The sequence below is a fragment of the Pseudomonas sp. KH_024_B2 genome (genome assembly GCF_057839965.1).
This window is the reverse complement of the sequence record NZ_CM174502.1, coordinates 822,843-877,241: the sequence shown is the minus strand read 5'-3', so window position 1 is coordinate 877,241 and position 54,399 is coordinate 822,843. Positions and strand designations below refer to the sequence as shown.

Below are 54,399 nucleotides of genomic sequence, written 5' to 3'. Positions count from 1 at the left end.
CACTGACGGCGTGACCTACACCGGCGTCGAGCAGTTCAAGTCCGGCAGCGCTTACCTGTTCCTGGCCAACCACCGGGACATCGTCATGGACCCGGCCTTCGTCAACTACGCGATCTACCACGCCGGCCTGCCGACGCCACGCATCGCCATTGGTGACAACCTGCTGCAAAAACCTTTTGTCAGCGACCTGATGCGCCTGAACAAGAGCTTTATCGTGCACCGTTCCATCAGCGGCCGACGCGAGAAGATGGCTGCCTATCAGCTGCTTTCGGCCTACATCAGCCATTCGATCCGCAACGATTGCCAGTCGATCTGGATCGCTCAGGCCGAAGGCCGCGCCAAGGACGGGGATGACCGCACCGAGTCGGCGATCCTCAAGATGTTCCACATGAGCCGCAAGGACGAGCCGTTCGGCGAAGTCATTCGCTCGCTGAACCTGACCCCGGTGTCGATCAGCTACGAATACGACCCGTGCGATCAGGCCAAGGCCCGCGAACTGTACATCCGCGCCACTACCGGTTCCTACACCAAGGTTGCGGGCGAAGACGACGTCAGCATCGCCAAAGGAATCACCGGCTACAAAGGTCGCGTGCATGTGAACTTCGCCGCGCCGATCACCGAGCTCTTCGAGGACACCAAGCAACTGGCGATCGAAATGGACCGGCAGATTCTCGGTGGCTACCGGTTATTCCCGGTGCACTACCTCGCTTACGCACAATGGAGCGATGCCGACCCGCAATTGCAGGTGCCGCCCGCCGCCGACCTGTTCCCGGCCGAGGAATTGGTCAAGGCCCAGGAAGAATGGCAACGTCGCCTGGACGCCTGCCCGGCAGAGCACCGTCCGTTTCTGGTGCAGCAATACGCAACGCCGGTGCGCAATCAGTATCGGGTCAAGGCTGGTTTGCTGCTGTAAGGCGATGGGTGAAAACGACAACGGCGCCCTTGGGCGCCGTTGTTTTTTCTGGAGCGGACAATGCGTTGGGGCGAGTACAAAACCTGTGGCGAGGGAGCTTGCTCCCACTGGGCCGCGAAGCGGCCCTAAAATCTGCAACCCCGTTGTGTCAGACACACCACATTCTCAGGTTTTGCGACTGCTTCGCAGCCGAGCGGGAGCAAGCTCCCTCGCCACAATTGCCCACCAGACAGAAATTTGCGCTGACTGGCCGGCGCCCACTCTTGCACCGAATTCAGACCTGAGTACTGACCCACGACACCAGCAACGCCAACGCCAGACAGGCGAAGCCAAAGCAGTAGAAAAACCGGTTCCTGCGCAAGGTTGCAACGTCCAGCAGCATTTCCGGCTGGTTGACATTGCGGCTTTGGCTTTGCGCCGACAGGCTGGCCAGGGCGCGTTGTTCGCGACGACGGGTCGCATGCAGCAGCCAGCCGCCCGGGCAGGCAAACAGCAAGGCGAGGAGATTGATCAGTTTGGCGGGGTGGGCGTTGAACATGGACCAGATCAGTTGCAGCGACATCATGAACCTCGAGTAAAACATGCCATTGGGGCCCTCGGACAAGCACCCGCGGCGCGGATTCTACCGAAAGCGCTGGCACATGCCCGCCCTTTTCGACCAAAAGCCCGCCGTCCGCCGATTAATTTATGCGGTCACGCTTTCGTCATCTAAACAAGCCAGTCTGTTGCCCCTCGATACCGACACGGAGCTTGTCATGTTGCATGCAGAGAACCAGGACCGCCTTTATCTGATCTCCCCCAGCGATGAGCAGCAAGCGCTGGTCGGCAGTCTGGCCTTCAATGTCCAGGACCGTCATTGGCTGGTGTATTGCGCCCTCGGCGGCCATCAACATGCCGATCTGCCGGAGACCGACTTGCTGACCGGAGTGAGCATGCTCGACTTTTATGTCGAAGCGGCCTGAATTCAGATCGTTCCCACGCTCTGCGTGGGAATGCATCCCGTGACGCTCTGCGTCACATTCAGAAGCGGACGCGGAGCGTCCATGGCGGCATTCCCACGCGGAGCGTGGGAACGATCAAAATCCTGAAATGAAAAAGCCCGGCTTCAGTGATGAAGTCGGGCTTTTTCGTAGCGGGCCAATCGCCTGGATGAATCTTATTGGCTCAGGATCTGGCCGATGGTCGGATCCTTGAACAGCCGGGTCAAGGCATCGCTCAACACGTCGCTGACCAGCTTGGTGTTGGTTTCCTGGTTCGGTGCCATGCCGAAACGCTGATCCAGCGATGCGCCGTAACGGCCGCTGTAGCGACGGTTGGCGTTCGACACATCGGAGCGGAAAGTCGCGCCGATAGTCGCTTCAGTCACGTACATGCCTTCCTTGGGCGACTGATACTTCAGCTCGACCAGGGTCACGGTCACTTGCGGGGCATTCAGGGCATTCGGACTCGGGGTGAAACCCAGCAGGCGCACGGCGGCTTCAGCCTGGGCTTGCAGTTTGGGCACGATGTCGGCGCTGGCGACGCTGATGGCGCTGGTTTCAGGGTACAGACCGCCACGGGTCCCCAAGGTTGGCGACGGACGACCGTCGACCACTCTCACCACGACCGGCTGCCCCTGGCCCACAGGTGCGAGCTGGGCCGTGAGTTTCGGTTGCGGGCTGAGTTGTTGCGGGCTGTGGGCGCAGCCAACCAGGGTCAAACTGGACACAGTGATCAAACCGAACAACAGGCGTTGCAACATACTCATTTCTCCAGAATCAGGCACAAACAGAATGCCAGTATAGCGGTGGGCACGCGTAGCAAACCAGCGAGCCTGAATACTTGCTGAAGAGTTGTGCAAAGTAATGCCTGGCAGCCCTGCGTAACCTTAATGTCATGCCAGACTGGCACTCTTCAAGGCAGTCAGACATCAGGTACGTTGCCATGCAATTTCTATGGTCACTGTTCACGCCTCAACGCAAATACCGCTACTTCGCTTTGCTCGATGCCAATGAGTGCTGCCAGGCTTTCAAGCACTGCCGCCTGCCGCCAATGGGCGCTGGCTGGGTCGAAATCGAAGAAATTCGCCTCAACTGGCTGCAGCAACCATTGCCCGCCAATGCTCGCATCAGCCCGCGCATTCCCCGCTCACGGCTGCAACAAGCGTTGAGCACCTGACCAAACGGCTAATAAAAGTCATTTAACAGGACCATTTCTGCGCGTTTCTTCGCTACAATCTCCCCCCGATTATAAGGACGTCTCCTGATCGGGCCTCGCAGCATCGCTAATACGCTTGTATTAGCTCCCCCGCACCGCCCACAGAGAGCCGCCCACACAGATCGAGTGAAGCCGGTGTGCTTGCTGTTTTTTCTGCAAACCACCACTTTTCGCGAATCTGCCAGAGCTGCCATTGCGCTCGGTCACTGAGCTGTTTGCCCGTTTTGCCGCCATGAATCCCATGTCGGCATTGATCCTCGGGCCCGGTGCCAGGCTAAGGCAGCCCTTTTTTGAGGTTCACGTCTTCAAAAGAGCGTGAAAAAACGGGTTTTCACAACTTCACAAGAGTGTGGCGAGCAAATGAATAGTTTTGCGTCTGAAAATGCACTATTAGCGTCTACAACAGCCCAATTACACAGGACCGAGCACTCCTCAAGAACTGGAGCCTGAAGCCTGTCCGCTACGGATTTGGTTGCACGAACGGACGACTTGACCATAAGTCGAATTGCCTCCCGCGCGCTGAAATGAGTTCATACGAACTTCAGGCCCGGTTGGTAGCGTCCGTCGAAGTTGCGAAAAATTGCGAAGATTCGGACATGGCGATCCTGGCCATGAGTGACCTGGGGCGCTATTTGAAGCATGCCCCGTAACTCCTGGCAGCTATGCCGTCAATTTGGTGCTGCAGATTTTGGAGACGCGTTAAATGGCGCATAACGAAGCAGTCGACGTGGTATTGGTTGGGGCGGGCATCATGAGTGCCACCCTCGCCGTACTGCTCAAAGAGCTCGACCCCGCGATCAAGCTGGAAGTCGTCGAGCTGATGGATTCGGGTGCCGCGGAGAGTTCCAACCCGTGGAACAACGCCGGTACCGGTCACGCCGGGCTATGTGAGCTGAACTACACGCCACAGGCCGCCGACGGTACTGTCGACATCAAGAAAGCCGTGCACATCAACACCCAGTTCGAGGTGTCGAAGCAATTTTGGTCTTATCTGACCAGAAAAAGCACGTTCGGCTCGTCAAAAACCTTCATCAGCCCGGTGCCGCACCTGAGCTTCGTGCAGGGTGACAGCGGCGTTTCGTTCCTGAAAAAACGCTTCGGAAAGCTGCACAAGCATCACGCCTTCGCGGACATGGAATACACCGAAGACAAGGCGAAAATGGCTGAGTGGATGCCATTGATGATGCCTGGTCGTCCGGCTGACGAAGTCGTTGCCGCAACCCGCGTGATGAATGGCACCGACGTCAACTTCGGCGCCCTGACCAACCAGCTGCTCACACACCTGGCCAGCGCACCCGATGCCCAGGTCAAGTACTGCAAGCGTGTCACCGGCCTCAAGCGTAACAACGGCGCCTGGACCGTCAGCATCAAGGACGTGAATACCGGCAACTCCCGTGATGTCGACGCCAAATTCGTCTTCCTCGGTGCTGGCGGCGCGGCATTGCCGTTGTTGCAGGCTTCGGGTATCGAAGAAAGCAAAGGTTTCGGCGGTTTCCCGATCAGTGGCCAATGGCTGCGTTGCGACAACCCGGAAGTGGTCAAACACCACCAGGCCAAGGTTTACAGCCAGGCGGCGGTGGGTTCGCCACCGATGTCGGTGCCGCACCTGGATACCCGTGTTGTCGATGGCAAGAAGTCCCTGCTGTTCGGACCTTACGCCGGGTTCACCACCAAGTTCCTCAAGCACGGTTCGTTCATGGACCTGCCGATGTCGGTTCGCGCCGGCAACATCGGCCCGATGCTGGCTGTGGCCAAAAACAACATGGACCTGACCAAGTACCTGGTCAGCGAAGTGATGCAGTCGATGGAACAACGTCTGGAATCGCTGCGTCGCTTCTACCCTGAAGCCAAGGCTGAAGACTGGCGCCTGGAAGTGGCCGGTCAGCGCGTGCAGATCATCAAGAAAGACCCGAAGAAAGGCGGCGTTCTGCAGTTCGGTACCGAACTGGTCGCAGCCAAGGACGGTTCGCTGGCCGCCCTGCTCGGCGCTTCGCCTGGTGCATCGGTCACCGTTTCGATCATGCTTGAGCTGATCGAACGTTGCTTCCCGGAGAAAACCAAAGGCGTTTGGGCAAGCAAACTCAAGGAAATTTTCCCGGCTCGGGAAAAGGTTCTGGAAACCGACGCTACGCTGTATCGCAAGATCAACACGCAGAACAACGTCGCTCTGGAACTGGTTGAGGAAAGCAGCGAGACCGAAAGCTACGCTTGAGGTCTTGCTCCATGAAAAACGCCCCGTTCTCCTTGAGAGCGGGGCGTTTGTCATGTGCGGCGAAATAATCTTTGTGGCGAGGGAGCTTGCTCCCTCGCCACAAATGCCGGCGTGCCTGACGTTAACCGCGAGCTTTGTTGATCAACTCGATGTAGTCGCCAGCATTGCGCTGATCTTCGATCAGGGCGACGAAATCCTTGCCGTGCTCGTCCTTGCCATCCAGGTCGTAACCGGCTTCGACGAAGAACGCCAGAAAACGCTCGAAATCGTCGATACGCAGGCCACGGTAGGCCTTGATCAGTTTGTGCAGGGACGCAGAGGTAGCGTCGACCGGTTCGAAATCGAGGAACAATTTGATCTGCGCATCGCCGATCTCGTCACCAATCACTTGCTTCTTATCTTTACGCATTGCCGACTCCAGCTCGCAGACATTTCACGGGGCGGGCAGTTTACCCCCCGCCAGCCCCCGCGCTCAACGCGCGCGTACGGCCCCAGTGTGCAAGTCGGCCCAGACATGCCCGTTGGCATAGCTCAGGAACTGGCAATAGACCGTGTCGTTACGCAGCAGATCGATCATCACCCGGTATTGGGCCAGCGGGTAAAACAGGGTGAGGGTCCGGGTCTTGTCGTCGTATATCGGCTTTTTCAGGCTTTTGCTTTCGCCATCGAAATTGACCAGTACCTGATTGATGGTTGCGCCCTTGTTCAGCGGTTTGCCCTTGAGGCGGATCAACATCGGCGAAGTCACCGGGATCGGTTGCTGAGTGGACTGGCGCTGACTGCCGACTACCACCGAGTACTCGGTGACCTGCAACAGTTGCTGTTGCTCAGGCGCAGCGTCACGCAGGGTCAGGTCGTCTGGAGGCAGAAACTGCGCGTGCATCGCAGCTGGCGCAGCCGCCAGCGGCAGACTGAGTGTCAGTAACAAAGCAGCGCAACTGCGAATCAAAAGGCTCATGACGGGCTCCAGACACGTGGCAGGGCACTCTAGCATGGGTTTCAGGGCCAAGCCGCCACGGCGGTCAATCAAACTGCGCGCGCATCCAGGCCTGATACTCAGCCACTCCCGCCTCGCCCTCACGGGGCGCCCAATGAGCCAGCTCGCCTTCACCCACTGGCCGGTAAGGCCCGGCCTTGCATTCGAACATCAGACTGTCGGCTTCCAGCACCACCAGCCCATGAAACACTCCCGGCGGCAGATCCACGCCCAGGCAATCGCCGCCGGGCTGTAACACGCGTTTGGTCAGTACCTGGCCCGACTCGTCGAAAATCAGCAGACCGAGGCGGCCTTTGAGTACCAGCAAGGTTTCGGCCTTGTCGTCACCCAAGTGTCGATGGGGCGGGATATAGGTGCTGGGCTGCAGGCCCACCGCCATGCGGTGGCACGGCTCTTCCATCTGGTGGAAGTTGTGATGTTGCCGGCCACGGGGATTCGCCGCAGCTTTCTCGACCAGCTCGGCGAACAGTGATTGATCGAGAAAGCCCGGCGTATTCACGGCTTACATTCCTTTGACTGCGTAGATGCCCGCGGCGTTGCGCCAGTAGCCTTTGTAATCCATGCCATAACCGAAAATGTAACGGTCGATACACGGCAGGCCGACGTAATCTGCTTTCAGATCGGGACGGGCCTTGCGGTCGTGGTCCTTGTCGATCAGCACGGCGGTGTGCACCGCACGGGCGCCGGCGTGTTTACAGAAATCGATGATCGCGCCCAGGGTATGACCTTCGTCGAGGATGTCGTCGATGATCAGTACGTCACGGTCGATGAACGAAACTTCCGGCTTGGCTTTCCAGAACAGATCGCCGCCGCTGGTTTCGTTGCGATAGCGGGTCGCGTGCAGGTAGGACGCTTCCAGCGGGAAGTTCAGATAAGTCAGCAGTTTGCCGGAGAAAATCAGACCGCCGTTCATCACACAGAAAACCACTGGATTACGCTCAGCCAGCTCGATGTTGATTTGCGCACCGACACGGGCGATGGCCGCCTCGACTTCAGCTTCGCTGTACAGGCAGTCAGCCTCTCGCATGATTTGACGGATATGCTCGAGATCAGCGGACATGGTGCTCTCCAAGGGGGTGGCTGTTTCGGAAAAGCGGGCAAAGGTACGCATCCGGCGAAGTCAGATCAAGCGTTTCTGGACTAACGTACAGCATGTCTATAGGACAACACCCTCGGATAGATTAATCTAGGCCGGTTTTTTTGCCCGCCGCCGGAGCCTTTCCCTATGCCCATCCGTGAGATCCGCCATCCGCTGATCCGACACAAACTTGGCCTTATGCGCCGCGCAGACATTAGCACGAAGAACTTCCGTGAGCTCGCTCAGGAAGTCGGTGCGCTGCTCACCTACGAGGCCACCAAAGACCTGCCGCTCGAAAGCTACGAAATCGAAGGCTGGTGCGGCACCGTTGAAGTCGAAAAAATCGCTGGCAAGAAGATTACCGTGGTGCCGATCCTGCGCGCCGGTATCGGCATGCTCGAAGGTGTCCTCAGCCTGATCCCGGGCGCCAAGGTCAGCGCCGTGGGCGTGGCTCGCAACGAGAAAACCCTCGAAGCCCATACCTACCTGGAAAAACTGGTTCCGGAAATCGACGAGCGCCTGGCCATGATCATCGACCCGATGCTCGCCACCGGTGGCTCGATGGTCGCGACCATTGATTTGCTGAAGAAGGCCGGCTGCAAGGATATCCGCGCCATGGTGCTGGTCGCCGCCCCTGAAGGCATTGCCGCCGTGGAGAAGGCTCACCCTGACGTGATCATCTATACAGCGTCCATTGATCAAAAACTCAACGAGCACGGCTACATCATTCCGGGCCTGGGTGACGCCGGCGACAAGATTTTCGGCACCAAGCAGAAGGACGCTTGAGCATGCAGGACGAGTTCAACGACCCGCTCTGGCGCCAGATTCTGTCGGGTGCACAGATGCTGTTCGTGGCGTTTGGCGCATTGGTGCTGATGCCGCTGATTACCGGCCTCGACCCCAACGTTGCGCTGTTCACGGCGGGCTTGGGGACTTTGCTGTTTCAACTGGTCACCGGGCGTCAGGTACCGGTGTTCCTGGCTTCGAGCTTTGCCTTCATCACCCCGATCATTCTCGCCAAAGGTCAGTTCGGTCTCGCCGCAACCATGGGCGGCGTGATGGCGGCCGGTTTCGTTTATACCTTTCTGGGTGTGGCGGTGAAGATCAAGGGCACCGGGTTCATTGATCGGCTGCTGCCACCCGTGGTAATCGGTCCGGTGATCATTTCCATCGGCCTGGCCATGGCGCCAATTGCCGCCAACATGGCGATGGGCAAGGCTGGCGACGGCACTGAGCTGATCCACTACCAGACGGCAATGATGATTTCGATGCCGGCGCTGCTGACCACCTTGATCGTGGCGGTGTTCGGCAAAGGGATTTTCCGTCTGGTGCCGATCATTTCCGGGGTGCTGGTGGGGTTCGCCATGGCATTCTTCTTCGGCGTGGTCGATACCGCGAAGATTGCCGCAGCACCCTGGTTCGCGCTGCCGCTGTTCACCGCTCCCGAGTTCAACTGGCAGGCGATTCTGTTTATCGTTCCGGTTGCGCTGGCACCGGCCATCGAGCATATCGGCGGGGTTATCGCGGTCGGCAGCGTCACGGGTCGTGATTACCTGAAGAAGCCCGGCCTGCACCGCACCCTGTTCGGTGATGGCATCGCTACCACCGCTGCCGGACTGCTCGGCGGCCCGCCCAACACCACCTATGCCGAAGTCACTGGTGCTGTGATGCTAACCAAGAACTACAACCCGAAAATCATGACCTGGGCATCGATCTTCGCTATCAGCCTGGCGTTTATCGGCAAGTTCGGCGCGCTGTTGCAGAGCATTCCAGTGCCAGTGATGGGCGGGATTCTCTGCCTGCTGTTCGGCTCGATCGCCGCGGTGGGGATGAACACGATGATTCGCCACAAAATCGATCTGAGCGAAGCGCGCAATCTGGTGATTGTGTCGGTGACGCTGGTATTCGGGATTGGCGGTATGCTGATCGGCACCGGGACAGGCCCGGATGACTTCGGCCTCAAAGGCATCGCCTTGTGCGCCGTGGTGGCGATTGCGCTGAACCTGATCCTGCCGGGTAACGACAGCTGGAAGCACAAGAAGGCGGATGAGTCGTTGCTTTGACGGGATGAAGACTTGGAGGTCTTTGTCGCCAGTTAAATTGCTTTCGCGAGCAAGCTCGCTCCCACACTGGATCCTTGTGCACACACTGTGTGTTTCAACCAGATCTAATGTGGGAGCGAGCTTGCTCGCGATTGGTTCTTGAATCCTACAACGCTATCGGCGCCCGCTCACAAAGCGCACTCAACGCATGCGCCCACTCAGCGTTGTCATTCAGGCACGGCACCAGCACCAGTTCCTCCCCGCCCGCCTCGCGGAACTGTTCACGCCCACGATCACCAATCTCTTCCAGCGTTTCAATGCAGTCGGCAACAAACGCCGGGCACATCACCAGAATCTTCTTCACGCCCTGCTGCGCCAGCGCCTCAAGACGCGCTTCGGTATAGGGTTCGATCCATTTGGCCCGTCCCAGTCGCGACTGGAACGACACCGACCACTTACCCTCCGGTAACCCCATGCGCTCTGCAAAGGCAGCCGCTGTGCGCAAGCACTGGCCGCGATAACAGGTCGCGACGACTTGCGGTGGCGCGTCACGGCAGCAATCACCTTCGCCTTCGAAGCTATGGCCGGGATTGAGCTTCTTCAAATGCCGCTCTGGCAAGCCATGAAAACTCAGCAGCAGGTGATCGAAATCCTGCTCTAAATGCGGTTTGGCACTGGCCACCAGCGCATCGAGGTATTCCGGCTGGTCGTAGAACGGCTGCAAGATCGAGAACTGCACGTCCAGCTTCTTTTCCCGCACCACCCGTTTGGCTTCCTCGATCACCGTGGTCACGGTGCTGTCGGCGAACTGCGGATAAAGCGGCGCGAGGGTCACGTTCTTCACGCCTTGGGCCGCCATGCGGGTCAACACCGTTTCAATCGACGGCTCGCCGTAACGCATCGCCAATTCCACCGCGCCCTGTTTCCACTGCCTGGTCATCGCCTGTTGCAGGCGGCGACTGAGCACCACCAGCGGCGAGCCCTCCTCCCACCAGATCGAGGCGTAGGCATGGGCAGACTGCTCAGGGCGCTTGATAAGAATCAGCGAGACCAGCAAACGCCGTACCGGCCATGGCAGGTCAATGACGTAAGGGTCCATCAGAAACTGATTGAGGTAGCTGCGCACATCCGCCACCGAAGTGGAAGCTGGCGAGCCCAGGTTGACCAGAAGCAACGCGTGATCGGTCATGCAACGTCCTATTTCAAAGGCGGCTGGATAAATCGTCCAGAGCCGCGCGCAAATCCGTGAACTGAAAAGTGAAACCTGCCGCCAGCAAACGCGCCGGCGTGGCCCGCTGCCCGCCCAGCAGCAACAATGACAACTCGCCAAGGCCTACCCGTAAAACGAGGGTCGGCACCGGCAGTATCGCCGGTCGCTGCAATACACTGCCAAGGGTCTTGACGAACTCGCGATTGCGCACCGGCTTCGGCGCACAGGCATTATAAGGACCGCTTGCGTCATTCTGATTCAGAAGAAAATCAATCAGGGCGATTTGATCGTTGATATGAACCCACGGCATCCACTGCCGACCACTGCCGATCGGCCCGCCCAGCCCGAGCTTGAATGGCAATAACAGGCGCGACAAAAAGCCGCCGTCGGCAGACAACACCAACCCGGTGCGGATCAGTACCACCCGAATGCCCATGACCCCGGCCCGTTGCGCGGTCTCTTCCCAGGCAATGCACAACTGGCTGGCGAAGTCTTCACTGACCGGAGGTGAATCCTCGGTCAACTCGCGCTCACCACCATCGCCGTACCAGCCCACTGCCGAACCGGAAATCAGCACTCGAGGCTTCTGCTCGCGGCTTTCCAGCCACGCGAGCAAGGTTTCGGTCAGGTTGATCCGGCTACTCCAGAGCAACGCCTTGCGCTTGTGGGTCCAGAGCCGATCGACAATCGGTGCGCCGGCAAGGTTGATCACCGCGTCGACCGGCTCCGGACCAATCTCCTCGAGCCGACTGACTCCACGCACCTGGGCACCGCAGAGTTTGGCCACCTTGTCGGGTCGACGACTCCACACGGTCAAGCGATGGCCTTGGGTCAACCAGTGTCGGCAGAGTTGACGTCCTATCAAACCAGTACCGCCGGTCAGCAATATGTGCATGACTTCATCCTCGCGTGGCGTTTTACCCGGATCACTAGTCTATTTTTATAAGCAGGGAACTTTTGAATCAGGCAGGCTCTGTGATTAACAATAGGCCAACCTGTCAGATCGAGAATGCTAAAAGTTATACCAAAAAACAAGATTGTACAGGTTTGAACGACGGCGTAGTCTGTACAGAAAGGTAAAACGAGGCCCCTATGACTGTACCTATCGCAATCATCGGCACCGGCATCGCCGGACTCTCAGCTGCCCAGGCACTTCGCGATACCGGGTATGAAGTGCAGCTTTTCGATAAAAGCCGTGGCAGCGGCGGACGAATGTCGAGCAAGCGCAGTGACGCTGGCGCGCTGGACATGGGTGCGCAGTATTTCACTGCCCGCGACCGCCGTTTCGTCACCGAAGTCCAGCGCTGGCAAGCCAAGGGCTGGGTCGCCGAATGGACGCCGCAACTCTATAACTTCCACGGCGGCCAGCTCACCCTTTCGCCCGATGAACAGACCCGCTGGGTGGGTACGCCGCGCATGAGCGCGATCACCCGCGCGCTGATCGGCGATATGGAAGTGCATTTCGCCTGCCGTATCACCGAGGTCTACCGCGGCGAGCAGCATTGGCACCTGCAGGATGCCGAAGGGTTCACCCACGGCCCTTTCAGTCATGTGGTGATTGCCACTCCAGCCCCTCAGGCCACCGCCCTGCTGGCTGCCGCGCCGAAACTCGCCGGTGCCGCTGCCGGAGTGAAGATGGAGCCGACCTGGGCTGTCGCCCTGGCATTCGAAACACCGCTGGATACCCCGATGGAAGGCTGTTTCGTGCAGGACAGCCCGCTCGACTGGCTGGCTCGCAACCGCAGCAAGCCGGGGCGCGACACTGCGCTGGACACTTGGGTATTGCACGCTACCAGCACCTGGAGCAGGCAACATATCGACCTGTCCAAGGAACAGGTGATCGAACAACTGCACGGCGCTTTCGCCGAGCTACTGCACAGCGCCATGCCTGCACCGACCTTCAGCCTTGCCCACCGCTGGCTCTATGCTCGTCCAGCCAGCGCTCATGAGTGGGGCGTGCTGGCCGATGCCGATCTGGGTCTGTATGTGTGTGGTGACTGGTGCCTTTCCGGGCGTGTCGAAGGGGCCTGGCTCAGCGGTCAGGAAGCTGCCCGCCGCTTGCACCAACACCTGCAATGAGCCGTATCGAGTTGCTGCTGTCGAGATGGACAGCAGCCCGCCGCGACTGCCTCCACCAAACCCTCACAAATACCTATACAAAAAAATTGACTTGTACACCCTTGGCTCTATGATCAATTCCAGCCGTACCGAATAAAAAACCTGTAGAGGTATAGATCAGAGGTTACCCCGATGCCCGGCGACGTTGCTGCGACCAGACCGAAAATCGCTGTCAGCGCGTGCCTGATGGGCGCCGAAGTCCGTTACAACGGCGGGCATAAACAATCTCACCTGTGCAGCCATACCCTCGCGGATTATTTCGACTTCATCCCGGTTTGCCCGGAAGTCGCCATCGGTTTGGGTATTCCACGTGAGCCCATCCACCTGACAGGTGATCCTCGGCAACCCCACGCCGTCGGCACGGTTCATCGCGACATCGATGTCACCCAACCACTGGCTGATTACGGTCAGAAAATGGCGGCCGAGCTGAATGACATCTGTGGCTACATCTTCATGCAGAGATCACCCTCCTGCGGCCTGGAACGGGTCAAGGTCTATCAGGACAACGGCATGCCGATCAATGGTGGTGGTCGCGGCATTTACGCCCAGGCGTTCTGCGCCTTGCATCCTGATTTACCCGTGGAGGAAGACGGTCGGCTCAACGACCCGGTTCTGCGGGAAAATTTTCTGACCCGGGTTTTTACCTATGCTGCCTGGCAGCAACTACTGCAAGAAGGCTTGAGCCGCCGTGGCCTGACCGGGTTTCACTCGCGCCATAAGTATCTGCTCATGGCCCATAACCCGGTGCAATACCAAACCCTGGGCAGCCTGCTTGGCAGCATGGGCAAATCCGACCCCAATCAGCTCGGTCCGCGCTATTTCAGCGAGCTGATGGCGGCGCTGAAAAAATGCGCCACCCGTCGCACCCACACCAATGTTCTGCAGCACCTCAGCGGATACTTCAAACAAGCCATCAGTGCTGAAGACAAGCGGGAAATGCAGCAGATCATTAGCCAGTACCTCCACGGCATCGTGCCGCTGGTGGTGCCCTTGACGCTGCTCAAGCACCACCTGCGCCAACATCCCGATCCGTATCTTGCGCAGCAGGTCTATCTGCAACCGCACCCGGAAAATCTCAGCCTGCGCAATGCGATTTAAACCATGACCAAACCCGACACAACAGCCAACGTCGATCCTGGCGCCGACTACCAACAGGCGCTGGAAGAAGGCTGGCTGCCGATTCGCGAAGTCGCCCGCCAGACCGGTGTCAACGCGGTCACCTTGCGGGCCTGGGAGCGTCGTTATGGCTTGATCGTGCCCCAGCGCACGCCCAAGGGTCATCGGCTGTTCTCGGCCGAGCATGTACAGCGCATTCTGACGATTCTGACCTGGCTCAACCGCGGGGTTGCCGTCAGCCAGATCAAGCAACTGCTCGACACCCCACAGGCCTTCGCCCAGCCCGCCGAAAACGACTGGCACGCCCTGCGTCAGCGTCTGATGCACGCCATTAGCCAGTTGGCCGAACGCCAGGTCGACGACACCTTCAACCAGGCCATGTCGCTCTATCCGCCGCGAACCTTGTGCGAACGACTCTTGATGCCGTTGTTGGCTGAACTTGAACAGCGTTGGCAGGGACAATTCGGTACACAGATGGAGCGGGTATTTTTCTATTCCTGGCTGCGCAGCAAGTTCGGCGCGAGGATCTACCACAACAACCGCCAATTGCGTGGCGCGCCACTGCTGCTGATCAACCACTCGAACCTGCCGCTGGAGCCCCATCTGTGGCTCACCGCCTGGTTGGTGAGCAGCACCGATTGTCCCGTGGAAGTCTTCGACGGGCCGCTGCCCGCCGGTGAACTGGCCCTGGCAGTCGATCATCTGCAAGCCCGTGGCGTATTGCTGTATTCGAGCAACACGATAAATTTGAGCCAACTGACGAAACTTCTTAACGGCGTCAGTTGCCCAAAAATAATTGCCGGACCAACGGTGTGCATCCACCACGCCGAGTTGTCGGTCAGAACGTCGCAAATGGCTGATTTATCCCTGGCCGAAGATCCTTTGTCGGCTCACCAGGGACTGGTTCAGCGTGGACTTATTTAATGCTCTTCCCGGGACAACCATGCAATTGATCTGGCTGCGCAGCGACCTGCGCCTACATGACAACACCGCCCTCTCAGCCGCCGCAGAGCGCGGCCCGATGGTGGCCGTGTACGTGCTGAGCCCGGAGCAATGGCTGGCCCACGACGATGCAGCCTGCAAGGTGGACTTCTGGCTGCGCAATCTGCGCGAGCTGAGCAAAGCCTTGGGCGACCTGAATATCCCCTTGCTGATCCGCCACGCCGCCACCTGGGAACAGGCGCCGCAGGTATTGCTCGAGTTATGCCAGCAATTGCACGTCCAGGCGCTGCATGTGAACGAGGAATACGGCATCCATGAAACCCGTCGTGATGCCGCAGTGGCTCGTGCGGTAGCCGCCCATGGCATCACCTTTCACAGCTACCTCGATCAATTGCTGTTCAAGCCCGGCAGCGTGCTGAGCAAAACCGGCACCTGGTTCCAGGTCTTCAGCCAGTTTCGAAAAGTGTGCTACGCCCGCCTCCACGGCGCCTTGCCGCGACTGATCGCAGCGCCCAAAACCCAGTTGCCAATGAGCATCATCAGCGACCCGGTGCCGTCGCAGGTCAATGGTTTCACAACACCCAGCGAGACGTTGCGCGGGTTCTGGCCCGCCGGTGAGTCCGAAGCACGGCGCCGTCTGGAGAGCTTTGTCGACCAGCGGATCGACGACTACAAAAACCAACGGGACTTTCCGGCCCGGCCTGGCACCAGTCAATTGTCCGCGTACCTGACGGCGGGGGTGATTTCGCCACGACAGTGCTTGCACGCAGCCTTGCAATGCAATCAGGGTGAATTTGAAAGCGGCAACGTCGGCGCCATCACCTGGATCAACGAGCTGCTGTGGCGCGAGTTCTACAAACATATTCTGGTGGGCTACCCAAGGGTTTCCCGGCACCGCGCCTTTCGCCCGGAAACCGAAGCCCTGGCCTGGCGCAATGCCCCCGAAGAGCTCGCGGCCTGGCAGCAGGCCCGGACCGGCTTGCCGATCATCGACGCGGCCATGCGCCAATTGTTGGAAACCGGCTGGATGCACAATCGCCTGCGGATGGTCGTGGCGATGTTCCTGACCAAGAACCTGCTGATCGACTGGCGTGAAGGCGAGCGCTTCTTCATGCGCCACTTGATCGATGGCGACCTTGCAGCGAACAACGGCGGTTGGCAATGGAGCTCGTCCACCGGCACCGATTCGGCCCCCTATTTCCGCATCTTCAATCCGCTGAGTCAGTCGCAGAAGTTCGACGCTGAAGGGCTATTCATCAAGCACTGGCTCCCGGAACTGGCTACTTTGAACAAAAAAGCCCTGCACAACCCGGCTAGCATGGGCGGGTTGTTCGACGTGACCGGCTATCCACAGCCGATGGTGAATCTTAGTCTGTCTCGTGAACGGGCACTGGCTGCGTTCAAGAGCCTACGCTTGCGACAAGATGTCGGAGGTGGGTATGAGTGATGTTAAAAGGAGCAGGGGATGAGTCGTACACCTCCACGTCGTATCTGGCTAACCGGAGCCAGTAGCGGAATCGGTACCGCGCTGGCCGAAGAGCTGCTCAAGTCCGGTGTACAGCTTGCCCTTAGCGCACGGGCGGTCGCACCGTTGGAAGAGCTGTCCGCCCGCTATCCAGGGCAAGTGTTGCTGGTGCCCGCCGATCTCACCAACAGCCAGCAAGTGCGGGAGATCGGCGAACGCATCACAGAGCAATGGGGCTCGCTCGACAGCGTGATCCTCAACGCCGGCACCTGTGAGTATGTCGATGCCAGGCAGTTCGACGCGTCGATCATCGAACATGTAATACGCACCAATCTGCTCGCCAGCCATTACTGCATCGAAGCCGCACTCCCCCTGCTGCGCGCCGGAAACCAACCGCATCTGGTGGGCATCGCCAGCTCGGTGACCTATCTGGCGCTGCCGCGAGCCGAAGCCTGTGGCACTTCCAAAGCCGGCTTGCGCTATCTGTTCGAGTCCCAGCGCATCGATTTGGCACCCGAAGGCATCGACGTCACAGTGGTCAGCCCTGGCTTCGTCGACACCCCACTGACCGAAAAAAGCCGCTTCCCCATACCGGCGACCTGGCCGGCGGACAAAGCCGCACGGCATATCCTGGCGAACATCCAGGATCGCCCTCCGGAAGTCGCTTTTCCAGCCTTGTTCATGGCCGAGTTCTGGCCACTTTCGACGCTTCCCCACCAGACGACAGCCGCGATCGATGAGCCCACGCTCCGAAACGGACCGCCAACCAAGAGCGAGCCGTGAATATCGCCATTATCGGCAATGGGGGCTCGACCGCTGCTCGGCATTTCGCACAAATACCGGCGCGCTGCCTTACACTGCGCGTCTATGACCAACATTCCCCTCATCGAAATTGCCGAACCGGCGATCACCTGCTCCACGTGCGCGGCCTGCTGCTGCCAATTGGAAGTCATGCTGATCACTGACACTGGCGTGCCTGAACGTTTTATCGACACTGACGATTGGGGTGGGGAAGTCATGCTGCGTCTGGATGACGGCTGGTGCGCCGCGCTGGATCGCAACAGCATGATGTGCACCATCTACGAGAAACGCCCACTGATCTGTCGGGAGTTCGAGATGGGTGAAGCGGATTGCATCAACGAACGCCAAGGGATTGCTACGGCGTATCGTTGAACGCCAGCACAAGGCTGGCGCAGTTCATTGTGGCGAGGGAGCTTGCTCCCGCTCGGCTGCGAAGCAGTCGTAAAACCGGTACCTGCGTTCTCCCTGACACAAAGCGATTACCGATTTTGGGGCCGCTTCGCGACCCAGCGGGAGCAAGCTCCCTCGCCACAGAAAGCTCCTAGCCAATCCTGCAAAATCTACAACGGCATCGTGTAATGCAGCGCGTAGCTCTCTACCCCGTCATTGGGATTGGTGAGACCGGCGTTGGAATAATGAGTCGCGCGAATACCGACCTCATGCCCACCGGCAAAGCGCAGGCCTAAACCAACGCGGTCTTCGAACTGGAACGCCGATCCCAGGTTATTGTTTTCGACTTCGGTGTTGGCAAACACCGCCAAACCTACCCCAAGCTCGACATAAGGCTTGACCGTTTCACCGGAAAACTCATAAACCAGCACCGGCGAGAACGACAGGCTGTGGTTGGCGGAAGTCTTGTCTCCTTCCCAGTAGGTGTAGGCCCCGCTCCAATAGCCGGTCAGGCGACCTATATCACTCTGTAGCCAGCTCTTGTCCCAATCGAATTGCATACCCAGACGGTAGGTCATGGTCGATTCGCCGGTCTGGCCGACCGCGAACTCCACTCCGGCAGCCTGTGCCGAAAAACTTTGCCCCAACATTGCAGCCGCAATCGCAGCCAAACAGAACAGTCGTTTCATTAGAAACATCCTTTTTCGAACGTTTTCGTATTGTTTTGTATTACTCAACAGACTAGCTATAGAACTGGGCGCAGACGTAAAAACTTCGGTCTTTATTGGTTTTTTTACTTGGGGAAGCTTCGCACAACGCCTGACTCATTCCATAGCAGCGGCAGAATATCTCTGAGGTGCTCAGGACTGGCACTGGTCCAGAATTGCGCTTCGCGGGCCGGGCCTTGCGTGAGTAATTCACGCTCGGCGAGCAGGCGCTGAAGTTGCCGGGCCACGGCGGCGCCGGTATCGATCAGGCTGATATCGTCCGCGAGCATCTGCTTGAGCAATGGCTTGAGAAAGGGATAGTGGGTGCAGCCGAGGATAATCGTGTCGCAACCCGCCGCCAACAAGGGCTCAAGGTAGCCGTGCAGCAACTGGCGCAGCGCAGGACTGTGCAGATCACCCGCTTCAATCCGCTCCACCAGCCCGGGGCAAGGTTGAGTAATAACCCGCACATCAGCGGCGAAACGATCGAGCAACGCGGCGAACTTGGCGCTCTGCAAAGTGCCGGTGGTTGCCAGCACACCGACCACACCACTGCGGGTCGCTGCCGCCGCCGGCTTGACCGCTGGCTCCATGCCGACGATGGGCCAGTCCGGGTAATCGCGACGCAAGTCCGCAACACCGGCGACCGTTGCCGTGTTGCAAGCCAGCACCAACGCTTTGGCGCCCTGTTGCGCGAAGAATTCAGCCATCACGCTGCAGCGCTGGCGAATGAACTCCGGGGTTTTCTCGCCGTAGGGAATATTGCCGCAATCGCCGACGTACAGCAGCGACTCATTGGGCAGCAGGCGCTGGATTTCACCCAACACCGACAGACCGCCGACACCGGAGTCAAACACGCCAATCGGCGCTTCACGCATGTTTTGGCCCACAGACACTGCACCCCGGATCACGTTTGACCCGAAGTTCGCGAAAGCGCGTACCCAAGGCATCGATCAACAGCAAGCGACCCACCAGCGGTTCACCAAAGCCAACCAGCAATTTCAACGCCTCGAGGGCTTGCAGGCTACCAACCAGCCCCACCAGCGGACCGAGCACGCCGGCTTCGCTGCAGGTCAGTTCGGCTTCGCTGCCGTGCCCATATAAGCAGTGGTAGCAAGGGCTCTCGGGCCGACGCGGATCAAACACCGAAAGTTGCCCTTCAAGACGAATCGCCGCACCGCTGACCAAGGGTTTGCCCGCCGCCACGCAGGCCGCATTGACGGCCTCGCGGGTCGAGAAATTATCGGAGCAATCGAGCACCAGATCGACCGCAGCGACGGCGTCCGCCAGTGAGTCTTCGTCCAGGGCTGCGCGATGGGCCATCAGCTGGATCTCGGGATTGATTGCCGTCAGACGACGAATCGCCGAGTCGACCTTGCTCAGGCCAACGCTGTCGGTGTCATGAATGATTTGCCGTTGCAGATTGGTCAGATCGACCGTGTCGAAGTCCGCCAGATGCAGCTCACCCACTCCCGCCGCCGCCAGGTACAAGGCCACCGGCGCACCGAGACCGCCAAGGCCGACGATCAATATGCGGCTGTTTTTCAGGCGCAGCTGGCCGTCGATGTCGACGTGCTGCAACAGAATCTGCCGGCTATAGCGCAACAGCTCCTGATCATTCAGCACGGTAGACGCCCCAGACTGATACGTTCGTGACCGCCCAGGTCTTTACGACTGTGCACTTCTTCAAAGCCCTGAGTCAGCAGCAAATCACGCACTGCCAGCGCCTGATCGTAACCATGTTCAAGCATCAACCAGCCGCCCGCCTCAAGGTGCCTGGGGGCCTGGGCGATGATCAGACGCAGATCGTCGAGCCCGTCCACGCCCGCCACCAGCGCACTGGCCGGCTCGAAACGCACATCGCCGGCCACCAGATGCGGATCGGCATCGGCAATGTACGGCGGGTTACTGATAATCAGCTGAAAACGATGATCTTCCAGCGCGCTGAACCAATGGCTGCTCATGACCGTCGCGTTGTTCAGGTGCAGACGCTGACGGTTGCGCTCGGCCAGAGCGACGGCTTCCAGCACCCGGTCTACCGCCGTGACGTGCCAGGCCGGACGCTCGCTGGCCAGGGCCAGGGCAATCGCGCCGCTGCCGGTGCCCAGATCGAGCACCAAGGCCGGTGTGGCCGGCAACAGTTCCAGAGCGGCTTCGACCAGCAGTTCAGTGTCCGGACGCGGAATCAGCGTATGCGGTGCGACTTCCAGGTCCAGCTTCCAGAACCCCTGTTGACCGAGGATGTAAGCCACCGGCTCGCCGCAGCGACGGCGCTGCAAATACCCGGCAAAGGTCAGCGCGGCTTCGCTGCTGACAATCCGTTCTGGCCAGGTGTGCAGAAAACTGCGGGACTTGCCCAGCGCAGCCGCCAGCAACAACTCGGCATCCAGACGCGCCGTGGGCGAGTCAGGCAGTTCGGCAGCGCGCAACAAGCTGGCAATAATCGTCATTTACTCACCTATCGCTGCCAGTTGATCGGCCTGATATTCGGCCAGCAACGGCTCGATCACCGCATCGACGCCGCCCGCGAGGATTTCATCGAGGGAATACAGGGTCAGGTTGACCCGATGATCGGTAACCCGACCCTGGGCGAAGTTGTAGGTGCGGATCCGCTCGGAGCGATCACCCGAACCCACCAGCAACTTACGCTCGCTGGCGATGGCATTGGCCGCGGCGCTGGTCTGCTGGTCGTTCAACTTGGCCGACAGCCAGGACATGGCCCGCGCGCGGTTCTTGTGCTGGGAACGTTCTTCCTGACACTCGACCACAATCCCCGAAGGAAGGTGAGTGATGCGGATCGCCGAGTCGGTCTTGTTGACGTGCTGACCCCCGGCACCGGAGGAGCGATAGGTGTCGACCCGCAGATCCGCCGGGTTGATCTCGATGGCTTCCTGTTCATCCGGCTCAGGCAACACTGCGACGGTACAAGCGGAAGTGTGGATACGGCCCTGGGATTCAGTCGCCGGGACGCGCTGTACGCGGTGAGCGCCGGATTCGAATTTCAGCTTGCCATAGACGTTGTCGCCTTCGACCCGGGCGATGACTTCTTTATAGCCGCCGTGCTCGCCCTCGTTCTCCGAGAGAATTTCCACCCGCCAGCCGCGTCGCTCGGCGTAGCGCGAATACATACGGAACAGGTCGCCGGAGAAAATTGCCGCTTCGTCACCACCGGTGCCGGCACGAATCTCAAGGAACACGTTGCGCCCGTCGTTGGGATCCTTGGGCAGCAACATGCGTTGCAGATCGCCTTCGAGCTCGATCAGCCGCTCTTTGGCTTCGCGGACTTCCTCTACGGCCATTTCGCGCATGTCCGGATCGCTGTCCTTGAGCAGCGCCTGGGCACCTTCCAGGTCGCCCTGAACCTTGAGCAGCTGTTTATAGGTGGTGACAATCGGTTCAACTTCCGCGTATTCCTTGGAATAGGTGCGGAACTTGTTCTGATCGGAAATGACTTCACCATCGCCAAGCAAGGCGGTCAGTTCCTCGAAACGGTCCTGGAGGATGTCCAGCTTATTGAGAAGTGACGCTTTCATTACGGTTTTTTATCCGAAAAGCTATCCGATGAGCCCTCACCGAGGGCAAAAAGTTCCTGGGCCATGGCCAGCGCATCGAGGCGACCTTCGGCGGACAGCTTTTTCAACTGTACGCTCGGTGCATGCAACAATTTGTTGGTCAGGCCGCGGGCCAGTTGCACCAGCACATCTTCGGCGCTGCTGCCATTGGCGAGCATGCGCTGGGCCTTGAGCAGCTCTTCATCGCGCAGGCGTTCGCTTTGCTGACGGTAGGCCTTGAGCACATCCACTGCCGCCAGTTCACGCAAACGCACCATGAAATCGTCGGCGCCGATGGACACCATCTCTTCGGCCGCTTGTGCGGCGCCCTGACGACTTTTGAGATTTTCGGCGACCACTTCGTGGAGATCGTCGACGCTATAGAGGTAAACGTCGTCCAACTCACCTACTTCCGGCTCGATATCGCGCGGTACAGCGATGTCGACCATGAAAATCGGTTTATGCTTGCGCAGCTTCAATGCGCTCTCGACCGCGCCCTTGCCAAGAATCGGCAACTGGCTGGCGGTGGAACTGATGACGATATCGCTGCGAACCAGTTCTGCCGGGATGTCCGAGAGCAGTACCGCGTGGGCGCCAAACTGTTCGGCCAGAATACTCGCGCGTTCCAGGGTACGGTTGGCGACCACGATACGCTTGACGCCAAGCTCATGCAGATGTCGGGCAACCAGCGTGATGGTTTCACCGGCGCCGATCAACAGGGCCTGGCTGCGTTGCAAGTCGCTGAAAATCTGTTTCGCCAGGCTAACGGCGGCGAAAGCCACCGATACCGGGTTTTCGCCGATGGCGGTGTCGGTACGCACCTGTTTGGCGGCATTGAACGTGGCCTGGAACAAACGCCCGAGCAGCGGCCCGATGGTGCCGGCCTCGCGAGCCACGGCATAGGCCGACTTCATCTGACCGAGAATCTGCGGCTCGCCCAGCACCAGTGAATCCAGCCCGGAAGCGACACGCATCATGTGACGAACGGCCGCATCGTCTTCATGCACATAAGCACTGGCACGCAGCTCATCGAGGCTCAAATGATGATAATCGGCCAGCCAACGCAGCACAGTCTCGGACGAAAGGTGATCCTGCTCTATATACAGTTCACTGCGATTGCAGGTGGAGAGGATCGCAGCTTCGCGGCTGTCGGTGAGGCGGCAGAGCTGCTGCAAGGCCTCAACCAACTGCTCAGGGGTAAAGGCCACGCGCTCGCGGACGTCTACTGAAGCAGTCTTGTGGTTAATACCGAGTGCAAGGAAGGCCATTCAAGGTCGCTGATGATGTCGAGAAGCCGACAATTGTCCTACTTCGCCAGATCCAGAACAACCATTGCCTGTCTTTAATCCCCGTAGCCGCTGCCGGAGGCTGCGATTCGCGCGCAGCGCGATCAGGTTCCTGAAAACGCTGAAACATGAATTGCCTGGCCCGGTTATGTTTGGCCGAAGGCTTGTGTCATGATGATCCGACCGCAGGTTAGTCGTCTTCTTCCTATATGAATAGATCCTCCGCGTTGTTCCTCGCTTTTGTCTTCCTGAGCGGCTGTCAGGCCTTGGCCCCCGTATCACCGGACGGTACGCCGCCGGTCGAAGGCAGCACTGCGGCCCCTGAAAAGCCCAAGGTTTACAGCTCGTTCAGCGAAGACACGGTCTTCAGCCTGTTGAGCGCGGAACTGGCTGGCCAGCGCAATCGTTACGACATTGCCCTGGACAACTACGTGACCCAGGCCATCAATACTCAGGATCCGGGGATCTCCGAACGGGCCTTCCGCATCGCCGAATACCTGGGCGCCGATCAGGCAGCGCTGGACACCTCGCTGATCTGGGCGAAAAACGCCCCGGACGATCTGGAGGCACAACGTGCCGCGGCCGTTCAATTGGCGCGCAGCGGGCGCTATGACGACTCCATGGTCTATATGGAGAAGGTCCTGCAAGGCAAAGGCGACACCCATTTCGATTTTCTGGCCCTGTCTGCCGCCGATACCGATCAAGACACCCGCAACGGCCTGATGCAAAGTTTTGACCGTTTGTTGCACAAACACCCGCACAACGGCCAGTTGATCTTCGGCAAAGCGTTGTTGATGCAACAAAACGGTGACGCCGAGGCCGCACTGACCCTCCTCGAGCAAAATCCACCGGAAGAAGGCGAAATAGCCCCGCTGTTGCTCCGCGCCCGCTTGCTGCAAAGCTTGAATCGCAGCAAGGAAGCCTTGCCGCTGCTGGAAAAAAGCATCCGCAAATACCCGGACGACAAACGCCTGCGCCTGACTTACGCACGCATGCTGGTCGAACAGGACCGCATGGACGACGCCAAAGTCGAGTTCTCCAGCCTGGTTCAGCAATATCCGGAAGATGACGATTTACGTTACTCCCTGGCACTGGTCTGCCTGGAAGCCAAGGCCTGGGAAGAGGCCAAAGGCTATCTGGAAGACCTCATCGCCCGGGAAAGCCACGTCGATTCGGCGCACCTGAACCTGGGCCGCATCGCCGAAGAACGCAACGACCCGCAAGGCGCACTGATCGAGTACGCCCAGGTCGGCCCGGGCAATGACTACCTCCCGGCACAGCTGCGCCAGGCCGATATTCTGATCAGCAACGGTCGCACCAGCGAAGCCGAAAACCGTTTGGCCAACGCCCGCGAAGCGCAACCCGACTACGCGATCCAGCTCTACCTGATCGAGGTCGAGACCTTGTCTGCCAACAAGCAGGGCGATCGCGCCTGGAAGGTACTGCAGCAAGCCTTGCAGCAGTACCCGGATGATCTGAACCTGCTGTATACCCGCGCCATGCAGGCGGAAAAGCGCAATGACCTGGCGCAGATGGAAAAAGACCTGCGCCTGATCATCAAGCGCGACCCGGACAATGCCATGGCATTGAACGCCCTCGGCTACACTCTGTCCGACCGCACCACACGCTACGCCGAAGCCAAAGCACTGATCGAACAGGCGCATCAGCTCAATCCGGAAGATCCGGCGGTACTCGACAGCCTCGGCTGGGTGAACTTCCGCCTGGGCAACCTCGATGAAGCAGAACGCCTGCTGCGTCAGGCCCTCGAGCGCTTCCCCGACCAGGAAGTCGCCGCTCACCTGGGCGAAGTCCTGTGGGTCAACGGCAAACAACGCGAAGCCAAACAAATCTGGAGCAAGTTCCTCAAGGAACAGCCCGACAGCCCTATCCTGCGCAGCACTATCAAGCGCCTGACCGGATCCGAGACCCTTTAAGATTATGTTTTTGCGCCACGTTATCGTTTTCAGCTTTATCGCCCTGCTCGCCGGTTGCGCGGGCTTCGGCGCCCGTGAATCCGTCGGGGGTCGCGGCAATTCCGCGCAATGGCGCGAGCACAAACTGCAACTGAGCAGCCTCGATGGCTGGCAGATCAGCGGCAAGGTCGGTATTCGCGCCCCGAAAGACTCGGGCAGCGGCACCTTGTTCTGGCTGCAGCGCCAGGATTACTACGACATCCGCCTGTCCGGTCCGCTGGGTCGCGGTGCGGCACGCCTGACCGGTCGCCCGGGCAAGGTCTCGCTGGAAGTCGCCAACCAGGGACGCTATGAAGCCCGTACGCCAGAAGCGCTGCTCGAAGAACAGCTGGGCTGGAAGCTGCCGGTCTCGCATCTGGTCTGGTGGGTCCGCGGCCTTCCTGCGCCCGACAGCAAAAGTCGCCTGAACCTGGATGCCGACAGCCGCCTGGCGAACCTCGAACAGGATGGCTGGCAGGTCGAATATTTGAGCTATGCCTTACAGAGCGGCTTCTGGCTGCCAGAACGGATCAAGCTGCACGGCCGCGACCTCGACGTCACGCTGGTGATCAAGGACTGGCAACCGCGCAAGCTGGGGCTCTGACATGACGGCTCAACGCTTGACCCTGCCGGCTCCGGCGAAACTCAACCTGATGCTGCATATCCTCGGCCGCCGTGAAGACGGCTACCACGAATTGCAGACGCTGTTTCAGTTTCTCGATTACGCCGACGAACTGACTTTTGCCGTCCGCGATGACGGCGTCATTCGATTGCATACCGAATTTCCCGGTGTCCCTCACGACAGCAATCTGATCGTCAAGGCCGCGAAAAAACTTCAGGAGCAATCCGGCTCGACGCTGGGCATTGATATCTGGATCGAAAAAATCCTGCCCATGGGTGGCGGCATCGGTGGTGGCAGTTCAAATGCGGCGACCACCCTGCTCGGTCTCAATCACCTCTGGCAATTGGCTTGGGATGAAGATCGACTAGCTGCCTTGGGCCTGACACTGGGGGCGGACGTCCCGGTTTTCGTCCGCGGACACGCGGCTTTTGCTGAAGGCGTCGGAGAAAAACTCACCCCTGTAGACCCCGAAGAGCCGTGGTATCTCGTGCTGGTGCCGCAAGTATCTGTAAGTACAGCAGAAATTTTTTCAGATCCACTGTTGACACGTAACTCTCCTCCCATTAAAGTGCGCCCCGTTCCCAAGGGAAACAGTCGAAATGACTGCTTACCGGTGGTAGCAAGGCGTTATCCAGATGTACGTAACGCATTGAATTTGTTAGGTAAATATACCGAAGCAAAACTCACCGGAACTGGAAGTTGTGTGTTTGGGGGCTTCCCAAACAAAGCTGAAGCTGATAAAGTCTCGGCCCTTCTTACAGAGACCCTTACAGGGTTTGTAGCAAAGGGAAGCAACATTTCGATGTTGCATCGCAAGCTTCAAAGTCTGCTCTAAAGGAACCGGGTACTGGGTACTCGTTGCAACAGATACAGGGGCGTCGCCAAGCGGTAAGGCAGCAGGTTTTGATCCTGCCATGCGTTGGTTCGAATCCAGCCGCCCCTGCCATTTTCTAATACTCATCCAGGTTACCCTCAGCCTTCAGGTACTGCGCGTGTCCAAGATGATGGTCTTTACGGGGAATGCCAACCCCGATCTGGCTCGGCGTGTTGTACGTCAGCTGCATATCCCTCTCGGTGACATCTCTGTCGGTAAATTTTCCGACGGCGAAATTACAGCCGAGATCAATGAAAACGTCCGCGGTAAAGATGTCTTCATTATTCAGCCGACTTGCGCTCCGACCAACGATAACCTGATGGAACTCGTCGTGATGGCTGATGCCTTCCGCCGCTCCTCAGCAACTCGAATCACTGCGGTGATCCCCTACTTTGGTTATGCCCGTCAGGATCGCCGTCCGCGTTCCGCACGTGTGGCTATCAGCGCGAAAGTCGTCGCTGACATGCTTACCGTAGTCGGCATCGATCGTGTTCTCACGGTTGATTTGCATGCTGACCAGATCCAGGGCTTCTTCGATATTCCGGTAGATAACATCTACGGCTCCCCGGTATTGGTGGATGACATCGAAGACCAACGCTTCGAAAACCTGATGATCGTGTCCCCGGACATTGGTGGCGTCGTGCGTGCACGTGCTGTTGCCAAATCCCTGGGCGTGGATCTCGGGATCATCGACAAGCGCCGTGAGAAAGCCAATCACTCTGAAGTGATGCATATCATCGGTGATGTCGAAGGGCGTACCTGTATTCTGGTCGATGACATGGTCGATACCGCCGGCACCCTGTGCCACGCGGCTAAAGCCTTGAAAGAGCATGGCGCTGCCAAGGTCTTTGCCTACTGCACACACCCTGTGCTGTCGGGTCGAGCGATCGAAAACATTGAAAATTCCATGCTGGACGAGCTGGTGGTGACTAACACCATCCCGCTGTCCGCTGCAGCTCAAGCCTGTTCGCGTATCCGTCAACTGGATATCGCACCGGTAGTTGCCGAAGCGGTTCGCCGCATCAGCAACGAAGAATCGATCAGCGCGATGTTCCGCTAAGGGCCCTGCCCTTCGCAATCGCAATGACGAAAAGCGCCCCGCCCCGGTATTCTTGCCGGGGCGGGGCTTTTTTGCCCATATCGCCTTTAGCGCTGGTCGCAAACGCTGGGGCGAATGTGGTTATTTTGGAGATACAACATGAACGAATTTACTCTGAATGCTGAAGTGCGTTCCGACCTGGGGAAAGGTGCGAGCCGCCGCCTGCGTCGTCTCGCAAGCCTGGTTCCAGCTGTAGTTTACGGTGGCGAAAAAGCCCCTGAATCCATCAGCATGCTGGCCAAAGAAGTTGCCAAACTGCTCGAAAACGAAGCGGCTTACAGCCACATCATCGAGCTGAACGTTGGCGGCACCAAGCAAAACGTAATCATCAAAGCTCTGCAACGTCACCCGGCCAAAGGCCACGTGTTGCACGCTGACTTCGTACGCGTTGTCGCGGGTCAGAAACTGACCGCTCACGTACCAGTACACTTCGTTGGCGAAGAAACTCCGATCAAGAAAGGCGGCGAAATTTCGCACGTTGTTGCTGAAGTCGAAGTTTCCTGCCTGCCAAAAGACCTGCCTGAATTCATCGAAGTCGACCTGGCTAACGCCGAAGTCGGCTCGATCATTCACCTGTCTGACCTCAAAGCCCCTAACGGCGTTGAGTTCGTGGCTCTGGCACACGGTAACGACCTGGCTGTTGCCAACGTTCACGCTCCACGTGTTGCTCCAGCTGCAGAAGGCACTGCAGAGTAATTCACTCTGCACGCCGGAGTTTGTTGGAAACATCGCGGACTAGAGCGTAGCGAGAAAGCGGGCGAGAACGCGGAGTTTACATAATGGTAAATGAGCATTTTTCGTCCACTTTCGCCGCGCAACCTCAACGCGGCGATGTTATCCACAATTCCAAGGAAGGGCCCCTGACGTGACTGCCATACAACTGATCGTTGGCCTGGGAAATCCAGGCACCGAATACGAACAGACCCGGCATAACGCAGGGGCCTTTTTTGTTGAGCGCATCGCCTCGGCCCAACGCGTCAATCTGGTGCCCGAGCGCAAATTTTTTGGCCTGACCGGACGCTTCACGCATCAGGGTCAGGATGTTCGTCTGCTGATTCCCACCACGTTCATGAACCGAAGTGGCCAGGCCGTAGCGGCGCTTGCCGGTTTTTACCGAATCGCGCCGGAAGCCATCCTGGTGGCGCACGACGAACTCGACTTGCCACCCGGCGTAGCCAAGCTCAAGCAGGGCGGCGGGCATGGCGGTCATAACGGCCTGCGCGACATCATCGCGCAGCTCGGCAATCAGAATACTTTTCACCGCTTGCGGCTTGGCATCGGCCACCCAGGCGTCGCCAGCATGGTTTCCGGTTTTGTCCTGAGTCGCGCGCCACGCGCCGAACAGGAAAAACTCGATGCCAGCATCGACTTTGCCCTCGGCGTGCTGCCGGATATCCTCGCCGGTGAATGGAACCGCGCGATGAAAAACCTGCACAGCCAGAAGGCCTGACTCTAACTCCTCGGGGAAACACCATGGGATTCAACTGCGGCATCGTCGGCCTGCCTAACGTCGGCAAGTCCACCCTGTTCAACGCCCTGACCAAGTCCGGTATCGCGGCCGAAAACTTCCCCTTCTGCACCATCGAACCGAACACCGGTATCGTGCCGATGCCGGACAAGCGTCTGGACGCGTTGGCGGCCATCGTCAATCCCAAGCGCATCCTGCCGACCACCATGGAATTCGTCGACATCGCCGGCCTGGTTGCCGGCGCCTCGAAAGGTGAAGGTCTGGGCAACAAGTTCCTGGCCAACATCCGCGAAACCGATGCCATCGCTCACGTGGTCCGCTGCTTCGAAGACGAGAACGTAATCCACGTCTCCAACAGCGTCGACCCGAAACGCGACATCGAAATCATTGAACTCGAGCTGATCTTCGCCGACCTCGACAGCTGCGAAAAGCAGCTGCAGAAAGTCACGCGCAACGCCAAGGGTGGTGACAAGGACGCAGTGGTCCAGAAGGCCCTGCTCGAGCAGTTGATCTCTCACTTCACCGAAGGCAAGCCTGCGCGCAGCCTGATGAAGAACATGGGCGCCGACGAGAAGGCCGTGATCCGCGGCTTCCACCTGCTGACCACCAAACCGGTCATGTACATCGCCAACGTCGCTGAAGACGGCTTCGAAAACAATCCGCTGCTGGACGTGGTCAAGGCTATCGCCGAAGAAGAAGGCGCGGTCGTGGTGCCGGTCTGCAACAAGATCGAAGCGGAAATCGCCGAGCTCGAAGACGGCGAAGAAAAAGACATGTTCCTCGAAGCCCTGGGCCTCGACGAACCTGGCCTGAACCGCGTGATCCGCGCCGGCTACGAGATGCTGCACCTGCAGACCTACTTCACCGCCGGTGTCGAAGAAGTCCGCGCCTGGACCGTAAAAGTCGGCGCTACCGCACCACAAGCAGCCGGCGTGATCCACACCGACTTCGAAAAAGGCTTCATCCGCGCCGAAGTCATCGCCTACAACGACTTCATTCAGTACAAAGGCGAAGCCGGCACCAAAGAAGCCGGTAAATGGCGCCTGGAAGGCAAGGAATACATCGTCAAAGACGGCGACGTGATGCACTTCCGTTTCAACGTGTGACAGTGACCGTGGATTTACACGGATCTCGATAGACGCAAAATCCCCGTAATCACTCGCTGATATGGGGATTTTTTGCGTCTTGGGATCACCATCCTCCATTATGATCTGGGTTGTTGATGGGTACGCGACCGGCTATGACGCCTGAAGCTGCCAGGTCCGGGAAGTTGGCCGCAACGGATAGAAACGAGTACACGCAGACCACGATACCGCCGTGATACAACTTCTGTCAGGTCGCTTCGGGTAAAGGGTGCGCTTTCTCAGGCGGTTTGATTGAGCCGATGTAAACCGCAACGATAGTCACCAGCGCGCCGCAAATCTGCAGCGTGGAGCTGGCCTTGCCGAGAAAGGTGACATCAATGAAATACGTGATCACCGGCTCCAGTAACAGGATCAGTCCGGCCAACCCCAGGCTGATGGCTCCGATCGAACGGTTGACCAGCAACCAGCCGACAAACTGCACCAGTACCCCGTATATGATCAGCATCAGCAAGGTTTGCCCATCCACGATGGCCAAGCTTTCCCCAGTTGCCAGCGCGTATGTCAGCAGAACCAGTGCCGCCCAAAGACTCAAATTGAGCATCTGTGCGATCTTGTCACCCCCGCCGTCAGGCAACTGGGTGTTGATCTTCAGGAAGTACACACAGATGGCATACGCCAGCCCCGACAGAACGCCATACACCACGCCCTTGATCCCTACCACACTGGTCATCTCGGGTAGCAACAACAGATAGAGCCCAACAAATGCCAAGGTAATGGATACCAGGAAGTAGAACGAAGGTTTTTCCTTCAACAGGTACAACCCCAGTAGGGTCATGAAGAACACCTGACAGTTGGTCAGGATCGACCCGATGCCCGGGCCGACGATATAGATGCTCTGGTGCCAAAGCACCAGATCAATGGCCAAAAACACCCCAGCCAACGCGGTGTACAGCTGCGCCTTGGCGCTTTTGAGCAGCACCGGGGTTTTGCGCACCTTGAGCAGCAGGAAGAACAGGATCGAGGCGAACACCATCCGATAGAACCCTGCGCCACCCGCGCCGATATGGGCGAAAGCGACGGCTAGAGCAGACAGACTGAGCATCAGTCCACCGATGGTCAATTCAATGATTGCCCGATTGTTATTAGTCGACATGAGAAACCTCATTGATAAAGACCGGTATTAACTTTATGAACACTCCCGACTTCTCCCCCCGGGCAACAAATATCAGATTCGACAAAGCAGAAAAGCCCCAAAGGTCTTTTCTGCCACGAGCCAAAGAACAACTAAGTTTTAGTTGACTTTAATAGTTAGCAGCAACACAACTCTTTAAACTTCTTGCGAGGCCAACTTCAACCATTGTTGTACCGGCGCATAACCCAGGATGTTTTCGACATAGCCCTGCAGTTGCGTAGGGATGGCAATACCATAACGACGGAAGCGGAACACCACCGGAACAAACATCGCATCAACAATGCCGAAGTCACCGCAGAGGAACTGTGTTGAACCACTCACCTCACGGAGCTGGCTCCAGATAGCGAATATCCGCATGATTTCCTCTCGGGTCTCGGCGGTTAGGCTTTCTGGGATGTCACCGGTGTTCAGGCCAAACGACATCTGCGTGCGCAGGTGGGTGAAACCGGAGTGCATCTCTGCCGCAGCAGCTCGTGCCAGGGCCTTGACCCGTGAATCTTGGGGCCAAAGGTTGGCGGCCGGATATGTGCCGGCAATGTATTCGCTGATGGCCAGGCTGTCGTTGATAACAATATCATCAAGCAGCAGCGCCGGTACCTTGCCGGAAGGCGAGTGCTCCAGAATGCGCTGGCGGGTGTCGCTTTGTTCCAGTTTGATCTGAAGGGTTTCAAATGCAACATCCGCTGTCACAAGAACCAGCCACGCACGAAATGACCATGAAGACTTATTAAAATCCCCAACTACCAGTTTTGTAGACATCGCATCCCCTAGCTTGTGTTATGAAATAGGTGCTAAATTTAGCGACCTTTTTTTCATACGTATTGCACAAAACTGGACAATTCATGGACGAGAATCGCCGTAACAAAGCCCCTCAAAAAGACAAGGACTTTGTTCAATTCTGGCGTATACCTGAAGGCGACTGTGAGTTGCTATCTGCGCGTTACAGCACTCAATCTTTCGGCCGACATTCACATGACCGGTACGCTATCGGCGTTATAAGTAGCGGTGTTGAAAAACTTTTTTATCGGGGCAGTTACTACATGGGGGTCGCTGGCAGTGTGGTCACCATTACCCCCGGGGAGATCCACGACGGCTTGCCAGGCCATGATGAGGGCTGGATGTATCGAATGCTCTATATCGACCCCGAATGGGTCAATCGGATGGTGTTTCAAGGGCGTTTTTCAGACGATCATATTCATCTTTTTCAAACAGCTCTGAGCCAGGCCCCCGACTTCGCCCGGACCTTTTTGCATCAACATCAAATCATTGAAAAATCCCCCTTCAGCCTTGAACGGGAAACTATCCTGCTGGATCTGGTGACGCAGCTCTTCGAGCGCAGCGGAGCGCCCATCGAACCAGTCAGTGCGGCTGAGCAGCACGCAGTGCAAAAAATCAAGAGGAAGCTCGAAGACGAGTTCGACAAACATCTGTCTCTGGAAGAACTGGCGCAACTGGTGAACCTTGACCCTCTTTACCTGATCCGGGTGTTCAAAAAAAGCGTTGGCGTCTCCCCCCACAGCTATCAAATCCAGAAAAGAATCGCCCAGGTCCAAAAACTGCTGCGCACCGGGTCCAGTCTCGCAGAAGCGTCATTCACTTGCGGCTTCTTCGATCAAAGCCACATGACCCGAGCCTTCAAAAAAGTAGTCGGCATCACACCTGGCAGTTTCCGCAACAGCAGTGCCTGAGCCTGTAAGTAACCCCATAGCCTGACTCGTTTGAGTCAGCCCTGAAAGGCCTTGCAGTATCTGCGTGAAGCCCCTTAGGGCCTTCAATGTGCGTGGTGTTACACGCTCTGCATCGGCCATCACCCACGCCTCCAATCCACCGCCGTCAAGCCTGTGCACCGCCAGTTCGCCACTATGATCCAGCACAATCGCCCGCGCAGTTGATAGGGCTTTTTTCAATTTCGTCCAGACTGTTGAAGATACTTGGTAGGTGTCCACCCATAGGCCGCACAACGTACCAAGAGCAACGCAGCTACCGTGAAAGTAAAGTCATACACCGCATCCAAACCGGGTGCCAAACCGGGTATGAAGCATGTTGAACCTTACTGAAATATGACTTTATAAGGCCTATCCCCCATGACTTCTGGTTTAACGTGTAACGGTGACCGTGGATTTACACGGATCTCGATAGACGAAAAATCCCCGTAATCACTCGCTGATACGAGGATTTTTCTTTTGGGTAACCGGATATCACGACTGTTTCGCTCCGCTCAAGCAGTGCCTGACGCGCAACGCCCTCACAGGCGCTCTGCTAGACTAAAAACGGCTCATTCGTGATCTGGAGAACCGTCATGCTGGAGAAATTTGAACGCTATCCACTCATGTTCGGCCCAACGCCGATCGAGAAACTGAATCGCCTATCGGCATGTCTCGGTGGCAATATCGAGCTCTATGCCAAACGAGAGGATTGCAACTGCGGACTTGCGTTTGGCGGCAACAAGATCCGCAAGCTGGAATACATCATTCCCGATGCCATTGCCTCGCAGGCGGACACGCTGGTGTCCATCGGTGGTGTCCAGTCAAACCACACGCGCCAGGTCGCAGCTGTCGCTGCCAAACTCGGCATGAAGTGCCGTCTCGTTCAAGAAAGCTGGGTTCCATTCCCGGATGCGGTCTACGACCGGGTCGGGAATATCCTGATGAGCCGCGTGTTGGGAGCGGAGATTGAATTCGTCGACGAAGGTTTCGATATCGGTATCCGCGAGAGCTGGGAGCGGGCGCTAGAAGACGTTAAGGCGAAAGGAGGCAAACCCTATGCTATTCCCGCCGGCGCTTCCATGCACAAATATGGAGGTCTCGGCTATGTCGGCTTCGCCGAAGAAGTACGCGAGCAAGAGGCCAGAATGGGGATCAGATTTGATTACATCATCGTCTGCACTGTGACCGGCTCCACGCATGCGGGCATGTTGGTGGGATTCGCCAAAGATGGTCGTGCGCGCAATGTGATTGGTATCGACGCCTCCGCCACACCTGAACAAACCAGGGCACAAGTGTTGGCAATCGCTCAGCATACGGCGAAGCTTATTGGACTTGGCCAGGAAATCACAGCTGACGATGTTGTCCTTAAAGAAGAATATGCCTATCCGGCCTATGGCATTCCATCAGAAGAGACCAATGCAGCCATTCGGTTGTGCGCTCGCATGGAAGGCATGATGACGGACCCGGTCTATGAGGGAAAATCCATGCAAGGCCTCATTGATCTCGTCCGCCAGGGTTTTTTCCCGGATGGGTCGAAGGTGCTCTATGCACATCTCGGTGGTGTACCGGCGATTAACGCGTATAGCTATATCTATCGAAACGGCTGACTTTTGTAGAGGATTGTAAGCTGCGGGACTCCAGGGACGAGTTTGATTGATCTTCGCAATCGCATGGTCAATCCTCCTGAATAACACACTTCTATTGTGGGAGCGTGGCTTGCCCGCGAAACAGACGACGCGCTCTGCCAGGTACACCGCGTCAGTCGAGCGCGACCCCGGCGTCTTCGCGGGCAAGTCGGATCGCCGCACCGCTCGCCCCTACAAGATACCTGTCTTATGCCTTCCTGGTCCGTGGCAGAAAGATCGCCAAGAGCCCGAACAACGGCAGAAACGAGCACAACCTATACACGTACTCGATCCCGTGAATGTCCGCCAGATACCCGAGCAACGCCGCACCAATCCCGCCAAAGCCAAACATCAGACCGAAGAACACCCCGGCAATCATCCCGACGTTACCCGGCACCAGTTCCTGCGCGTAGACCACAATGGCCGAGAACGCCGAGGCCAGGATGAAACCGATCACCACGCTCAGCACACTGGTCCAGAACAGGTCCACATGCGGCAGCAGCAGCGTGAACGGCGCCACGCCGAGGATCGAGAACCAGATCACTGCCTTACGGCCGATCTTGTCGCCGATCGGGCCGCCGAAGAAGGTCCCCGCTGCTACCGCGCCCAGAAACAGGAACAAATGCAGCTGCGAACTGGCCACCGACAGGTCGAATTTCTCGATCAGGTAAAAAGTGAAATAGCTGGTTAAGCTGGCCATGTAGAAGTACTTGGAGAACACCAGCAGCCCAAGTACGACCAATGCACTCAACACCCGTCCTTTCGACAAGCCATGGGTCGCAGCCTGACCCTGCTTGAGCTTGAACAGGTTCAGGTGATTGGCGTACCAGCGGCTGATCGCATACAGCACGCCCAGGGCGAACACCGCGAACAACCCGAACCAGGCAACATTGCCCTGGCCGAACGGAATGATGATCGCTGCCGCCAACAACGGCCCGAACGCCGAGCCGACATTGCCGCCGACCTGGAACGTCGACTGCGCCAGGCCATAGCGACCGCCCGATGCCAGTCGCGCGACCCGGGAAGCTTCCGGGTGAAAGGTCGACGAACCGATGCCGATCAGCCCCGCTGCCACCAGAATCAACGGAAAACTGCCCACCTGAGACATCATCAGAATCCCGATCAGCGTGCAGATCATGCCGGCTGGCAGCAGAAACGGTTTGGGATGGCGATCGGTGTAATACCCGACCCACGGCTGCAACAGGGAAGCGGTGAGCTGAAAGGTCAATGTGATCAGACCGACCTGAGTGAAGGTCAGCCCATAGTTGGCCTTGAGCATCGGATAGATCGACGGCAGCACTGCCTGAATCAGGTCATTGATCAAATGCGCCAAGGCCACGGCGCCGATGATGCGCATGACCAATGGGCTAGTTTGCGAGGTGGCAGAAGCCGGGCTCAAGGGGGTCTGAAGGTTACTGATAGCCATGAGAGTTTCCATACAACAGATGGGTGCACACTTGCAGGTGCGCCAATGTGCCATTTTTCAGTGCAGCAAAGCCATCCCCTTAGCCTGCTAACGACTTCAAGATATACAACTCATTAAGTGATAGCTCAAAGCCATGGTCTGAATCTTGCCTTCCTTATCCGCTTCAACGCGGCCCCTTACAAAGGGGACCGAGAATGGGAAGTTTCGCTACAGCGCAGGCCCTACAGCGACCGCGCGGGTGTACTTCCGAGGCCTTTAACAAGGGCACAAGTCCAGGCCGCACCGCCGAGACTGCACGCCATTAGTGCGTGGTGCCCACAGGAGTAGTCGGGCATGCAGGCTTTTCTATCACCGGGAATTGGACTGCTGGGGCACTTCGGTTTTGCCCGCAAGTTTCAGCTGCTGTTTCTGCTGTTCATCCTGCCGCTGATGGGCAGCCTGTGGATGATCGGCCAGGACTATCGCGACAAGCTGAGCCTGATTTCCGGCGAGCGTGCCGGGGTTCGCCAGTTGCAAGCCCTCGATGCCCTGGACAACCTGCTTGCCGCTCAGCGTGATCGCGCCGCCCGCTGGCGAGCAACGGAAACCAATCGTCAACCAACGCCCGCGACCCTCGCCGCCATGGCTGCGTTCGACGCGGTTCAGCCTGCCGTCAATCAGGCCACCGCCGACCTCGGTGCGGCCCTGCAAACCGAAGGTGCTGGCGGCGACACCTTGACTCGCTTTCAAGCGCTACAGACGGCCCTCAATGGCCTGGACTCAAAAAGCCTGAGCAGCGTCGGCTGGTGGCCGGACGGTTACGAACGCTTCACCGCCGCGCTGAGTGCGCTGCAAGCCCTGCGCGAGCAGATCGCCATGGACAACCGGCTGATCCTCGCTCCGTGGCTGGAAACCTACCTGCTGACGCAGATCTCCACTCAACACGCTCCAGACCTGATCGAACGGATTGGTCGCCTCGCCAGCGTCGGTCAGGCCTCGGTCGTGTCCGGGCAATTCACCCTGCAAAGCCGCTTGCAACTGCGGGATCTGCGCAGCCGCATCGGCGATGCCCGTGAGCAGCTGGTAAAAACCGGTGGCCTGCTCGAAGCCCGACTGCCCGACGCTTTGCAATCCTGGGCCGGGCAATACCACGACAGCCTGAAGCATCTGGATAACGGCCTCAAAGTGCTGGATGACGGCGTGTTCGGCGGCAGCATCAACCTCAAGCCGGAAGACTTCGAGCGCAGCCTCGATGCCCTTCTCACGGACCTCGCGTCGTTGCGCCAGCAGTCTCTGGTGTCACTGGACAGCCGCCTGGATTACTACCACAGCTCCGCCATCCGCCAGTTGATCCTGGTGGCGACGATCTTCGGTTGCCTGCTACTGGCAGCGCTGTACCTGTTCATCTGCTTGCAGGCATCGATCCGTCGAAGTGCCAGCGGCATCACCCTGCTGGCCGAAGCCCTGCGTGACGGCAACCTGTCCCTGCAAGTGCCGGTTCACGGCCGCGACGAGCTGGCCGCCATCAGCACCGCACTCAACGTTGCCGTGGTGCAATTGCGTACCAGTTTGCTCGGGGTCGATCACGAAACCCTGCAACTGAGCAACGCGGTACGAGCCCTCAACGAGCACTCCAGCGGCGCGCTGGACGAAGTCGAAGCACAGCAATTGCAGATCAGCCAGATCGCCGCGGCGGCGACCCAATTGGCCGCCACCTCACAGGGCGTTGCGCAGAGTTGCGAACAGGCCTCCGGAAGTGCCCAGCACACCCAACGCATCGCCGCCGACAGCAGCCGTGACAGCCAGCGGACCACCGCCAGCATCCAGCAACTCAACCAGCGCCTGAACGACACCGCTGCCGCCCTCGGCCGGGTCAGCGAGCAAGGGCAGCAGATTCAGTTGGTGGTCGACACCATTCGTGGCGTCGCCGAGCAAACCAACCTGCTGGCGCTGAACGCCGCCATCGAAGCGGCTCGGGCTGGCGAGCAAGGTCGCGGGTTTGCGGTGGTGGCCGATGAAGTGCGCAGCCTGTCACAACGCACCCAATCCTCCACTGCGCAAATTGCCGGCACCGTCGACAGCCTGCGGGCCACCGTGAACGAAGCCGTGACCTTGATGGAAGCCGCCTGTGGCCAGGCACAAACCGATGCCCAGGCCGTGACAGGGCTTGGCGAACGCCTGGGGGAAATTGCCAGCGCGGTACAAAGCGTCACCGATACCCTGGCGCAGATCGCCACCGCCGTCGACGAACAGGCCAGCACTGCCGATGAAGTCAGCGGCAATATTCAACAGGTCGATCAAGCGGCCGTGCGCCTGCTCGAAGGCGCGCGCGCGGTGAACCGCGCGGCGGACACCTTGAGCCAGGGCAGTAAGGCGTTGAGCGAGAATACCGGGAGGTTTCAGCTCGGTTGACACCCTCCCCAGGCCCGATCTTTCGGGTCAGAGGGATAAGCGGTTGAAAGCGTGGAGAAATATTTTAGATTTGCGCTTGACGCATCTTCGTTCCAGGTGAATAATGCGCGCCACTTGGCTACATAGCTCAGTTGGTTAGAGCATAGCATTCATAATGCTGGGGTCCGGGGTTCAAGTCCCTGTGTAGCCACCAAGTACTAAAAACGGCTTACCGAAAGGTAGGCCGTTTTTTTATGCCTCGATAAAAGTACAGCTTTCAGCCGGTCGACCTGAAAGCAATAAGCCCTTGGCCTGGAAGGCATACTACGCTCAAGACAACGCTCAACTCCGAGTGCGCGGTATCGGCGAGTGGCCCCATAGAATGTTTATCTGTTCACTCGTGTAATCACCCTATCTCATCGTTGATGATGCATAGTTGCACGCTGCCCAGACGCAACAAATGGGCGCGGTAAATGGTTAAAAAATGGCCAAAGGAATGAATCGCCATTTCATCAGGTTCAGGGAGCGTCATGCCGCAACAGCCTTTCAAAAATCATATCGCCAGGTCCGTCGCTCTTGCCGAAAAGCTTGAGGCTAAACTCAAGGTTCGATCTGCAGTCCTTTTTTTGATGGCCGTATGCCTGTCGCTGGTGGCAGTGGCCATCTGGGAAGGCTGGAGCTCGCGCCAGTACCATTTGCATGACAAAGAAACAGCGATGTCGAACCTTGCGCAGACCCTGTCATCGCAAGCGCAGGCGTCGATCAAGCAAGCCGACACCGTCTTGTTCAGTCTGGTAGACCGCCTCGAAATCGATGGTATGGGCCGCGACCAGTTACCCCGACTGCGGAGTTTGCTCAGTGCTCAGCGCAACGAGTTGGCTCAACTACACGGCCTGTTCATCCATGATGAAAAAGGCGAGTGGGTCGCGAGTTCGAGCGGGGTCATCCCGGCAAACACCAACAACTCCGACCGCGAATATTTTATCTATCATCGCGACCATCCAGAGCGCGGTCCGCATATCGGGCCTTCGATAAAAAGTCGCACTACGGGCGACTGGGTCATGCCGGTGTCGCGCAGGATCAATCATCCTGATGGCAGTTTTGCCGGTGTGGTGGTGGCAACCCTCTACCTCGATCATTTTCTTCGGCTGTACAACAGTATCGATATCGGCGGTAACGGCGTTATCAATCTGATCTCCGCCGACGCCAGGATCGTGGTTCGCCGCCCCTTCAAAGATGCTGAAATCGGCACCAGTCTCGCCAATGCCCCGCTCTTCACACAACTCCTGCCCAAGGGGAGTTCAGGTACCGCAACCGTTAAATCCTATGTGGATGGCGTGGAGCGCGTGGTGGGATTTCGGCGAGTCGATGAGTATCCGCTCATCATATTTTCAGCACTCAACAAGGACGAAGTCCTGGCGGGCTGGCGACAGCAGTCGTGGCTAAGCGCGGCAATAGTTTCAGTGCTGCTGGGAGTTCTGGGCCTGCTCGGCTATCGGCTTATCAGGCTGATGAGGCAGCAGAATCATATTCAAAACGAATTGTTGAGCGTTCAGGACAAATTGATCGAGGTCAATCGAACGCTCGAGTTGTTGGCACTGGAGGATGCACTGACAGGACTGGCGAACCGGCGTCAGTTCGACCTTTTCATTCATGCGGAAATGGGGCGTGCCAAGCGCAGCCAAGGAAGTCTTGCCTTACTGATGATCGATGTCGATCACTTCAAGCGCTTCAACGATCAATACGGTCATTTGGCCGGGGACGAGTGTTTACGCACCATCAGCGCGATCATAAGAGAGAACATCAAACGGCCCGGCGATCTCGCTGCGCGTTATGGCGGCGAGGAGTTTGCCGTGGTGTTGCCGGGCACTGACTATGTGGGGGCATTTCTGGTTGCAGAGAAAATCCGCCGGGCAGTTCAGCAAGCAGGAATCGAGCACAACGAAAGCCCTGAAGGCACCGTCACGGTCAGCCTTGGCGTTAGCGGACGCACCCCGACCTCGCCGGAATCACCCGACGACTTGATCGATGCCTCCGACAAGGCACTCTATGTCGCCAAAGCCAGTGGAAGAAATATGAGCGTTATCGCCAACGGACTGTAGCCAAAGCGGTAAATCGCTGCTGAATGGCAGTACCGCTGAGCAGATAGTCGGCCCATACTTCATTTGACGAAAAAATTAATTCATTTGAATGGAGTGGTAATGAACACATCAACAGCCGCTCGGCGTCCGGCCAGAAAGAAAGATGACCCTCGTGAAATCGGGATCGCCGCCTTTTGGCGTTTCAGTTTCAATCGAGATTTGCTCAAGGACTCGGAACGGCTTCACCAGATCAAGGTAGGGTTTCCTGCCCACCTTGCCCAAGCAATCCGCCTGACCTTCGACCTTCAGGAGCGCAGCGTGGAAACGCTGCTTAATGCGTCGATCTCCACGCTCGAAAGGCGTCGGCGGGAGCAAAAGAACCTTGATCCTGTCGCTTCGGAACGTCTGGATCGAATTGCCACAGTCTGTCACTTGGCCGAAGAGGTCTTTGAGAGCAAAGAGGATGCCACGCACTGGATGTCGAAGCCGAACAAAGCTCTCGGCGGGAGTGCACCGATTATGCTCTGCGAAACCGAGATCGGAGCCAAGCAGGTTCGCCGTGTCCTTCAAGCACTGGAATGGGGAGGCGCAGCCTGATGCAGGCTTGGCGAATCGCGAAGGCGAAACGTGCGACCGATCTTTCGGGCATGGGTGCAGCTTTCGAGGGCGGGCGTTGGAATGATCAGGATGTGCCAGCAGTGTATATGGGGCTAACTCCGGCAATCTGTTGTTTGGAAACCTTTGTGCACGCGGGTGGCGAACCAGCGTTTGCGATGAAGATCACCTGCTTCGAACTGCCCGCCGATATGACACTTTTTTTGGAGCCTGATCCGAAGACGTTACCGGTCGGTTGGGCGAGCCTCCCAGCTGACCGCCCAAGCATGGATTTCGGTACAGCCTGGCTGAAGACGAACACTCACCTGGGATTGATCGTGCCTTCTGCCGTGTTATCTCTGGAACGCAACGTGGTGATCAATCCCAATCATCCGGCTGTGAATGAGATCAAGGTGATCGATGTGTTCGACTTCATGTATGACCCTCGCATGTTCAGGTAGGAAATGCCGAGTTTGTGGACATTGAGCTATTGAGCCGCCCGCTGGAAGCAACGGAGCGAGCCTCGCCGTTAAAAATCTGGCCCGGCATGCAGCCTGCCGGGCACTGCGTGATCAACCGCCAACGGCAGTGCATAACTCGACCAGCGTGCCATCCGGGCAACGAACATAAGAGACAATCTGCCCCCACGGTTTTGATTTCGGCGGTGATAGCTCTGTCGCACCCGCCTGCACGGCAACTTTGTGAGCAGCCGCTACATCAGCGGTTATAAAGGCAATCTCGATGCCGAGGGGTTTAACAGAGTCGTGAGCTGCGACATGACCGGTGGAGAAGTTATCTGCACCCAGTTCATGCGCGGCAAAGGAGAGAGTCGTTTCGCCCGTTTCGAGCTCACCGTAGGTTCCAGACTCATGCAGGAAGCGACGAGAAAAACCAAAGGCCGTTTCGAAAAAAGCCAGGGATGAAGCCACATCAGGTACGTAGATGATCGTGTATCCAAATTTCATGAAGATCAGATTCCATTCCAGCGGCTTTGCTTGGCGCTCAGCCTCTAAGTGATCGTATCGCAAGCTCCGGTCTGATGCCCGTTGCTCAGACAGTTAGTTTTCCGACAGGGCCCATGGCGCCCAGGCCAACGTCGTATTGGTTTTCCATCAATGCTCGCCCTTCCAGTGTTTCATCTCTTCTTCAATGAAGTGATTGACCAGGTCGGTGTAGAGCTTTTCGATCGCCTCGGGACTCAGCCCCTCGATTTCTGCCCATTCACGACGCTTGGCCAGCATCGCGCTGAAGCGCTCCGGGGCACGCACAGAAGTTTCAGAGGTTTTGAATTTCGACGCGGCCAGCACGTATTTGAAGCGCGCGCCCAGCAGCTGGATCACGGCCCGATCAAGAAGATCGATTTCGCGCCGGATGTCTTCCATTCCTTTGCACTCGTCGGGGCGCATTTGATTAATCACTTCCATGTAGGTAGCTCCGGTTTATCGAAAAAAAAAGTGGGTTGATGCTACCTGCCCGATTTAAACACGCAGATCAGATCCCGTCAGTTGAACCAGCCCCCCAACGCGTTGCGTCTGCCACTCTCGACCGATACATTCCCCTTCACGCGGCCGCATCCTGTCGGCTGCGCTCGATACTTCTTTTTCCCACGGATGGAGTGCCCCGCGTGTTCTCAGCCTTCAACTTGAGCCACTACCGCCTGTCTGCCCTGTCGCTGATAGCTGCCGCTTTAACCCTCGCCGCTTGCAACGCCCCGCCTTCTGCGCCCTCCGTCACTGCGCTACCGGTCGCCCCGGAAATCGCTTCGGGCTACCGCACCGATATGCGTACGCAGAACGCCTCCCGCCATATGGCCGCGGCCGCCAACCCGCTCGCAGCCGAGGCCGGGCGTGAGATGCTGCGTCAGGGCGGCTCGGCGATCGATGCCGCGATTGCGATGCAAGCGGTGCTGACCTTGGTGGAGCCGCAATCTTCAGGCATTGGCGGCGGTGCGCTGATCATGCTCTGGGACGGCAAAGCAGTGCATGCCTATGACGGACGCGAAACCGCGCCGGCTGGAGCGACCGAAAAGCTCTTCCTGCAACCTGACGGCAAGCCGATGCCATTCACCCAGGCGCAAATTGGCGGTCGCTCGGTAGGTACGCCAGGCGTATTGCGCGCGCTGGAACTGGCCCATAAAAAACAGGGACGTCTGCCGTGGGCGCAATTGTTCGAACCGGCCATTCGCCTGGCCGAACAAGGCTTCCCGATCTCGCCGCGACTGCACACGATGATCGCGTCCGACCCGTTCCTGCCCCGCTCGCCTGACATGGTCAGTTATTTCCTGAATGCCGATGGCAGCCCGAAAGCCGTCGGCACCCTGCTGAAAAATCCGCCATTGGCGGCTGTACTGAAACGGATCGCCAAAGAAGGTCCCGATGCGCTTTATCGAGGCTCGATCGCCCAGGAGATCACCACCAAGGTTCAGGGCCACGCCAACCCTGGCAGCCTGTCGATAACCGATCTGCAAGGCTACTCCGCCAAAGAGCGCACGCCGCTGTGTACCGACTACAAACGCTGGCAAGTCTGCGGTATGCCGCCGCCGTCCTCGGGCGGGATAGCTGTCGCGCAGATCCTTGGCACCTTGCAGGCACTGGAAACACGGGACAGCCGCTTCGCCCTGGCGCCACTCAAACCCGTCAAAACCACCACCCCGGCCGGGATGGAACCTGCACCGCAAGCCGTGCACCTGATTGCCGAAGCCGAGCGCCTGGCCTATGCCGATCGCGGGCTTTATGTGGCTGATTCAGACTTCGTCGCCGTCCCGATTGCAGGCTTGGTCGCCCCCGGCTATCTGGCAAATCGGGCAGCCTTGATGGGTGAGCGCAGCATGGGCACGGCCAAGCCCGGAAACCCCGCGGGTGTCCAGGTGGCCTATGCTCCAGACCGCTCGCCAATGCGCATTTCCACCTCGCAGGTGGTCGCGGTAGACGACCTGGGTGGCGCCGTGTCGATGACCACCACCGTCGAAGCGGCCTTCGGTTCCCACCTCATGGTTCAGGGCTTCATGCTCAACAACCAGATGACCGACTTCTCGTTCATCCCGGAGGAAAATGGCCAACCCGTCGCCAACCGCGTCGAACCCGGAAAACGCCCTCGCTCCTCCATGGCCCCGACGTTGATTTTCGACCGCCAGAGCGGCGAACTGGTAGCCACTGTCGGCTCACCGGGCGGCTCGCAAATCATCGAATACGTGGCCAAGTCAGTGGTGGCCATGCTCGACTGGAACATGGCCCCGCAAGCCGCCATCAGCCTGCCCAACTTCGGCAGTCGCAACGGCCCGACCGAACTCGAGCAAGGGCAATTCACACCGGCGCTGGTGCAGGCACTCAAAGACAAAGGGCATGCCGTAAACCAGATCGACATGACCAGCGGCACCCAAGCCATCGTCCGCGTCCGTGATGCTCAAGGTAACGCTTCATGGGCCGGTGGCGCTGATCCGCGACGTGAGGGGGAAGCGCTGGGGGATTGAGGGCCAACATCCCCATTAGCGCCGCTCCGGAACACGCCTCCAAGCTGCTACAGCTTGCAAAGAAACTCACATTGGATGCGGCGATAGAACCGGATGCCGGCCGCTATGCTTGGGCATCTCACTATTGAGGTGAGATGGGGAAAGCACTTAAGGATGACGTGCATTGATCTGTCCATACCGCGGGCTCTCCCTCAAGCAGACTTGCCACAGTCCCAAGATGGGACTAGGATCATGACATGAGAATTATCGCCATCAGCCACCTGAAAGGGTTCTGGGAAAAATATCCTGACTCGGAACAAGCTTTTCTGGCCTGGATTGACGAAGCCAAGAGCGCGAAGTGGTCGAGCCCTGCGGATATAAAGGAGCACTTTCGCAATGCCAGTATTCTCAAAAGCCGCAGAGTCGTATTCAACATCAAAGGTAATGACTATCGGCTCGTCGCTGCTGTCGCCTACCGTTTCGGCGCCATTTACATAAAGTTTGTCGGCACCCACAAGCAGTACGACGCTATCGACGCCGACACCGTTGAAATGGAGTAACCACTATGAATATTCGCCCGATTCACACAGATCAAGACTACCGTGCAGCACTCAAGGATGTGTCTGCGTTGTTCGACAACGAACCAGAGCCAGGCACCCCTGAAGGTGACTACTTCGACATCATGATCACCCTTATCGAAGCCTATGAGTCGAAGCAATTCCCCGTCGACCTGCCCAACCCTATCGATGCGATAAAATTTCGCATGGAACAGTCCGGTTTATCCGCGGCTGATCTGGTACCCGCCATTGGCCGGACCAACCGGGTCTATGAGGTGCTCAATGGTAAACGCGCGTTAACGCTACCCATGATCTGGAAGCTGCATGAGCTGTTCGGTATCCCCGCAGAAAGCCTGATCAAGCCGGTAAAAATGGCTTGATCGGTGCGCTAAAACCCTCGATACCGCGGCTCAACGCTCAGCAAAGCGCATATGGATCAACGCCACTCGCTCGCCCTGTTTGTTTTTGCGCTCCTCGATCGAGTAAGGCGTAAACCCGAGTTTTGGATAAAACAGCAGCCCCGCCACGTTCGTGTTGAAACAAGACAACGTCACCTCGGCAGCCCGGTGTTTACTCAGGGCGATCTCGATCATGTGCTTGATCAGATGACCGCCGATTCCGCCCGCGCGCATTTGCGGATCGATGATGACGTTGCCAATGGTGCAGACCCCCTCGGTTTCCCACCGGTAAAAGTTGGCGAAACCAACCACTTGCCCGCCTAGCTCGATGACAGTCGAATCTGATCGCTGGGCGATCGAATTACGCAGTTGCTCATGGGTCAACGGCCAGGTGGCCGCCGGGAAGAAGAAAAATAATTCCTCCTCGTTCCGGGGAAAACTGCAGATCCGTGGAATGTCCTGTTCTTCTACCGGTCGGTAGCCAAGATTCATTTTTCAGTCTCCTAGACCGTATCGTCGTTGTTCTTCACTGCGAACCGCTCTCAGTGATTGGCCAGCAAATGCCCGCCAAACAGCACGTAGCAACTGCCTGCGAACCGATCCAGCCATTTGCGAGAGCGGCTATACACGCCCGCAACACGGTTACTGGCAAAAAGCATGGCCACGCTGCAATACCAGCAGAACGACAACGTCGACATGGTGATGACCGCCAGTGTCAGTAGCAGAGGCGGTGGCGAAGCGGGCATGGCAGTGGCGAAAATGGTGGCGACGAACAGCGCTGATTTTGGGTTGGTCATATTGCCCAGAAAACCCAAACGCCAGGCCGAGAACAGTGTGCGTTTTGGCTCATCCAACAGACGATTGTCGCTGCTTGCCGCCAGCGGTTTGCGCTTGAACAGCTTTAAACCCAGGTAGATCAGGTAACAGCCGCCGGCAATTTTGAAGGCCAGGTACAGCGTCGGCGCGGCGGCAAACAGCGTCTTGATGCCTAAACCTCCGGCCAGGCCCCACAACACGGTGCCAGTCGCCACGCCCAACGCGGCAAACACCCCATGACGACGGGAGCAACTGGCTGCCAGTTGCGCCGTGGTGAAGAAGTTCGGCCCCGGCGTAACCACCGCGACAGTCCACAGCAACGCCAGCGACAACAACGGGCCGGCGTACATCTGGTGTTGTAGCTCCATTGGACTAACCATCCTTGTGTTGTTGCCGTGAAGTCATGGCGCAAGGGTAACCGCGCCGGGGAGCAAACAGCTATGCTGAAATCATTGGCTGGTCATCGTTCTCTTTCATTTCAACTGATTAGCGCACGCTAAGGGAGATTGGTCATGAACGGTTTCCTGGTGATTTTCTTTACTCAGCAAAATCGTCGCCATCACGGAAAAATGCTGGGTGACTGGATCGTCGATCTAGCGAAAGAGATGGGGCTGCGCGGAGCCACTCTGGCAACCGCTATCGAGGGTTTTGGGCATACGGGTCGAATGCACTCTGCACATTTTTTCGAGCTTGCCGATCAGCCCCTCGAGATTCGTCTGGCGATTACCGAAGAAGAGTCCGTGCGCCTGTTTGAGCGCCTGGAGAGCGAGGATATTTTCTTGTTCTACATCAAAACCCCGATCGAGTTTGGAACGGTCGGTAAGAACACCGAGAAGGCCCCTCCCTCCTCCGATAACGGTGCAAGGAGTGGGGGGCGCCCCCCAAGACGCCTTTGACCCGATGAAGACAGCCGGGTCGCTGTACGTTACCGTACTTGTCATTGCGCACACAGCAAGGACAGCCCCCGATGGGCAAGCAAAACAACCGCACCGACTGGCTCCACCGCGCGTCCCACACCAGCAGCCTGGAGCGCATCGAAGCGTACTTCTCCGGTCACGCTTATGACCTTCACCGACACGATACCTATGCAATAGGCCGCACGCTTGCTGGCGTGCAAAGCTTTCAGTATCGCGGCGAGTGGCGACATAGCCTGCCGGGCGCAACCATGGTGCTGCACCCGGATGAAGTCCACGACGGCGAGGCTGGCACCGAGGACGGCTTCAAATACCGAATGATGTATATCGAGCCGGCGCTGATTCAGCAGATGCTCGGTGGCAAGCCTTTGCCCTTTATCAAGACCGGCCTGTCTGACGATCCACGGCTGTACGCAGCGACGAATGTGTTGCTGCAGAGCCTGGATTGCCCCCTTGATCCGCTGGAAGAGCAGGACGCGCTGTTCGACCTGGCGAATGCCCTGAGTGCCGTGTCCGGTGTGCCAACGACTCGCCAGAGCTTCGATTACCTGGCGGCGGAACGGGCGCGGGAATTCATGCACAGTGCGCTGGAGCGTACGGTGACGCTGGATGAATTGGCCGAGCACAGCGGTCGGGATCGCTGGGGCTTGTCGAGAGACTTCCGCTTACTGTTCGGCACCAGCCCCTATAGATATCTGACCATGCGCCGCCTCGATCTGGTCCGCTCATTGCTGATACAGGGCCAGCCGCTGGTCAACGCCGCGCTGATCGCCGGTTTCACCGATCAAAGCCACATGACCCGACAGTTCAGCAAAACCTACGGCCTGTCGCCCGCGCGCTGGTTGAAAATGCACGGGCGCTGAAGACTACACAATCGTACAAGAAACACACGGCTGCCCTGGTTATCGTCGGCTCAAGATCAACCAGCGGATGAACCTCATGGAACACTATCAAAGCCTGAACTTTGCGCAAAAACTCAGCCTGTTCAACGAGCAGTGGACGCCCAGGGTCATCGCCGAAATGAACGACTACCAGTTCAAGGTCGTGAAGTTGCAAGGGGATTTCATCTGGCATGAGCATGCCGACACAGACGAGACCTTCATCGTGCTTGAAGGTCAGCTGCGCATCGACTTTCGCGATGGCCAGGTGTCTGTGTCCCAGGGCGAAATGTTTGTCGTGCCCAAGGGCGTCGAGCACAAACCCTATGCCGAGCATGAGGTCAAACTGCTGCTGATCGAGCCCAAAGGCGTCTTGAACACCGGGCATGAGGGTGGAGAGCGGACTGCGGTGAATGATCTGTGGATTTGAAGTCCACAGGGGGTCATGCGGCTATGCCCCCGCCAACCGCATTTACGTCGCCAACTGATTGGCAAACTGCCCCACCGCGCTGACCACTTTCTGCGCGCCGTCCTGAATCTCGACAATCACCGTGCCTGCTTCGGCGGCCAATGCCAGGCCTTGTTCAGCCTGGAGTTTGCCGTCGCTCATCAAGGCCACTGCGTCGCGCGCCATGTCCTGGTTCTGGCGCACTACACCGACGATTTCGTCGGTAGCCTTGCTGGTGCGCGAAGCCAGTTGCCGGACCTCATCGGCGACCACCGCGAAGCCCCGACCTTGCTCGCCGGCACGGGCCGCCTCGATCGCGGCGTTGAGCGCCAGCAGGTTGGTCTGTTCGGCGATGCCGCTGATGGTTTTGACGATGGTGCCGATCACCAGCGATTGCTCGTTCAGCGCTTCGATACCTTCGCCGGCCTGTTGCATGTGCCTGGCCAGATCGCGCATCACATTCACCGCCTGAGTCACCACTGTGGTACCGCGCTGGGCGCTGCTGTCAGTCTGCAACGAAGTGCTGTAGGCGATATTCGCGGCTTCGCAGACGGCTTGTTCCTGATTCACCTGATCGGTGATCACCGTGGCGAACTTGACCACTTTGTAGAGCTTGTCATTGGCGTCGGTCACCGGGTTATAAGAGGCCTCCAGCCAGACCACGCGACCATGGCTGTCGATGCGTTTGAAACGCTCGGCAACGAACTCGCCGGCGTTCAAGCGCTTCCAGAACGCCTGATACTCCGCGCTGTTGTACTCCTCCGGCGCGCAGAACGTGCGGTGATGTTTACCTTTGATCTGCGCCAGGCTGTAACCCATGCCGTTGAGAAACCGGTCATTGGCCGTCAGCACGATGCCGCTCATATCGAACTCGATCACCGCCGTTGAGCGCACCAATGCACCGATCAGGTTTTCATGTTCACGGGAAGCTTCAATGGTGCGGGTCAGGTCACTGGCGTAAATCGAAAAATTTTTGATCCGCCCGTCCGAGGATCGAACCGGTTGCACGATCGAGCGCAGCCAGGCTTCGTTGCCGTTACCTCTGAGCAAACGAACCGTACCGGCAAAGTGCTCGCCACGGGTTAGTGCGGTCTTGAAACGATGGTGAAACTCATCCGACTTCACATGGGCCGGAACGATATCTTCAATATGCCGCCCGAGTACTTCGCTGCTCTTGTAGAACATCTCTGCGATGAAATTCTGATTCACCGATTGAATGCGTCCATCGGGATCAAGGGTGATGACCAGCATCTCGCTTTCCAGACTTTCTTTCACTTGCACAAGGCTGGAGAGTTCTTCGCGAAGAGCCGACAGCTCCTGCTTCAAGCGTTTGTTGAACATGGGGAATGCACCGATGGGCAAAATTGAGAGCTGCGTAACTCTAGCCATCGGCCACGAAAAACTTTTCTGAAGAGCGACTCAAGTTTGCCCTGCAAAAATAATGGCTATTTGCCTTTTCAGGCTGGAAAACCCGAATATCCTTACGGACCCAACGCGCTATAGTGGGGCTGACAAACAATCCGCGGCTATCCGGGAGCCCCGCAATGGAACGTTCACGCAAAGCGCTATTCGACGGTATCGCCAAAGAGCTCGGCCATAGTTTCGACGGTGAAATGCGCATCGGTGGCAACTATGTGCCTGCAGTGCAAAACGGCGATGAGGTGTACGTCAGCGGCCAGATCCCGCGTATCGACAACACTGTCATGGTGGTCGGCCGTGTGGGCGCAGAAGTCTCTCTGGAGCTGGGTCGGCATGCCGCAAGAATCTGCACCATGCGCGCGCTGGCCGTCCTGGGTCAGTTGCTCGGTGATCTGGACCGGATCAAGAAGGTTTTGCGTATCAATGTCTATGTCCAAAGTGCGGCGGACTTCACCCAGCAAAGCGAAGTGGCGGACGGTGCGTCTGAAGTTCTCTACTCGATTTTTGCCGAAGCCGGCGTCCACACCCGAACTTCAGTGGGCGTTTATCAACTGCCCAAAAATGCTTCCGTTGAAGTCGACATGATTGTGGCGCTCGAGCCTGCTGAGGCTCCTCATGAGGAAGCAGAAGACTGATTTACCCAGCGGCATCTGTTGAGCGGGAAGCAAGGCTTGAGCTCAGCGTCGCCCTCTTCGTCATGAGTCGTAGTGGCTGATGATGGTTCGATTGGGCAGCTCGGCAGAGGGGAGTGTCTCAGACATGTAATCTCTGGGTCACGGGGGCGTTTAATCAGAAGCGTGGGGATGATGGTGCTAACGATTGAGTTTGAGGCGGACGGAACATTACTAGATGTGCATAACAAATCGCGCATCAAGCTTACTCAGCAGTTCGAAGGTGTTCATATAAGGAATGCCGAACAGCTTGCACACATTCGGAATCGTGTATTTGCGTTTGATATCCGGGTTGTAGACCTCATGTGTAACCACCACCGCACCTGTGGTCATCGCCTTCGCAATTAGCCATGGGTCTGCGCCGCTGAGAAATTCGTCCAGAGCCCCGGCTTTCATTACAGCGGCCTGTTCAGCAATTCTCGTAACAATATTCGCAAAGGCGACCTGAGTATCTGCGTCGCTCGCCTCTTGAAAAATGATCGAATTTTCCTTGACCCATTTGGTCAGCTCATCATTGCCCTTGGCTAGTTCATCCCGAACGGGAACGATGCTGGCAATCTCCAGGGCTTGATGCTGATGAAGCAACCACGACCAATAGCCTGGGCAGATAGACATGCCGTAATAGCGGTTTTTGGCTTCAATAAGGGTATTGGAATCCAATAGATGCTTCATGCCGGTAACTTACTGGCATAGGACTTCAATTTCGCAGGCTGTACCCCCAGCAATTTGCCGGCATCACGCAGCAGAATGCGGCCACTCTGCGCCTCGGCCAATACGACCTTACTCAAGCGAGTGCTGTTTCTGGTCGCGGCAGTCCGATAGTAATCACCACCACTGCCCTCTTTATCTCGATACGCTTGCAGTATTTTCCGGTAATAAGCGCCGTACTGTTCGGTGGTTATGTAGTCTAAATCCCGCGCACGGCGTGCGATAACCAATGTACTCACGCGAAAATGAGTGGCTAACGGAGCAAGGTTTTCTTCCCAGCCGATTCCGGAGACCCATTCAGCTCGGAAAGCTTCTTCCGGGGCAAGGAACTCCCCGGCGACCGCATTGCAGAACGCTTCTTCATGTCGATCACTGTGACTGCTGCCATCGGAAATACCGCTACTTCCAATCCAGATATGCGCCAGCTCATGCAAAAGCGTGAACAATCTGGCGGTGGGTGCATCTGCACTGTTGATGAACACCACGGGGGCCAAGGGGTTGCTTATCGCAAAACCACGAAACTCACTGACATCCAGTTTTCGGTGGGTATTGCCCAGTGCAACGCCACTGCGCATGACCAGAATACCAACCGTCTCTGCAGCTCCAATTAGAGCCCGCATGTAATCTTCATAACTTAAGCGCGCGGCCTCGTCGCCTACACGCAGTACCCGACGGATATCGGCGACCACCTCTTTGAGAGGCGAACGGCTAGTGAAGCTACCGACAAAAGGTAAAGGTTCTCGCTCATGATCCTGTAAATACTCCAGATACCAATCTTGCTTACGCAGGACGTCCTTGACGGTATCCATCAGGTTCAGGCTGGGCTGAGAGGGAGAAACACCTCCTACAGTGCGCAGATCAGGTAACGGCAAACGTTCGGCTGGAGGCTCCTTCAGAAAGAGGAAGCCAAAGGGTACATGGGCGATGGAAGCCCACTTTTGCGCTTGATTGAAAGTCGGCAAGCTCTTACCTGCTTCCCACTCTTTGATCTTTTCCGGCTTGACAGGAAACCCTTTGGCTACCTGAACCTCAGACAGACCTGCCCGCAGTCGAGACCAAGACAGGATGGCGGGGTTGATGAAGGCGGACTGGTTCATAAAGGGGCGCGCGTAAGACTGGAAGAGAAAAGGGTCATTTCGTTGATATCCGTAATCCATCTCGGAACGTTGATAGAGCGTTTTGCATGAGTCCAAAAACCAGGCCCCATCGCTCTGTTCATCGCCATAATCCGTGGCCGAAAAGCTGTAATTGGTTGGGCGTGACTATAGGAGTGGCTGCACAGGTCGTCAATTGATAGCCCATAAGTGCCACAATCTCGACAAACACAAGTGGCGGGAAATTCCCGACGTTTAAATGCGTAAGTTGATTTGTCCTTAATATCGCCTCGCGGGCAAGCCTCGCTCCTACAAAGATTGCATAATTCCTGTAGGAACGAAGCTTGCCCGCGATTGGTTTCAAGCCGGACGTTGCATCCGCAAGGACTCGTCCACACGACTCCCAACCCCAGCCACACGCGAACCAAAATACGCCGCGCTGCCGACTCCAATCGCCCCCATTACCGCGCAGTAGATCACGCACACCCACGGGCTCCAGGGCATCAAACCGATCAGCAACAACGGCGTAATGCTCGCCCAGAGTGCATAAGCGATGTTGTAGGTGAAGGAGATTCCGGAGACGCGGATCCGCGCAGGAAACAGGCTGACCATCACCGAAGGCACCGCACCGACCACGCCACAGCTCAGGCCGGCCACCGCGTAAGCGAGACCAATCCAATTGCCGCCAGCGATCAGGCAGGAGTAGAGCACGCCTATACCCAACGGCAGCAGCAGGCTGTAGAGCATGACCGTGCGCCAGGCGCCGATGCGGTCGACGATCAGCCCGGCCAGTACGCAGCCGATGTTCAGGAACACGATGCCCAGGCTGCTCAGGGCAAAGGTATGGCTGGCGGTCATACCGAAGGTTTTTTGCATCATGGTCGGGGTGATCACCACAAACACCACCACGGCTGAAGTCAGCACGCAGGTCAGGATCATCGCTGGCAGCATGGCCCGACGATGGTCACGCAGCACGGTGCGCAGCGGCAGTTCGACATCGGCTTCACGACGGGCCTGCATCGCCATGAACACTGGCGTCTCGTTCAACCAGCGACGCAGCCAGACGCCAATCACACCAAACACTCCGCCCAGCAGAAACGGATAACGCCAGGCGTAATCGAGGATTTCTGTCGGGGTATAAACCTGCGCCAGCAATGTCGCAGTCAGTGCGCCGATCAGGTAGCCGAAGGTCAGCCCGGCCTGCAAAAACCCCAAGGCATAGCCGCGATGGCCTGCCGGAGCATGCTCGGCGACGAACACCCAGGCGCTCGGCACTTCGCCGCCCACCGCCGCGCCTTGCAGCACCCGCAGCGCCAGCAACAGCAACGGCGCGAAATAGCCGATTTGAGCGTAGGTCGGCATGATCCCGATCAGCAGACACGGCAATGCCATCATCAAGATGCTCAGGCTGAAAACTTTTTTTCGCCCCAGCTGATCGGCGAAATGCGCCATCAAGATTCCGCCCAGTGGCCGCGCCAGGTAGCCGGTGACAAAAATCCCGAAGCTTTGCAGCAAGCGCAGCCATTCGGGCATTTGCGGCGGAAAGAACAGCTGGCTGAGGGTCAGCGCGAAAAATACGAAGATGATGAAATCGTAAATTTCCAGCGCACCACCGAGGGCCGCCAGCCCCAGCGTCTTGTAGTCCGACCGGGAAAATGGCGCCGGTCGCGAATCGGTAATGGCAGTCATAAACAAACTCTGAATAGGCAAAACCACGGCGCCAATGGTCTACGCAAATGCCCGGAGGAACAACCCGATCAGGTCTCTGTGTTGGTTTTTAGCGGTTTTCTGTGCCTTGAATTAAACCGGGCGAAACCAATAACCGGAAAGATTCTCCTCACCCACTTCTTTGTCACCCATTACTGCTCCAGTATGGACATTCACCCCGTACAAACGGGGCCTCTGCTGACAAGGAGCCAAGCATGTTGAA

59 protein-coding genes, 2 tRNA genes and 2 pseudogenes (2 of these 63 running past the window's edge) are annotated in these 54,399 nt (G+C 57.8%); 36 read left to right on the top strand and 27 right to left on the bottom strand.

Features of this window, described 5'->3' with window-relative positions; genetic code table 11:
- Positions 1 to 913, top strand: the 3' portion of a protein-coding gene (locus AC3I0A_RS04085; protein ID WP_489376361.1) for a 1-acyl-sn-glycerol-3-phosphate acyltransferase. Its footprint begins 254 nt before the window's first position; 913 of the gene's 1,167 nt are visible here — the last part of the coding sequence; its start codon lies off the left edge, out of view; its stop codon occupies positions 911 to 913.
- Between the two features lie 274 nt (positions 914 to 1,187).
- Here the strand turns inward: AC3I0A_RS04085 and AC3I0A_RS04080 are convergent, their stop codons facing one another.
- Positions 1,188 to 1,475, bottom strand: a complete 288-nt coding sequence (locus tag AC3I0A_RS04080; RefSeq protein ID WP_489376360.1) for a hypothetical protein — start codon at positions 1,473 to 1,475, stop codon at positions 1,188 to 1,190.
- A 193-nt stretch (positions 1,476 to 1,668) separates the two neighbouring features.
- Here AC3I0A_RS04080 and AC3I0A_RS04075 point away from each other — a divergent pair, with 193 nt between their 5' ends.
- Positions 1,669 to 1,875, top strand: a complete 207-nt coding sequence (locus AC3I0A_RS04075) for a hypothetical protein (protein WP_489072335.1) — start codon at positions 1,669 to 1,671, stop codon at positions 1,873 to 1,875.
- A gap of 194 nt (positions 1,876 to 2,069) precedes the next feature.
- On the opposite strand, the gene AC3I0A_RS04070 is transcribed toward AC3I0A_RS04075, so the two are convergent.
- Positions 2,070 to 2,654 carry a YajG family lipoprotein gene (locus AC3I0A_RS04070; protein WP_489376359.1) on the bottom strand — a complete coding sequence of 195 codons (585 nt, stop codon included), beginning with the start codon at positions 2,652 to 2,654 and terminating at the stop codon, positions 2,070 to 2,072.
- Positions 2,655 to 2,836: 182 nt separating this feature from the next.
- Here AC3I0A_RS04070 and AC3I0A_RS04065 point away from each other — a divergent pair, with 182 nt between their 5' ends.
- Together AC3I0A_RS04065 and mqo are read left to right on the top strand one after the other, a co-directional pair.
- Entirely contained in the window at positions 2,837 to 3,070 is a 234-nt protein-coding gene (locus AC3I0A_RS04065) for a hypothetical protein (RefSeq protein ID WP_489376358.1), read from the top strand.
- 742 nt (positions 3,071 to 3,812) lie between these two features.
- Positions 3,813 to 5,321 (top strand): malate dehydrogenase (quinone), encoded by a 1,509-nt coding sequence (mqo, locus tag AC3I0A_RS04060; RefSeq protein ID WP_489376357.1) that lies wholly within the window; start codon positions 3,813 to 3,815, stop codon positions 5,319 to 5,321.
- A 121-nt stretch (positions 5,322 to 5,442) separates the two neighbouring features.
- Here the strand turns inward: mqo and AC3I0A_RS04055 are convergent, their stop codons facing one another.
- From AC3I0A_RS04055 to AC3I0A_RS04040, 4 genes are all read right to left on the bottom strand, one after another.
- Positions 5,443 to 5,730 (bottom strand): PA4642 family protein, encoded by a 288-nt coding sequence (locus tag AC3I0A_RS04055; RefSeq protein ID WP_489376356.1) that lies wholly within the window; start codon positions 5,728 to 5,730, stop codon positions 5,443 to 5,445.
- 63 nt (positions 5,731 to 5,793) lie between these two features.
- On the bottom strand, positions 5,794 to 6,279 hold the full coding sequence (locus AC3I0A_RS04050; protein WP_489376355.1) for a hypothetical protein: 486 nt from the start codon (positions 6,277 to 6,279) through the stop codon (positions 5,794 to 5,796).
- Positions 6,280 to 6,343: 64 nt separating this feature from the next.
- Entirely contained in the window at positions 6,344 to 6,817 is a 474-nt protein-coding gene (locus tag AC3I0A_RS04045) for a WbuC family cupin fold metalloprotein (RefSeq protein WP_489376354.1), read from the bottom strand.
- A 3-nt stretch (positions 6,818 to 6,820) separates the two neighbouring features.
- Entirely contained in the window at positions 6,821 to 7,378 is a 558-nt protein-coding gene (locus AC3I0A_RS04040; RefSeq protein ID WP_489376353.1) for a hypoxanthine-guanine phosphoribosyltransferase, read from the bottom strand.
- 165 nt (positions 7,379 to 7,543) lie between these two features.
- Between AC3I0A_RS04040 and upp the strand changes: the two genes are divergently transcribed.
- Both upp and AC3I0A_RS04030 read left to right on the top strand, forming a co-directional pair.
- Positions 7,544 to 8,182: a uracil phosphoribosyltransferase gene (gene upp, locus AC3I0A_RS04035; protein ID WP_489376352.1), complete on the top strand. Its 639-nt coding sequence runs from the start codon at positions 7,544 to 7,546 to the stop codon at positions 8,180 to 8,182.
- Between the two features lie 2 nt (positions 8,183 to 8,184).
- On the top strand, positions 8,185 to 9,459 hold the full coding sequence (locus tag AC3I0A_RS04030) for a uracil-xanthine permease family protein (protein ID WP_489376351.1): 1,275 nt from the start codon (positions 8,185 to 8,187) through the stop codon (positions 9,457 to 9,459).
- A gap of 145 nt (positions 9,460 to 9,604) precedes the next feature.
- On the opposite strand, the gene hemH is transcribed toward AC3I0A_RS04030, so the two are convergent.
- Together hemH and AC3I0A_RS04020 are read right to left on the bottom strand one after the other, a co-directional pair.
- Complete coding sequence (gene hemH, locus AC3I0A_RS04025) at positions 9,605 to 10,627, bottom strand: ferrochelatase (RefSeq protein WP_489376350.1); 1,023 nt, start codon at positions 10,625 to 10,627, stop codon at positions 9,605 to 9,607.
- Positions 10,628 to 10,640: 13 nt separating this feature from the next.
- The gene (locus AC3I0A_RS04020; RefSeq protein ID WP_489376349.1) at positions 10,641 to 11,543 is read right to left on the bottom strand and encodes a TIGR01777 family oxidoreductase; all 903 of its coding nucleotides are present in this window, start codon (positions 11,541 to 11,543) and stop codon (positions 10,641 to 10,643) included.
- 197 nt (positions 11,544 to 11,740) lie between these two features.
- Here AC3I0A_RS04020 and AC3I0A_RS04015 point away from each other — a divergent pair, with 197 nt between their 5' ends.
- The 6 genes from AC3I0A_RS04015 to AC3I0A_RS03990 all read left to right on the top strand — a co-directional run bounded on the left by AC3I0A_RS04015 (position 11,741) and on the right by AC3I0A_RS03990 (position 17,462).
- Positions 11,741 to 12,727, top strand: a complete 987-nt coding sequence (locus AC3I0A_RS04015) for an NAD(P)/FAD-dependent oxidoreductase (RefSeq protein WP_489376348.1) — start codon at positions 11,741 to 11,743, stop codon at positions 12,725 to 12,727.
- Between the two features lie 171 nt (positions 12,728 to 12,898).
- A complete protein-coding gene (locus AC3I0A_RS04010) occupies positions 12,899 to 13,864 on the top strand; it encodes a YbgA family protein (RefSeq protein ID WP_489376347.1) in 966 nt (321 codons plus the stop codon).
- A 3-nt stretch (positions 13,865 to 13,867) separates the two neighbouring features.
- Positions 13,868 to 14,806 (top strand): MerR family transcriptional regulator, encoded by a 939-nt coding sequence (locus AC3I0A_RS04005; protein WP_489376346.1) that lies wholly within the window; start codon positions 13,868 to 13,870, stop codon positions 14,804 to 14,806.
- 19 nt (positions 14,807 to 14,825) lie between these two features.
- Positions 14,826 to 16,271, top strand: a complete 1,446-nt coding sequence (gene phrB / locus AC3I0A_RS04000) for a deoxyribodipyrimidine photo-lyase (protein ID WP_489376345.1) — start codon at positions 14,826 to 14,828, stop codon at positions 16,269 to 16,271.
- A gap of 18 nt (positions 16,272 to 16,289) precedes the next feature.
- Positions 16,290 to 17,072 (top strand): SDR family NAD(P)-dependent oxidoreductase, encoded by a 783-nt coding sequence (locus tag AC3I0A_RS03995; protein ID WP_489376344.1) that lies wholly within the window; start codon positions 16,290 to 16,292, stop codon positions 17,070 to 17,072.
- Positions 17,073 to 17,156: 84 nt separating this feature from the next.
- Positions 17,157 to 17,462 (top strand): YkgJ family cysteine cluster protein, encoded by a 306-nt coding sequence (locus AC3I0A_RS03990; RefSeq protein WP_489376343.1) that lies wholly within the window; start codon positions 17,157 to 17,159, stop codon positions 17,460 to 17,462.
- Positions 17,463 to 17,650: 188 nt separating this feature from the next.
- On the opposite strand, the gene AC3I0A_RS03985 is transcribed toward AC3I0A_RS03990, so the two are convergent.
- The 6 genes from AC3I0A_RS03985 to hemA form a co-directional block, all read right to left on the bottom strand.
- Positions 17,651 to 18,169: an acyloxyacyl hydrolase gene (locus AC3I0A_RS03985; RefSeq protein WP_489376342.1), complete on the bottom strand. Its 519-nt coding sequence runs from the start codon at positions 18,167 to 18,169 to the stop codon at positions 17,651 to 17,653.
- A 104-nt stretch (positions 18,170 to 18,273) separates the two neighbouring features.
- On the bottom strand, positions 18,274 to 19,065 hold the full coding sequence (gene murI, locus AC3I0A_RS03980) for a glutamate racemase (protein WP_489376341.1): 792 nt from the start codon (positions 19,063 to 19,065) through the stop codon (positions 18,274 to 18,276).
- A complete protein-coding gene (locus AC3I0A_RS03975) occupies positions 19,058 to 19,813 on the bottom strand; it encodes a molybdopterin-synthase adenylyltransferase MoeB (protein ID WP_489376340.1) in 756 nt (251 codons plus the stop codon). The genes murI and AC3I0A_RS03975 overlap by 8 nt, the downstream gene beginning before the upstream one ends.
- Positions 19,807 to 20,637 (bottom strand): peptide chain release factor N(5)-glutamine methyltransferase, encoded by an 831-nt coding sequence (prmC, locus tag AC3I0A_RS03970; protein WP_489376339.1) that lies wholly within the window; start codon positions 20,635 to 20,637, stop codon positions 19,807 to 19,809. Before prmC ends, AC3I0A_RS03975 begins: the two co-directional genes overlap by 7 nt.
- The gene (gene prfA / locus AC3I0A_RS03965) at positions 20,638 to 21,720 is read right to left on the bottom strand and encodes a peptide chain release factor 1 (RefSeq protein ID WP_489376338.1); all 1,083 of its coding nucleotides are present in this window, start codon (positions 21,718 to 21,720) and stop codon (positions 20,638 to 20,640) included.
- Positions 21,720 to 23,006: a glutamyl-tRNA reductase gene (gene hemA, locus AC3I0A_RS03960; protein ID WP_489376337.1), complete on the bottom strand. Its 1,287-nt coding sequence runs from the start codon at positions 23,004 to 23,006 to the stop codon at positions 21,720 to 21,722. The genes prfA and hemA overlap by 1 nt, the downstream gene beginning before the upstream one ends.
- A gap of 227 nt (positions 23,007 to 23,233) precedes the next feature.
- Between hemA and AC3I0A_RS03955 the strand changes: the two genes are divergently transcribed.
- The 8 genes from AC3I0A_RS03955 (at position 23,234) to ychF (ending at position 30,145) form a co-directional block, all read left to right on the top strand.
- Positions 23,234 to 24,958 carry a tetratricopeptide repeat protein gene (locus AC3I0A_RS03955; RefSeq protein ID WP_489376336.1) on the top strand — a complete coding sequence of 575 codons (1,725 nt, stop codon included), beginning with the start codon at positions 23,234 to 23,236 and terminating at the stop codon, positions 24,956 to 24,958.
- A 4-nt stretch (positions 24,959 to 24,962) separates the two neighbouring features.
- Entirely contained in the window at positions 24,963 to 25,580 is a 618-nt protein-coding gene (gene lolB, locus AC3I0A_RS03950) for a lipoprotein insertase outer membrane protein LolB (protein WP_489376335.1), read from the top strand.
- Position 25,581: 1 nt separating this feature from the next.
- On the top strand, positions 25,582 to 26,433 hold the full coding sequence (gene ispE, locus AC3I0A_RS03945; protein WP_489376334.1) for a 4-(cytidine 5'-diphospho)-2-C-methyl-D-erythritol kinase: 852 nt from the start codon (positions 25,582 to 25,584) through the stop codon (positions 26,431 to 26,433).
- Positions 26,434 to 26,469: 36 nt separating this feature from the next.
- Positions 26,470 to 26,544, top strand: a tRNA-Gln gene (locus tag AC3I0A_RS03940).
- A 46-nt stretch (positions 26,545 to 26,590) separates the two neighbouring features.
- Positions 26,591 to 27,532 carry a ribose-phosphate pyrophosphokinase gene (locus AC3I0A_RS03935; RefSeq protein WP_003208392.1) on the top strand — a complete coding sequence of 314 codons (942 nt, stop codon included), beginning with the start codon at positions 26,591 to 26,593 and terminating at the stop codon, positions 27,530 to 27,532.
- Between the two features lie 138 nt (positions 27,533 to 27,670).
- The gene (locus AC3I0A_RS03930; protein WP_489376333.1) at positions 27,671 to 28,267 is read left to right on the top strand and encodes a 50S ribosomal protein L25/general stress protein Ctc; all 597 of its coding nucleotides are present in this window, start codon (positions 27,671 to 27,673) and stop codon (positions 28,265 to 28,267) included.
- A 169-nt stretch (positions 28,268 to 28,436) separates the two neighbouring features.
- The gene (pth, locus tag AC3I0A_RS03925; RefSeq protein ID WP_489376332.1) at positions 28,437 to 29,021 is read left to right on the top strand and encodes an aminoacyl-tRNA hydrolase; all 585 of its coding nucleotides are present in this window, start codon (positions 28,437 to 28,439) and stop codon (positions 29,019 to 29,021) included.
- 23 nt (positions 29,022 to 29,044) lie between these two features.
- Entirely contained in the window at positions 29,045 to 30,145 is a 1,101-nt protein-coding gene (gene ychF / locus AC3I0A_RS03920) for a redox-regulated ATPase YchF (protein ID WP_489376331.1), read from the top strand.
- 226 nt (positions 30,146 to 30,371) lie between these two features.
- On the opposite strand, the gene AC3I0A_RS03915 is transcribed toward ychF, so the two are convergent.
- Positions 30,372 to 31,277: a DMT family transporter gene (locus tag AC3I0A_RS03915; RefSeq protein ID WP_489376330.1), complete on the bottom strand. Its 906-nt coding sequence runs from the start codon at positions 31,275 to 31,277 to the stop codon at positions 30,372 to 30,374.
- A 174-nt stretch (positions 31,278 to 31,451) separates the two neighbouring features.
- A complete protein-coding gene (locus tag AC3I0A_RS03910) occupies positions 31,452 to 32,075 on the bottom strand; it encodes a glutathione S-transferase family protein (protein ID WP_489376329.1) in 624 nt (207 codons plus the stop codon).
- 83 nt (positions 32,076 to 32,158) lie between these two features.
- On the opposite strand from AC3I0A_RS03910, the gene AC3I0A_RS03905 reads away from it, so the two are divergent.
- Positions 32,159 to 33,004, top strand: a complete 846-nt coding sequence (locus tag AC3I0A_RS03905) for a helix-turn-helix domain-containing protein (RefSeq protein ID WP_489376328.1) — start codon at positions 32,159 to 32,161, stop codon at positions 33,002 to 33,004.
- A 611-nt stretch (positions 33,005 to 33,615) separates the two neighbouring features.
- The gene (locus AC3I0A_RS03900; RefSeq protein ID WP_489376327.1) at positions 33,616 to 34,629 is read left to right on the top strand and encodes a 1-aminocyclopropane-1-carboxylate deaminase; all 1,014 of its coding nucleotides are present in this window, start codon (positions 33,616 to 33,618) and stop codon (positions 34,627 to 34,629) included.
- A gap of 226 nt (positions 34,630 to 34,855) precedes the next feature.
- On the opposite strand, the gene AC3I0A_RS03895 is transcribed toward AC3I0A_RS03900, so the two are convergent.
- Positions 34,856 to 36,073: an MFS transporter gene (locus tag AC3I0A_RS03895; RefSeq protein WP_489376326.1), complete on the bottom strand. Its 1,218-nt coding sequence runs from the start codon at positions 36,071 to 36,073 to the stop codon at positions 34,856 to 34,858.
- 333 nt (positions 36,074 to 36,406) lie between these two features.
- On the opposite strand from AC3I0A_RS03895, the gene AC3I0A_RS03890 reads away from it, so the two are divergent.
- Both AC3I0A_RS03890 and AC3I0A_RS03885 read left to right on the top strand, forming a co-directional pair.
- On the top strand, positions 36,407 to 38,464 hold the full coding sequence (locus tag AC3I0A_RS03890; protein ID WP_489376325.1) for a methyl-accepting chemotaxis protein: 2,058 nt from the start codon (positions 36,407 to 36,409) through the stop codon (positions 38,462 to 38,464).
- A 116-nt stretch (positions 38,465 to 38,580) separates the two neighbouring features.
- Positions 38,581 to 38,657, top strand: a tRNA-Met gene (locus AC3I0A_RS03885).
- Positions 38,658 to 38,849: 192 nt separating this feature from the next.
- Here the strand turns inward: AC3I0A_RS03885 and AC3I0A_RS03880 are convergent.
- On the bottom strand, positions 38,850 to 38,975 hold the full coding sequence (locus AC3I0A_RS03880; RefSeq protein WP_489376324.1) for a hypothetical protein: 126 nt from the start codon (positions 38,973 to 38,975) through the stop codon (positions 38,850 to 38,852).
- On the opposite strand from AC3I0A_RS03880, the gene AC3I0A_RS03875 reads away from it, so the two are divergent.
- The 3 genes from AC3I0A_RS03875 to AC3I0A_RS03865 all read left to right on the top strand — a co-directional run bounded on the left by AC3I0A_RS03875 (position 38,974) and on the right by AC3I0A_RS03865 (position 41,579).
- Positions 38,974 to 40,545 (top strand): sensor domain-containing diguanylate cyclase, encoded by a 1,572-nt coding sequence (locus AC3I0A_RS03875; RefSeq protein WP_489376323.1) that lies wholly within the window; start codon positions 38,974 to 38,976, stop codon positions 40,543 to 40,545. The genes AC3I0A_RS03880 and AC3I0A_RS03875 overlap by 2 nt on opposite strands.
- 99 nt (positions 40,546 to 40,644) lie before the next feature.
- Positions 40,645 to 41,121, top strand: a complete 477-nt coding sequence (locus AC3I0A_RS03870) for an Xre family toxin-antitoxin system antitoxin (RefSeq protein ID WP_489376322.1) — start codon at positions 40,645 to 40,647, stop codon at positions 41,119 to 41,121.
- Positions 41,121 to 41,579 (top strand): RES family NAD+ phosphorylase, encoded by a 459-nt coding sequence (locus AC3I0A_RS03865; protein WP_489376321.1) that lies wholly within the window; start codon positions 41,121 to 41,123, stop codon positions 41,577 to 41,579. The genes AC3I0A_RS03870 and AC3I0A_RS03865 overlap by 1 nt, the downstream gene beginning before the upstream one ends.
- A 111-nt stretch (positions 41,580 to 41,690) precedes the next feature.
- Here the strand turns inward: AC3I0A_RS03865 and AC3I0A_RS03860 are convergent, their stop codons facing one another.
- Positions 41,691 to 42,083, bottom strand: coding sequence for a VOC family protein (locus tag AC3I0A_RS03860; protein ID WP_489376320.1), 393 nt, complete (start codon positions 42,081 to 42,083; stop codon positions 41,691 to 41,693).
- Between the two features lie 147 nt (positions 42,084 to 42,230).
- Positions 42,231 to 42,542: an isochorismate lyase gene (locus AC3I0A_RS03855; protein WP_489376319.1), complete on the bottom strand. Its 312-nt coding sequence runs from the start codon at positions 42,540 to 42,542 to the stop codon at positions 42,231 to 42,233.
- Positions 42,543 to 42,742: 200 nt separating this feature from the next.
- Between AC3I0A_RS03855 and ggt the strand changes: the two genes are divergently transcribed.
- The 4 genes from ggt (at position 42,743) to AC3I0A_RS03835 (ending at position 45,503) form a co-directional block, all read left to right on the top strand.
- Positions 42,743 to 44,587: a gamma-glutamyltransferase gene (ggt, locus tag AC3I0A_RS03850; protein ID WP_489376318.1), complete on the top strand. Its 1,845-nt coding sequence runs from the start codon at positions 42,743 to 42,745 to the stop codon at positions 44,585 to 44,587.
- The gene (locus AC3I0A_RS03845) at positions 44,584 to 44,715 is read left to right on the top strand and encodes a DUF3077 domain-containing protein (protein ID WP_489376317.1); all 132 of its coding nucleotides are present in this window, start codon (positions 44,584 to 44,586) and stop codon (positions 44,713 to 44,715) included. The genes ggt and AC3I0A_RS03845 overlap by 4 nt, the downstream gene beginning before the upstream one ends.
- A gap of 108 nt (positions 44,716 to 44,823) precedes the next feature.
- Positions 44,824 to 45,126: a type II toxin-antitoxin system HigB family toxin gene (locus AC3I0A_RS03840; protein WP_489376316.1), complete on the top strand. Its 303-nt coding sequence runs from the start codon at positions 44,824 to 44,826 to the stop codon at positions 45,124 to 45,126.
- A gap of 5 nt (positions 45,127 to 45,131) precedes the next feature.
- Positions 45,132 to 45,503, top strand: a complete 372-nt coding sequence (locus tag AC3I0A_RS03835) for a helix-turn-helix domain-containing protein (RefSeq protein ID WP_489376315.1) — start codon at positions 45,132 to 45,134, stop codon at positions 45,501 to 45,503.
- A 30-nt stretch (positions 45,504 to 45,533) separates the two neighbouring features.
- On the opposite strand, the gene AC3I0A_RS03830 is transcribed toward AC3I0A_RS03835, so the two are convergent.
- Both AC3I0A_RS03830 and AC3I0A_RS03825 read right to left on the bottom strand, forming a co-directional pair.
- The gene (locus AC3I0A_RS03830) at positions 45,534 to 46,013 is read right to left on the bottom strand and encodes a GNAT family N-acetyltransferase (protein WP_489376314.1); all 480 of its coding nucleotides are present in this window, start codon (positions 46,011 to 46,013) and stop codon (positions 45,534 to 45,536) included.
- Between the two features lie 50 nt (positions 46,014 to 46,063).
- Complete coding sequence (locus AC3I0A_RS03825; protein ID WP_489376313.1) at positions 46,064 to 46,705, bottom strand: LysE family translocator; 642 nt, start codon at positions 46,703 to 46,705, stop codon at positions 46,064 to 46,066.
- A gap of 144 nt (positions 46,706 to 46,849) precedes the next feature.
- Here AC3I0A_RS03825 and AC3I0A_RS03820 point away from each other — a divergent pair, with 144 nt between their 5' ends.
- From AC3I0A_RS03820 to AC3I0A_RS03810, 3 genes are all read left to right on the top strand, one after another.
- Positions 46,850 to 47,233, top strand: coding sequence for a DUF190 domain-containing protein (locus AC3I0A_RS03820; RefSeq protein WP_489376312.1), 384 nt, complete (start codon positions 46,850 to 46,852; stop codon positions 47,231 to 47,233).
- A 71-nt stretch (positions 47,234 to 47,304) separates the two neighbouring features.
- On the top strand, positions 47,305 to 48,114 hold the full coding sequence (locus tag AC3I0A_RS03815; protein WP_489376311.1) for an AraC family transcriptional regulator: 810 nt from the start codon (positions 47,305 to 47,307) through the stop codon (positions 48,112 to 48,114).
- Positions 48,115 to 48,190: 76 nt separating this feature from the next.
- A complete protein-coding gene (locus tag AC3I0A_RS03810; RefSeq protein ID WP_489376310.1) occupies positions 48,191 to 48,559 on the top strand; it encodes a cupin domain-containing protein in 369 nt (122 codons plus the stop codon).
- Positions 48,560 to 48,601: 42 nt separating this feature from the next.
- Here the strand turns inward: AC3I0A_RS03810 and AC3I0A_RS03805 are convergent.
- Positions 48,602 to 49,033: pseudogene (locus AC3I0A_RS03805) on the bottom strand (methyl-accepting chemotaxis protein); the annotation flags it as partial.
- Positions 49,034 to 49,189: 156 nt separating this feature from the next.
- Positions 49,190 to 49,828 (bottom strand): annotated as a pseudogene (locus AC3I0A_RS03800) (PAS domain-containing protein); the annotation flags it as partial.
- 293 nt (positions 49,829 to 50,121) lie between these two features.
- Between AC3I0A_RS03800 and AC3I0A_RS03795 the strand changes: the two are divergent.
- Positions 50,122 to 50,631: a RidA family protein gene (locus tag AC3I0A_RS03795; RefSeq protein ID WP_489376309.1), complete on the top strand. Its 510-nt coding sequence runs from the start codon at positions 50,122 to 50,124 to the stop codon at positions 50,629 to 50,631.
- Positions 50,632 to 50,841: 210 nt separating this feature from the next.
- Here the strand turns inward: AC3I0A_RS03795 and AC3I0A_RS03790 are convergent, their stop codons facing one another.
- The 3 genes from AC3I0A_RS03790 to AC3I0A_RS03780 form a co-directional block, all read right to left on the bottom strand.
- Positions 50,842 to 51,339 (bottom strand): DUF4411 family protein, encoded by a 498-nt coding sequence (locus tag AC3I0A_RS03790; protein ID WP_489376308.1) that lies wholly within the window; start codon positions 51,337 to 51,339, stop codon positions 50,842 to 50,844.
- Positions 51,336 to 52,472: an XRE family transcriptional regulator gene (locus AC3I0A_RS03785; RefSeq protein ID WP_489376307.1), complete on the bottom strand. Its 1,137-nt coding sequence runs from the start codon at positions 52,470 to 52,472 to the stop codon at positions 51,336 to 51,338. The genes AC3I0A_RS03790 and AC3I0A_RS03785 overlap by 4 nt, the downstream gene beginning before the upstream one ends.
- Before the next feature lie 357 nt (positions 52,473 to 52,829).
- Positions 52,830 to 54,158, bottom strand: a complete 1,329-nt coding sequence (locus AC3I0A_RS03780) for an MFS transporter (RefSeq protein WP_489376306.1) — start codon at positions 54,156 to 54,158, stop codon at positions 52,830 to 52,832.
- Positions 54,159 to 54,391: 233 nt separating this feature from the next.
- On the opposite strand from AC3I0A_RS03780, the gene AC3I0A_RS03775 reads away from it, so the two are divergent.
- On the top strand, positions 54,392 to 54,399 hold the 5' portion of the coding sequence (locus AC3I0A_RS03775) for a hypothetical protein (protein ID WP_489376305.1). Its footprint extends 1,165 nt past the window's final position; 8 of the gene's 1,173 nt are visible here — the first part of the coding sequence; the start codon lies at positions 54,392 to 54,394; the stop codon falls past the right edge of the window.

Excerpts from the sequence above, each read along its gene's own strand:
- AC3I0A_RS03815 (WP_489376311.1), top strand. The coding sequence starts at position 47,305 with ATGGGCAAGCAAAACAACCGCACCGACTGGCTCCACCGCGCGTCCCAC.
- AC3I0A_RS04050 (WP_489376355.1), bottom strand. The coding sequence starts at position 6,279 with ATGAGCCTTTTGATTCGCAGTTGCGCTGCTTTGTTACTGACACTCAGT.
- AC3I0A_RS03860 (WP_489376320.1), bottom strand. The coding sequence starts at position 42,083 with ATGAAATTTGGATACACGATCATCTACGTACCTGATGTGGCTTCATCC.
- phrB (WP_489376345.1), top strand. The coding sequence starts at position 14,826 with ATGCAATTGATCTGGCTGCGCAGCGACCTGCGCCTACATGACAACACC.
- AC3I0A_RS04080 (WP_489376360.1), bottom strand. The coding sequence starts at position 1,475 with ATGTCGCTGCAACTGATCTGGTCCATGTTCAACGCCCACCCCGCCAAA.
- AC3I0A_RS03840 (WP_489376316.1), top strand. The coding sequence starts at position 44,824 with ATGAGAATTATCGCCATCAGCCACCTGAAAGGGTTCTGGGAAAAATAT.
- AC3I0A_RS04020 (WP_489376349.1), bottom strand. The coding sequence starts at position 11,543 with ATGCACATATTGCTGACCGGCGGTACTGGTTTGATAGGACGTCAACTC.
- AC3I0A_RS03905 (WP_489376328.1), top strand. The coding sequence starts at position 32,159 with ATGGACGAGAATCGCCGTAACAAAGCCCCTCAAAAAGACAAGGACTTT.
- AC3I0A_RS03895 (WP_489376326.1), bottom strand. The coding sequence starts at position 36,073 with ATGGCTATCAGTAACCTTCAGACCCCCTTGAGCCCGGCTTCTGCCACC.
- AC3I0A_RS03875 (WP_489376323.1), top strand. The coding sequence starts at position 38,974 with ATGCCGCAACAGCCTTTCAAAAATCATATCGCCAGGTCCGTCGCTCTT.
- AC3I0A_RS04010 (WP_489376347.1), top strand. The coding sequence starts at position 12,899 with ATGCCCGGCGACGTTGCTGCGACCAGACCGAAAATCGCTGTCAGCGCG.
- AC3I0A_RS03985 (WP_489376342.1), bottom strand. The coding sequence starts at position 18,169 with ATGAAACGACTGTTCTGTTTGGCTGCGATTGCGGCTGCAATGTTGGGG.
- hemA (WP_489376337.1), bottom strand. The coding sequence starts at position 23,006 with ATGGCCTTCCTTGCACTCGGTATTAACCACAAGACTGCTTCAGTAGAC.
- AC3I0A_RS03990 (WP_489376343.1), top strand. The coding sequence starts at position 17,157 with ATGACCAACATTCCCCTCATCGAAATTGCCGAACCGGCGATCACCTGC.
- AC3I0A_RS03900 (WP_489376327.1), top strand. The coding sequence starts at position 33,616 with ATGCTGGAGAAATTTGAACGCTATCCACTCATGTTCGGCCCAACGCCG.
- AC3I0A_RS04065 (WP_489376358.1), top strand. The coding sequence starts at position 2,837 with ATGCAATTTCTATGGTCACTGTTCACGCCTCAACGCAAATACCGCTAC.
- AC3I0A_RS04005 (WP_489376346.1), top strand. The coding sequence starts at position 13,868 with ATGACCAAACCCGACACAACAGCCAACGTCGATCCTGGCGCCGACTAC.
- AC3I0A_RS03865 (WP_489376321.1), top strand. The coding sequence starts at position 41,121 with ATGCAGGCTTGGCGAATCGCGAAGGCGAAACGTGCGACCGATCTTTCG.
- prfA (WP_489376338.1), bottom strand. The coding sequence starts at position 21,720 with ATGAAAGCGTCACTTCTCAATAAGCTGGACATCCTCCAGGACCGTTTC.
- AC3I0A_RS04030 (WP_489376351.1), top strand. The coding sequence starts at position 8,185 with ATGCAGGACGAGTTCAACGACCCGCTCTGGCGCCAGATTCTGTCGGGT.
- AC3I0A_RS04055 (WP_489376356.1), bottom strand. The coding sequence starts at position 5,730 with ATGCGTAAAGATAAGAAGCAAGTGATTGGTGACGAGATCGGCGATGCG.
- AC3I0A_RS03890 (WP_489376325.1), top strand. The coding sequence starts at position 36,407 with ATGCAGGCTTTTCTATCACCGGGAATTGGACTGCTGGGGCACTTCGGT.
- AC3I0A_RS03780 (WP_489376306.1), bottom strand. The coding sequence starts at position 54,158 with ATGACTGCCATTACCGATTCGCGACCGGCGCCATTTTCCCGGTCGGAC.
- lolB (WP_489376335.1), top strand. The coding sequence starts at position 24,963 with ATGTTTTTGCGCCACGTTATCGTTTTCAGCTTTATCGCCCTGCTCGCC.
- ychF (WP_489376331.1), top strand. The coding sequence starts at position 29,045 with ATGGGATTCAACTGCGGCATCGTCGGCCTGCCTAACGTCGGCAAGTCC.
- ispE (WP_489376334.1), top strand. The coding sequence starts at position 25,582 with ATGACGGCTCAACGCTTGACCCTGCCGGCTCCGGCGAAACTCAACCTG.
- AC3I0A_RS03955 (WP_489376336.1), top strand. The coding sequence starts at position 23,234 with ATGAATAGATCCTCCGCGTTGTTCCTCGCTTTTGTCTTCCTGAGCGGC.
- AC3I0A_RS04070 (WP_489376359.1), bottom strand. The coding sequence starts at position 2,654 with ATGTTGCAACGCCTGTTGTTCGGTTTGATCACTGTGTCCAGTTTGACC.
- AC3I0A_RS03915 (WP_489376330.1), bottom strand. The coding sequence starts at position 31,277 with ATGTCGACTAATAACAATCGGGCAATCATTGAATTGACCATCGGTGGA.
- hemH (WP_489376350.1), bottom strand. The coding sequence starts at position 10,627 with ATGACCGATCACGCGTTGCTTCTGGTCAACCTGGGCTCGCCAGCTTCC.
- AC3I0A_RS03830 (WP_489376314.1), bottom strand. The coding sequence starts at position 46,013 with ATGAATCTTGGCTACCGACCGGTAGAAGAACAGGACATTCCACGGATC.
- prmC (WP_489376339.1), bottom strand. The coding sequence starts at position 20,637 with ATGACGATTATTGCCAGCTTGTTGCGCGCTGCCGAACTGCCTGACTCG.
- AC3I0A_RS03795 (WP_489376309.1), top strand. The coding sequence starts at position 50,122 with ATGGAACGTTCACGCAAAGCGCTATTCGACGGTATCGCCAAAGAGCTC.
- AC3I0A_RS04040 (WP_489376353.1), bottom strand. The coding sequence starts at position 7,378 with ATGTCCGCTGATCTCGAGCATATCCGTCAAATCATGCGAGAGGCTGAC.
- AC3I0A_RS03790 (WP_489376308.1), bottom strand. The coding sequence starts at position 51,339 with ATGAAGCATCTATTGGATTCCAATACCCTTATTGAAGCCAAAAACCGC.
- AC3I0A_RS04075 (WP_489072335.1), top strand. The coding sequence starts at position 1,669 with ATGTTGCATGCAGAGAACCAGGACCGCCTTTATCTGATCTCCCCCAGC.
- AC3I0A_RS03810 (WP_489376310.1), top strand. The coding sequence starts at position 48,191 with ATGGAACACTATCAAAGCCTGAACTTTGCGCAAAAACTCAGCCTGTTC.
- murI (WP_489376341.1), bottom strand. The coding sequence starts at position 19,065 with ATGCGTGAAGCGCCGATTGGCGTGTTTGACTCCGGTGTCGGCGGTCTG.
- AC3I0A_RS03820 (WP_489376312.1), top strand. The coding sequence starts at position 46,850 with ATGAACGGTTTCCTGGTGATTTTCTTTACTCAGCAAAATCGTCGCCAT.
- AC3I0A_RS03825 (WP_489376313.1), bottom strand. The coding sequence starts at position 46,705 with ATGGAGCTACAACACCAGATGTACGCCGGCCCGTTGTTGTCGCTGGCG.
- AC3I0A_RS03910 (WP_489376329.1), bottom strand. The coding sequence starts at position 32,075 with ATGTCTACAAAACTGGTAGTTGGGGATTTTAATAAGTCTTCATGGTCA.
- upp (WP_489376352.1), top strand. The coding sequence starts at position 7,544 with ATGCCCATCCGTGAGATCCGCCATCCGCTGATCCGACACAAACTTGGC.
- AC3I0A_RS03870 (WP_489376322.1), top strand. The coding sequence starts at position 40,645 with ATGAACACATCAACAGCCGCTCGGCGTCCGGCCAGAAAGAAAGATGAC.
- AC3I0A_RS03880 (WP_489376324.1), bottom strand. The coding sequence starts at position 38,975 with ATGACGCTCCCTGAACCTGATGAAATGGCGATTCATTCCTTTGGCCAT.
- AC3I0A_RS03855 (WP_489376319.1), bottom strand. The coding sequence starts at position 42,542 with ATGGAAGTGATTAATCAAATGCGCCCCGACGAGTGCAAAGGAATGGAA.
- mqo (WP_489376357.1), top strand. The coding sequence starts at position 3,813 with ATGGCGCATAACGAAGCAGTCGACGTGGTATTGGTTGGGGCGGGCATC.
- AC3I0A_RS04015 (WP_489376348.1), top strand. The coding sequence starts at position 11,741 with ATGACTGTACCTATCGCAATCATCGGCACCGGCATCGCCGGACTCTCA.
- AC3I0A_RS03835 (WP_489376315.1), top strand. The coding sequence starts at position 45,132 with ATGAATATTCGCCCGATTCACACAGATCAAGACTACCGTGCAGCACTC.
- AC3I0A_RS03785 (WP_489376307.1), bottom strand. The coding sequence starts at position 52,472 with ATGAACCAGTCCGCCTTCATCAACCCCGCCATCCTGTCTTGGTCTCGA.
- AC3I0A_RS03930 (WP_489376333.1), top strand. The coding sequence starts at position 27,671 with ATGAACGAATTTACTCTGAATGCTGAAGTGCGTTCCGACCTGGGGAAA.
- AC3I0A_RS03995 (WP_489376344.1), top strand. The coding sequence starts at position 16,290 with ATGAGTCGTACACCTCCACGTCGTATCTGGCTAACCGGAGCCAGTAGC.